The 56,538-nt window shown below is 73.2% G+C and carries 55 protein-coding genes (1 of these 55 running past the window's edge); 19 read left to right on the forward strand and 36 right to left on the reverse strand.

The window, feature by feature from the left end; genetic code table 11:
* Window positions 1-58: 58 nt before the first annotated feature.
* The 4 genes from ABZ793_RS17845 to ABZ793_RS17860 all read right to left on the reverse strand — a co-directional run bounded on the left by ABZ793_RS17845 (window position 59) and on the right by ABZ793_RS17860 (window position 2,382).
* Entirely contained in the window at window positions 59-538 is a 480-nt protein-coding gene (locus ABZ793_RS17845; RefSeq protein WP_357458221.1) for a hypothetical protein, read from the reverse strand.
* Between the two features lie 119 nt (window positions 539-657).
* Window positions 658-1,695, reverse strand: a complete 1,038-nt coding sequence (locus tag ABZ793_RS17850) for a hypothetical protein (RefSeq protein ID WP_357458224.1) — start codon at window positions 1,693-1,695, stop codon at window positions 658-660.
* Window positions 1,692-2,024 (reverse strand): PadR family transcriptional regulator, encoded by a 333-nt coding sequence (locus ABZ793_RS17855; RefSeq protein ID WP_350686966.1) that lies wholly within the window; start codon window positions 2,022-2,024, stop codon window positions 1,692-1,694. Before ABZ793_RS17855 ends, ABZ793_RS17850 begins: the two co-directional genes overlap by 4 nt.
* 58 nt (window positions 2,025-2,082) lie before the next feature.
* A complete protein-coding gene (locus ABZ793_RS17860) occupies window positions 2,083-2,382 on the reverse strand; it encodes a hypothetical protein (RefSeq protein ID WP_357458228.1) in 300 nt (99 codons plus the stop codon).
* Between the two features lie 152 nt (window positions 2,383-2,534).
* Here ABZ793_RS17860 and ABZ793_RS17865 point away from each other — a divergent pair, with 152 nt between their 5' ends.
* A complete protein-coding gene (locus ABZ793_RS17865) occupies window positions 2,535-3,344 on the forward strand; it encodes a helix-turn-helix transcriptional regulator (RefSeq protein ID WP_357458231.1) in 810 nt (269 codons plus the stop codon).
* On the forward strand, window positions 3,335-3,532 hold the full coding sequence (locus tag ABZ793_RS17870; RefSeq protein ID WP_350703357.1) for a DUF397 domain-containing protein: 198 nt from the start codon (window positions 3,335-3,337) through the stop codon (window positions 3,530-3,532). The genes ABZ793_RS17865 and ABZ793_RS17870 overlap by 10 nt, the downstream gene beginning before the upstream one ends.
* An 18-nt stretch (window positions 3,533-3,550) precedes the next feature.
* Here ABZ793_RS17870 and ABZ793_RS17875 read toward each other — a convergent pair whose 3' ends face one another.
* The 9 genes from ABZ793_RS17875 to eno form a co-directional block, all read right to left on the reverse strand.
* Window positions 3,551-4,354 (reverse strand): MerR family transcriptional regulator, encoded by an 804-nt coding sequence (locus tag ABZ793_RS17875; RefSeq protein WP_357458235.1) that lies wholly within the window; start codon window positions 4,352-4,354, stop codon window positions 3,551-3,553.
* Window positions 4,347-4,883 carry a VOC family protein gene (locus tag ABZ793_RS17880; protein WP_357458238.1) on the reverse strand — a complete coding sequence of 179 codons (537 nt, stop codon included), beginning with the start codon at window positions 4,881-4,883 and terminating at the stop codon, window positions 4,347-4,349. Before ABZ793_RS17880 ends, ABZ793_RS17875 begins: the two co-directional genes overlap by 8 nt.
* Before the next feature lie 71 nt (window positions 4,884-4,954).
* The gene (locus tag ABZ793_RS17885) at window positions 4,955-5,332 is read right to left on the reverse strand and encodes a Fic family protein (RefSeq protein ID WP_357458241.1); all 378 of its coding nucleotides are present in this window, start codon (window positions 5,330-5,332) and stop codon (window positions 4,955-4,957) included.
* Window positions 5,329-5,532, reverse strand: a complete 204-nt coding sequence (locus ABZ793_RS17890; protein WP_350703367.1) for an Arc family DNA-binding protein — start codon at window positions 5,530-5,532, stop codon at window positions 5,329-5,331. Before ABZ793_RS17890 ends, ABZ793_RS17885 begins: the two co-directional genes overlap by 4 nt.
* Window positions 5,533-5,579: 47 nt before the next feature.
* A complete protein-coding gene (locus ABZ793_RS17895) occupies window positions 5,580-6,509 on the reverse strand; it encodes a Ppx/GppA phosphatase family protein (RefSeq protein ID WP_357458497.1) in 930 nt (309 codons plus the stop codon).
* A gap of 84 nt (window positions 6,510-6,593) precedes the next feature.
* On the reverse strand, window positions 6,594-7,130 hold the full coding sequence (locus ABZ793_RS17900) for an amino-acid N-acetyltransferase (protein ID WP_350703562.1): 537 nt from the start codon (window positions 7,128-7,130) through the stop codon (window positions 6,594-6,596).
* A 2-nt stretch (window positions 7,131-7,132) separates the two neighbouring features.
* Complete coding sequence (locus ABZ793_RS17905) at window positions 7,133-7,690, reverse strand: DUF501 domain-containing protein (RefSeq protein ID WP_357458244.1); 558 nt, start codon at window positions 7,688-7,690, stop codon at window positions 7,133-7,135.
* A 34-nt stretch (window positions 7,691-7,724) separates the two neighbouring features.
* On the reverse strand, window positions 7,725-8,366 hold the full coding sequence (locus tag ABZ793_RS17910; protein WP_357458246.1) for a septum formation initiator family protein: 642 nt from the start codon (window positions 8,364-8,366) through the stop codon (window positions 7,725-7,727).
* Between the two features lie 31 nt (window positions 8,367-8,397).
* Window positions 8,398-9,681, reverse strand: coding sequence for a phosphopyruvate hydratase (eno, locus tag ABZ793_RS17915; protein ID WP_357458248.1), 1,284 nt, complete (start codon window positions 9,679-9,681; stop codon window positions 8,398-8,400).
* 234 nt (window positions 9,682-9,915) lie between these two features.
* On the opposite strand from eno, the gene ABZ793_RS17920 reads away from it, so the two are divergent.
* The gene (locus ABZ793_RS17920) at window positions 9,916-10,608 is read left to right on the forward strand and encodes a hypothetical protein (RefSeq protein ID WP_357458251.1); all 693 of its coding nucleotides are present in this window, start codon (window positions 9,916-9,918) and stop codon (window positions 10,606-10,608) included.
* Window positions 10,605-11,537: an NAD(+) diphosphatase gene (gene nudC / locus ABZ793_RS17925; protein ID WP_357458253.1), complete on the forward strand. Its 933-nt coding sequence runs from the start codon at window positions 10,605-10,607 to the stop codon at window positions 11,535-11,537. The genes ABZ793_RS17920 and nudC overlap by 4 nt, the downstream gene beginning before the upstream one ends.
* A 23-nt stretch (window positions 11,538-11,560) precedes the next feature.
* Here nudC and ABZ793_RS17930 read toward each other — a convergent pair whose 3' ends face one another.
* The 4 genes from ABZ793_RS17930 to mfd form a co-directional block, all read right to left on the reverse strand.
* On the reverse strand, window positions 11,561-13,180 hold the full coding sequence (locus ABZ793_RS17930; RefSeq protein WP_357458256.1) for a DUF885 domain-containing protein: 1,620 nt from the start codon (window positions 13,178-13,180) through the stop codon (window positions 11,561-11,563).
* A 9-nt stretch (window positions 13,181-13,189) separates the two neighbouring features.
* Window positions 13,190-14,161: a nucleoside triphosphate pyrophosphohydrolase gene (locus ABZ793_RS17935; RefSeq protein WP_357458258.1), complete on the reverse strand. Its 972-nt coding sequence runs from the start codon at window positions 14,159-14,161 to the stop codon at window positions 13,190-13,192.
* 2 nt (window positions 14,162-14,163) lie between these two features.
* The gene (locus ABZ793_RS17940; protein WP_357458261.1) at window positions 14,164-14,937 is read right to left on the reverse strand and encodes a hypothetical protein; all 774 of its coding nucleotides are present in this window, start codon (window positions 14,935-14,937) and stop codon (window positions 14,164-14,166) included.
* Between the two features lie 145 nt (window positions 14,938-15,082).
* Entirely contained in the window at window positions 15,083-18,757 is a 3,675-nt protein-coding gene (gene mfd / locus ABZ793_RS17945; RefSeq protein WP_357458264.1) for a transcription-repair coupling factor, read from the reverse strand.
* A 271-nt stretch (window positions 18,758-19,028) separates the two neighbouring features.
* Here mfd and ABZ793_RS17950 point away from each other — a divergent pair, with 271 nt between their 5' ends.
* Window positions 19,029-20,006 (forward strand): cyclase family protein, encoded by a 978-nt coding sequence (locus tag ABZ793_RS17950; RefSeq protein WP_357458267.1) that lies wholly within the window; start codon window positions 19,029-19,031, stop codon window positions 20,004-20,006.
* A gap of 114 nt (window positions 20,007-20,120) precedes the next feature.
* On the opposite strand, the gene ABZ793_RS17955 is transcribed toward ABZ793_RS17950, so the two are convergent.
* Window positions 20,121-21,161 (reverse strand): S66 peptidase family protein, encoded by a 1,041-nt coding sequence (locus ABZ793_RS17955; protein ID WP_357458270.1) that lies wholly within the window; start codon window positions 21,159-21,161, stop codon window positions 20,121-20,123.
* A gap of 83 nt (window positions 21,162-21,244) precedes the next feature.
* Here ABZ793_RS17955 and ABZ793_RS17960 point away from each other — a divergent pair, with 83 nt between their 5' ends.
* Window positions 21,245-22,264, forward strand: a complete 1,020-nt coding sequence (locus ABZ793_RS17960; protein ID WP_357458272.1) for a hypothetical protein — start codon at window positions 21,245-21,247, stop codon at window positions 22,262-22,264.
* A 104-nt stretch (window positions 22,265-22,368) separates the two neighbouring features.
* Window positions 22,369-25,155, forward strand: coding sequence for a phosphoenolpyruvate carboxylase (ppc, locus tag ABZ793_RS17965; RefSeq protein ID WP_357458274.1), 2,787 nt, complete (start codon window positions 22,369-22,371; stop codon window positions 25,153-25,155).
* A gap of 74 nt (window positions 25,156-25,229) precedes the next feature.
* Here ppc and ABZ793_RS17970 read toward each other — a convergent pair whose 3' ends face one another.
* Window positions 25,230-26,006 (reverse strand): hypothetical protein, encoded by a 777-nt coding sequence (locus ABZ793_RS17970; protein ID WP_357458277.1) that lies wholly within the window; start codon window positions 26,004-26,006, stop codon window positions 25,230-25,232.
* Window positions 26,007-26,059: 53 nt separating this feature from the next.
* Between ABZ793_RS17970 and ABZ793_RS17975 the strand changes: the two genes are divergently transcribed.
* Both ABZ793_RS17975 and ABZ793_RS17980 read left to right on the forward strand, forming a co-directional pair.
* Window positions 26,060-27,232 (forward strand): DNA recombination protein RmuC, encoded by a 1,173-nt coding sequence (locus ABZ793_RS17975; RefSeq protein ID WP_357458279.1) that lies wholly within the window; start codon window positions 26,060-26,062, stop codon window positions 27,230-27,232.
* Window positions 27,233-27,393: 161 nt separating this feature from the next.
* A complete protein-coding gene (locus ABZ793_RS17980; RefSeq protein ID WP_357458281.1) occupies window positions 27,394-30,663 on the forward strand; it encodes a S8 family serine peptidase in 3,270 nt (1,089 codons plus the stop codon).
* Window positions 30,664-30,887: 224 nt separating this feature from the next.
* Here the strand turns inward: ABZ793_RS17980 and ABZ793_RS17985 are convergent, their stop codons facing one another.
* Together ABZ793_RS17985 and ABZ793_RS17990 are read right to left on the reverse strand one after the other, a co-directional pair.
* Window positions 30,888-31,331 (reverse strand): hypothetical protein, encoded by a 444-nt coding sequence (locus ABZ793_RS17985; protein WP_357458284.1) that lies wholly within the window; start codon window positions 31,329-31,331, stop codon window positions 30,888-30,890.
* 44 nt (window positions 31,332-31,375) lie between these two features.
* The gene (locus tag ABZ793_RS17990; protein ID WP_357458286.1) at window positions 31,376-32,362 is read right to left on the reverse strand and encodes a 4-hydroxy-3-methylbut-2-enyl diphosphate reductase; all 987 of its coding nucleotides are present in this window, start codon (window positions 32,360-32,362) and stop codon (window positions 31,376-31,378) included.
* A gap of 180 nt (window positions 32,363-32,542) precedes the next feature.
* Here ABZ793_RS17990 and xseA point away from each other — a divergent pair, with 180 nt between their 5' ends.
* The gene (gene xseA / locus ABZ793_RS17995) at window positions 32,543-33,763 is read left to right on the forward strand and encodes an exodeoxyribonuclease VII large subunit (protein WP_357458289.1); all 1,221 of its coding nucleotides are present in this window, start codon (window positions 32,543-32,545) and stop codon (window positions 33,761-33,763) included.
* A gap of 37 nt (window positions 33,764-33,800) precedes the next feature.
* On the forward strand, window positions 33,801-34,013 hold the full coding sequence (locus ABZ793_RS18000; protein WP_357458499.1) for an exodeoxyribonuclease VII small subunit: 213 nt from the start codon (window positions 33,801-33,803) through the stop codon (window positions 34,011-34,013).
* 74 nt (window positions 34,014-34,087) lie between these two features.
* Here ABZ793_RS18000 and ABZ793_RS18005 read toward each other — a convergent pair whose 3' ends face one another.
* The 3 genes from ABZ793_RS18005 to ABZ793_RS18015 form a co-directional block, all read right to left on the reverse strand.
* A complete protein-coding gene (locus ABZ793_RS18005) occupies window positions 34,088-34,942 on the reverse strand; it encodes a hypothetical protein (RefSeq protein WP_357458292.1) in 855 nt (284 codons plus the stop codon).
* Window positions 34,943-35,182: 240 nt separating this feature from the next.
* On the reverse strand, window positions 35,183-35,998 hold the full coding sequence (locus tag ABZ793_RS18010; RefSeq protein ID WP_357458295.1) for a hypothetical protein: 816 nt from the start codon (window positions 35,996-35,998) through the stop codon (window positions 35,183-35,185).
* Window positions 35,999-36,109: 111 nt separating this feature from the next.
* A complete protein-coding gene (locus ABZ793_RS18015) occupies window positions 36,110-36,820 on the reverse strand; it encodes a DUF4245 domain-containing protein (RefSeq protein ID WP_357458298.1) in 711 nt (236 codons plus the stop codon).
* A 153-nt stretch (window positions 36,821-36,973) separates the two neighbouring features.
* On the opposite strand from ABZ793_RS18015, the gene glpX reads away from it, so the two are divergent.
* On the forward strand, window positions 36,974-38,008 hold the full coding sequence (gene glpX / locus ABZ793_RS18020) for a class II fructose-bisphosphatase (protein ID WP_357458300.1): 1,035 nt from the start codon (window positions 36,974-36,976) through the stop codon (window positions 38,006-38,008).
* Window positions 38,009-38,022: 14 nt separating this feature from the next.
* Entirely contained in the window at window positions 38,023-38,997 is a 975-nt protein-coding gene (locus ABZ793_RS18025) for a DMT family transporter (protein ID WP_357458501.1), read from the forward strand.
* A 66-nt stretch (window positions 38,998-39,063) separates the two neighbouring features.
* Here ABZ793_RS18025 and ABZ793_RS18030 read toward each other — a convergent pair whose 3' ends face one another.
* A complete protein-coding gene (locus ABZ793_RS18030; RefSeq protein ID WP_357458303.1) occupies window positions 39,064-40,008 on the reverse strand; it encodes an NAD-dependent epimerase/dehydratase family protein in 945 nt (314 codons plus the stop codon).
* A gap of 141 nt (window positions 40,009-40,149) precedes the next feature.
* Between ABZ793_RS18030 and ABZ793_RS18035 the strand changes: the two genes are divergently transcribed.
* A complete protein-coding gene (locus tag ABZ793_RS18035; protein ID WP_357458305.1) occupies window positions 40,150-40,848 on the forward strand; it encodes a TetR/AcrR family transcriptional regulator in 699 nt (232 codons plus the stop codon).
* 18 nt (window positions 40,849-40,866) lie between these two features.
* On the opposite strand, the gene ABZ793_RS18040 is transcribed toward ABZ793_RS18035, so the two are convergent.
* From ABZ793_RS18040 to ABZ793_RS18070, 7 genes are all read right to left on the reverse strand, one after another.
* Entirely contained in the window at window positions 40,867-42,438 is a 1,572-nt protein-coding gene (locus ABZ793_RS18040; RefSeq protein WP_357458308.1) for a hypothetical protein, read from the reverse strand.
* A 66-nt stretch (window positions 42,439-42,504) separates the two neighbouring features.
* The gene (locus ABZ793_RS18045) at window positions 42,505-43,476 is read right to left on the reverse strand and encodes an NAD(P)/FAD-dependent oxidoreductase (RefSeq protein ID WP_350703416.1); all 972 of its coding nucleotides are present in this window, start codon (window positions 43,474-43,476) and stop codon (window positions 42,505-42,507) included.
* A 113-nt stretch (window positions 43,477-43,589) separates the two neighbouring features.
* Window positions 43,590-44,243: a rhomboid family intramembrane serine protease gene (locus tag ABZ793_RS18050; RefSeq protein WP_357458311.1), complete on the reverse strand. Its 654-nt coding sequence runs from the start codon at window positions 44,241-44,243 to the stop codon at window positions 43,590-43,592.
* Between the two features lie 110 nt (window positions 44,244-44,353).
* Window positions 44,354-45,052 (reverse strand): lytic transglycosylase domain-containing protein, encoded by a 699-nt coding sequence (locus ABZ793_RS18055; RefSeq protein ID WP_350703420.1) that lies wholly within the window; start codon window positions 45,050-45,052, stop codon window positions 44,354-44,356.
* 267 nt (window positions 45,053-45,319) lie between these two features.
* Window positions 45,320-46,735: a PhoH family protein gene (locus ABZ793_RS18060; RefSeq protein WP_357458314.1), complete on the reverse strand. Its 1,416-nt coding sequence runs from the start codon at window positions 46,733-46,735 to the stop codon at window positions 45,320-45,322.
* A 381-nt stretch (window positions 46,736-47,116) separates the two neighbouring features.
* Window positions 47,117-47,449 (reverse strand): hypothetical protein, encoded by a 333-nt coding sequence (locus ABZ793_RS18065; RefSeq protein ID WP_357458317.1) that lies wholly within the window; start codon window positions 47,447-47,449, stop codon window positions 47,117-47,119.
* Window positions 47,450-47,480: 31 nt separating this feature from the next.
* On the reverse strand, window positions 47,481-47,825 hold the full coding sequence (locus tag ABZ793_RS18070) for a hypothetical protein (RefSeq protein WP_350703425.1): 345 nt from the start codon (window positions 47,823-47,825) through the stop codon (window positions 47,481-47,483).
* 263 nt (window positions 47,826-48,088) lie between these two features.
* Here ABZ793_RS18070 and ABZ793_RS18075 point away from each other — a divergent pair, with 263 nt between their 5' ends.
* The 3 genes from ABZ793_RS18075 (at window position 48,089) to otsB (ending at window position 49,973) form a co-directional block, all read left to right on the forward strand.
* Window positions 48,089-48,529 carry a helix-turn-helix transcriptional regulator gene (locus ABZ793_RS18075; RefSeq protein ID WP_357458321.1) on the forward strand — a complete coding sequence of 147 codons (441 nt, stop codon included), beginning with the start codon at window positions 48,089-48,091 and terminating at the stop codon, window positions 48,527-48,529.
* Window positions 48,530-48,691: 162 nt separating this feature from the next.
* Window positions 48,692-49,045 carry a hypothetical protein gene (locus tag ABZ793_RS18080; RefSeq protein ID WP_357458324.1) on the forward strand — a complete coding sequence of 118 codons (354 nt, stop codon included), beginning with the start codon at window positions 48,692-48,694 and terminating at the stop codon, window positions 49,043-49,045.
* 103 nt (window positions 49,046-49,148) lie between these two features.
* A complete protein-coding gene (gene otsB, locus ABZ793_RS18085; RefSeq protein ID WP_357458327.1) occupies window positions 49,149-49,973 on the forward strand; it encodes a trehalose-phosphatase in 825 nt (274 codons plus the stop codon).
* Between the two features lie 27 nt (window positions 49,974-50,000).
* Here the strand turns inward: otsB and ABZ793_RS18090 are convergent, their stop codons facing one another.
* The 4 genes from ABZ793_RS18090 to ABZ793_RS18105 form a co-directional block, all read right to left on the reverse strand.
* A complete protein-coding gene (locus tag ABZ793_RS18090; protein ID WP_350678538.1) occupies window positions 50,001-50,771 on the reverse strand; it encodes an isoprenyl transferase in 771 nt (256 codons plus the stop codon).
* 31 nt (window positions 50,772-50,802) lie between these two features.
* Window positions 50,803-51,945, reverse strand: a complete 1,143-nt coding sequence (locus ABZ793_RS18095; protein WP_357458330.1) for a geranylgeranyl reductase family protein — start codon at window positions 51,943-51,945, stop codon at window positions 50,803-50,805.
* A 530-nt stretch (window positions 51,946-52,475) separates the two neighbouring features.
* Entirely contained in the window at window positions 52,476-53,354 is an 879-nt protein-coding gene (locus ABZ793_RS18100) for a hypothetical protein (protein ID WP_357458333.1), read from the reverse strand.
* Between the two features lie 43 nt (window positions 53,355-53,397).
* The gene (locus tag ABZ793_RS18105; RefSeq protein WP_357458336.1) at window positions 53,398-55,239 is read right to left on the reverse strand and encodes a phosphoenolpyruvate carboxykinase (GTP); all 1,842 of its coding nucleotides are present in this window, start codon (window positions 55,237-55,239) and stop codon (window positions 53,398-53,400) included.
* Between the two features lie 374 nt (window positions 55,240-55,613).
* On the opposite strand from ABZ793_RS18105, the gene ABZ793_RS18110 reads away from it, so the two are divergent.
* Together ABZ793_RS18110 and ABZ793_RS18115 are read left to right on the forward strand one after the other, a co-directional pair.
* The gene (locus tag ABZ793_RS18110) at window positions 55,614-56,186 is read left to right on the forward strand and encodes a GtrA family protein (RefSeq protein ID WP_357458339.1); all 573 of its coding nucleotides are present in this window, start codon (window positions 55,614-55,616) and stop codon (window positions 56,184-56,186) included.
* Between the two features lie 64 nt (window positions 56,187-56,250).
* A protein-coding gene (locus tag ABZ793_RS18115) for a GtrA family protein (RefSeq protein ID WP_357458342.1) crosses the window boundary here: on the forward strand, window positions 56,251-56,538 show its 5' end (the start). 441 nt of this gene lie beyond the right edge of the window; 288 of the gene's 729 nt are visible here — the first part of the coding sequence; it begins with the start codon at window positions 56,251-56,253; its stop codon lies beyond the right edge, outside the window.

The raw sequence follows: 56,538 nt of genomic DNA on the forward strand, positions 1-56,538 counted from the left end.
GGCGGCGCGGACCGTCGTCCGCGCCGCCGTCGGCGGTGCCGTGCTGCCGTGGGGCCGGTCAGGCCTTCTTGGTCAGGCAGAGCAGGTAGCCCTTCTTGCCCGGCTCGATGCTGTAGAAGACGTAACCGTCCTGGTCTTCCTTGATGTACTGCTCGCACGCCTCGCCGGAGCGGGCCTGCGTCTCGGTCTGCCCGTCGACCCGACCGACCACGTTGTACACGGCGTCGGTGGAGGTGCACTCGACGACCTTCGCGCCGTCGACCTTCTCCTCCTTGGTGCCGGTCACCTCGGGCAGCTCGGCGATGCAGTCGCCGACCTTGGCGTCGGCGGTCTCGTCCTTGTTGAGGAAGTTGCCGATGGCCGAGCCGACGCCGAACTTGAGCCCCGCGATGACCAGGAACGCGACGATCGCGCCCACGATGCCGAGCACCTTCTTGGAGCCGGACTTCTTCGTCTCCGGCTCCGCCGGGGGCGCCTGGAAGGCCGACGGGGGCTGCGCGGCGTCCGGCGCGGTGGGCGGTGCGACCTGCTCTGACACGGGTTGTCCTTCCGAGGGGTGGATGAGCAGACGACACCGTAGCGATCAGGTACGACGGTCGCCGCCCCGTCGACCTCATCCGTTCAGCTATTTCCCAGCTTTCCCGGGCGCGATCCGGCTCACGTCCGGCTCGGCGCCGGGGTGGCGGCCGGGGCCTCGGTCGCGGGCGGGGCCTCCGCGGTCGGGACCGCAGTCGCGCCGGCCGTCGGGCTGCCCGTCGGGACCGGGCCGGACGGGTCGGCCGACGCGGCGGGCGCCAACGGGGGCAGGCCGGGCGCGGGCGCGGTGGCCGCCGGCGGGCGCGGCGCGAACGGCGCCCGCTCGGGGCAGTACGGGTACGGGCGCAGCAGCGGGTTGCCGACCCCTCTCGGGTCCCACCCGTCCGGGCAGTCCGGGTAACCGAGGCGGATCGGGTCGCCGTTCTGGTCGAAGAGCCGGGCGTTCTCCACCAGCCGGCCCTCGCTGTCGTAGACGTAGACGTCCCGGACGTGGGAGTACCGGTCGTCGACCGAGATGTGCTCGTAGCCGAAGTCCCCCGAGCCGACGCGGCCGTTCACGTCGGTCAGGCCGATCAGCCCGAAGACCACCAGCACCGCCGTGCCGGCGTGCAGCAGCCGCCGCTTGGGCCGGGTCAGGCTCGGCGTGTGGTGGCCGAGCCAGATCGAGGCGAGCACGCTGCCGGCGAGCAGCACCAGGCCGGCCAGCACGCTGCCGTTCAGCTCGGGCAGCACGCCGAACGAGTCACCGGTGGTGGCCACCGTGACGAGCATGGCGGCCAGGTAGCCGCGCAGCACCCACCAGGCCGGCCGGAGCAGCCGGAGGAACTCGCTCGCCGAGGCGTACCCCAGGGGCGGCCCGAGTTGGACGTCCCAGCGTTGTGCCCGCGCGCGGAGCCGGTCCACGGCGGCGCCCAGGCGGCGTTCGCGGCGGCGGCCACCGACGACGGCGCCGACCCCGGCGGCGGCGCGCAGCTCGGCCGCGTACGCCTCGGGCTCGCCGAGCCGCTCGACCAGGCTGCCGCCGGCCTCGACGGCGACCTCGGCGAGGTGTTCCGGCAGGTCCTCGGTCAACTCGTCGCGGTGCGCCGGCGGCAGGTCGGCCAGCGCGGCCCGCACCCGTGCGACGTAGTCCGCGATCTCCTGCTCCGTGACGGTCATGCCGCCATCCCCCGATCGTCGAGCAGTGCGTCCATGGTGGTGGCGAACGAGCGCCAGAGCTTGCCGTAGCGGGTGAGCTGGTCCCGACCGGCGGCGTTGAGGGAGTAGTACTTGCGGTGCGGGCCGGACTCGCTCGGCACGACGTAGGTGGTCAGCAGGCCGGCGGCGTAGAGCCGGCGCAGCGTGCCGTAAACCGAGGCGTCGCCGACCTCCTCCAGCCCGGCCTCGCGGAGCCGGCGCAGGATGTCGTAACCGTAGCCGTCCTCCTCGCGCAGGACGGCGAGAACCGCGAGATCCAGCACGCCCTTCAGGAGCTGTGTGGTATCCACGCTTCGCACACTACTGCGCATTGCGAAGTAGTGTCAAAGGAACGCGCCGCGCGGCGGGTCAGGCCGCGCGGCGCGCCGCCTCCTCCGCGATCCGCAGCAGATCCCGGAGTACGTGCACGAGCGCGCGAGCCTGCGCCAGGTCGATCGGCCAGCGCTCCGGATCGTCGCCGGCCGACAACTCCAGCAGGACGCCGGCCGGAGCCAGCCGCCCGACGTCCATCTGCCAGAGCGCGGCACGCACCTGGATCACCTCGTCGCCGCGCGGCGCGACCGGCCGCAGGCGGGACAGGTGCAACGCGCTGGTCCCGCAGCCGCTCTCGGGCGCGCACCACGTCGGGTGGAGGCGTCGGATCGTCACGTCATCGCCCCTCGTCGGGTTGTGAGGGCACTGTGGGCCCCGGGTCGCCCCCATCATCGTGACCGCCCGACTACGGTCGGAAGTCACGCGGCGGGCACCGGCCGGCGGTGGCCCGCCCGGCCCGACATGTGAAGCCCGGTGAGCGAGGTGTGATGACCAGACCCCAACTGTCGACGCTGGATCTCCTGGCCGGCGAACTGCGGCGGCTGCGCACCGAGCGCGGGCTGAGCCAGGAGGAACTGGCCCGGCGGATCAACTACTCCGGCTCGCTCGTCGGGATGGTGGAGATCGGCCGGCGTACGCCCTCGCTCGACTTCGTCCGGCGCGCGGACGAGGCGCTGGACAGCGGCGGCCTGCTCGGACGGATCCTGCCGCTGGTCAGCGTGGAGACCGCGCCGGCCTGGTTCCGGCCCTGGGTGGCCGTCGAGCAGGAGGCGGCCACGCTGTGGTGGTTCGAGATCTCCGTCCTGCCCGGCCTCCTCCAGACCGAGGGCTACGCCCGCGCGGTCCTTTCCGACGGCGGCCTTGTGCCCGACTCCGAGGTCGAAGAGCGGGTGACGGCACGGCTTCAGCGACAGCAGATCCTGCACCGCGCCCAGCCACCGCAACTGGTGGCCGTGCTCGACGAGACGATTCTTCGTCGTCCGGTGGCGGACCGGTTCGGGGTGATGCGCGAGCAACTCGACCACCTGATCGAGCTGGGTGCCCACCCGCACATCCACCTGCACGTGATCCCGGCCGAGGTAGGCGTGCACGCTGGTGTGGCCGGGCCGTTCATCCTGGCGGGGTACGCCGACGGAGGCTGGGTGGCGCATCTCGACAGCCCGCTGCGCGCCCAGGTGCTGGACCGCGCCGAGGAGATTGCCAGCCTGCACCGCAGGTGGGAAAGTGTCCGCTCAGAGGCGCTGTCCCGGCGGCAGTCGCTGACCCTGATGCAGGAAGTGGCGAAGACATGGAGTTGACCGGCGCCCGGTGGCGCAAGTCCACCCGCAGCGGAAACGGCGGCGCCTCGTGCGTGGAGGTCGCCGACAACCTGCCCGGCGTGGTGCTGGTCCGCGACAGCAAGGACCGCTCGGGCCCCGTGCTCACCTTCGGCCCGACCGCCTGGTCCCACTTCGTCGCCGGCGTCGCAGGGCGTCACCCGCGCTAGTCGTACCGGATCCGCGCTCTACTGCCAGGTGGCGGTGTCGGGGTCGATGCCGTGGGCGCGTGCACTGGCGTCGACGCTCTGCCGGAACCACGTGGCAAGGCCGGCGCGGATGCCGTCGTAGTGGGCAGCAAATGCCGGATCGGCCTCGAACATGCGGCCGAGACAGACCTGCATCTGCCTGGTGAGGGGAAAGTACGACGTGAAAACCTCACGGTGCCGCTCGACGAGTTGATTCGCTTCGGGGCTGCCAGGGGCGACACCGGCGTCCACCGCGTCGCCGAGGGCACGGTCGAGGTCAGCGACGGCGTCGGCGATGGCCTGCCATTCCTCCGGACTGCGAGAGGCTGAGCGTTCGGCGTACTGCTGCCATTGCGTCGTGTCTCCGTAGCGCTGACGGGCTTGGGCGGGCCAGTCCGTGTTCCACTTGGGGCCGAAGATCGCGGCCTGCTGCTCGACGGTCAGCAGCAGGCCGCGCTCGTGGGCGTCGATCATCCGATCCAGGCCGGCGCTGAGCTGCTGGAGGCGGTCGATCCGTTGGGCCACCTGGGTGCGCTGCGCGCGCAGTGCGCCGGGCACGTCCACGGTCGAGTCGTCCAGGATGGCCCGAATCCCGTCCAGATCGAGGCCGATCTCGCGGTAGACGACGATGCGGTACAGGCGTTGCAAATCACCAGCGGTGTAGAGCCGGTATCCGGCAGTCGTGCGCAGCGACGGTCGCGCCAGACCGATGTCATCCCAGTGGTGCAGCGCGCGGACTGTCACGCCCAGGCGCGTCGAGACCTGACCGACGGTCAGCCCATCGACGTCAGTGGCATCAGGCATGCTCCTCATTGTCGCCGCGACCGACGCCCGGTGGGGTGATCCCCATGACTTCAAGGTTCCGCGCCTCCTGACTGGCCGGATCAAAGGGCTTCGCCGCAGTGAAAACGATCCGCGCGTTCTCGGGGGTGACCACTTCCACATCGCGGGTGTTCCATGGAGTGTCCCGTGGGCCGTCGACCGAGTTCGGGCTCAACGCACGACATGCCTCGACAAGGGAATCGATCTGGTTGAGCACGCACGCGAAACTGACGCTCATCGCTGGTGCCTGCGCCGGAACGCTCGCCGCCGAGACGAGGAGCACGTCCTGGAACGCCCACCGGCGCAGGTGCACAAGCGTGCCGGGGATGCTGAACAGCTCGAAGAACCCGAGCCCACGAGTCCAGAAGTCCACCGACGCCGCCAGATCGCTCGTGGGGATCGACGCGAACGCGGGCATTCCGTAGATGCCCCGGAACGGCTCCGGCGCAACCGCATCCGGGCCGGGATCGGGCACGGGACTAATTTCAAAAGCGTCGTAGTGATCACTCATGCACCCCACCCTCCGGCCTTACGCGGCGTGAGGGTCAAGCCGGATCTGTGAACCGAGTCTCCACGCACGGATCAGACATAGAGCTTCCGGAGTTCTCGGGCGATGTCGGAGACCTCGGTCATCGCGCCGCTGGCGACCGACATCACGAGAGCCTCGGCCTGGTCGACGTCGACATCCCGGATCGGGACCTCGTTGAGGGCCAGGAAGACGCGCGCCGCCGCCCAGGCGAGACGCTTGTTCCCGTCGATCAGCGCGTGGTTCATGCAGATCGAGTGCAGCAGCGCGGCGGCCTTGCCCCACAGCTCGGGATACGCCTCCTGGCCGAACGCAACCGTGGCGGGCCGCACGACCGCGGAGGAGAGCAGGCCGGGATCACGCACCTGCGGTGCCTCGCCGAGGACGATCGAAGCGATCTCCATCAGGTCGTCGACGTCCAGGTAGTTGATCACTCGGCAAGTCGCCGCAGCAGCTCGGCGTCACGGTCCGCGACCTCGCGGGCAAGACCCTGTACGCGGGCGCGACGGCTGCGAGCAGCCACGTACTCCTCCACCGCCACGACGATGGTGGCGTTCATCGACCTGTGCTCCTGCTCGGCGAGAGCCTTCAGCCGCTCGTGCAGACCGTCGGGGAGATTGACCGTGGTGACCATATGGAAATCATACCGCTGGTGACCAGCGGATTCCGGGTCGCGCGACCTCAGGCCAGCGACCAGGCGATGCCGTCTAGGATGTCGTGCTCGGAGGCGACCACCGAGGCCATCCCGGCCCGCTCCATGATCACCCGGAGCACCAGGGCGCCGGCGCCGATCACGTCCGCCCGGCCCGGGTGCATCACCGGGATCGCGAGCCGCTGCTCCCGGGTCTTGCCGAGCAGGTCGGCCGTCACGTCGGCCACCGCCTCGTACGACACCCGGGCGTGGTGAATGCGGCCCGGGTCGTACTCCCGGAGGCCCTGGGCGATGGCGACCACGGTGGTGACCGACCCGGCGAGCCCGACCAGGGTGGCGGCCTGCCGGCCCGGCACGGCCGCCAGCGCCCGGTCGACCGCGACGGCGATGTCGGCCTGCGCGGCGGCGACCTCGGCCATGCCCGGCGGGTCGCCGTGCAGGTGCCGCTCGGTCATCCGGACGCAGCCGATGTCCATCGAGATGGCCGCCTCGACGCCGCCGGCGCGGGTGCCCACGACGAACTCGGTCGAGCCGCCGCCGATGTCGATGACCAGGAACGGTTCCTCGGTGCCGGCGGGCAGCCCGCGCACCGCACCGGTGAAGGAGAGCCGCGCCTCCTCGTCGCCCGTCACCACCTCGGGCGCGACCCCGAGGGTCCGCTCGACCATCTCGCGGAAGTCGGCGGCGTTGGAGGCGTCCCGGGACGCCGACGTGGCGCACATCCGGACCCGCTCCGCGCCGAGCTTCTCGATCTCGGCCGCGTAGGAGGCCAGCGCGACGCGGGTGCGTTCGATGGCCTCCGGGGCCAGCCGGCCCGTCTTGTCGACACCCTGGCCGAGGCGGACGATCTCCATCCGCCGGCTCAGGTCGACCAGCGGCGCTTCCGGGCCCGCCGAGGGATCGGGCAGGTCGGCGACCAGCAGTCGGATCGAGTTGGTCCCGCAGTCGATGGCGGCCACGCGCGTCGTCACGGCAGCAACCCTACGGCAGGATCCGGGGCTTGTTCGCCGCCCACCCGCACCGGGGCCGAGGCCAAGGGGCGCTCAGAGGCGCAGCAGCATCCGGGTGTTGCCGAGGGTGTTCGGCTTGACCCGTTCCAGGTCCAGGAACTCGGCGACGCCCTCGTCGTAGGAGCGCAGCAACTGCTCGTAGACGGGCTGCGGCACCGGCGCGCCGTCGATCTCGGTGAAGCCGAACGAGCCGAAGAACCGGGTCTCGAAGGTGAGCACGAAGATCCGGGCCACGCCCAGCTCGCGGGCGGCGTCGATCAGCTCCGCGACGATCCGGTGGCCGAGTTTCCGGCCCCGGCAGGACGGGTCGACCGCCACCGTCCGGATCTCGGCCAGGTCCTCCCACATCACGTGCAGCGCGCCGCAGCCGACCACCGCGCCGTCGTCCGCCCGGACCGCCACCCGGAACTCCTGCACGTCCTCGTAGAGGGTGACGGTGGCCTTGCTGAGCAGCCGCCGGTCGTCGGTGTAGGTGTCGACCAGCCGCCGGATGCCGCGCACGTCGGAGGTGCGGGCCCGCCGCACCACGATCTCGTCGGCCCCCGCCACGCCCCCGCCCGCGTCCGCCATGATCAGTCGGCCGCCGGCACGTCCACGCAGGGGCCGGCCGCCCACCACTTCTCCACCAGCGCCAGCGTCTCGTCGCCGAACGGGTTGACCCCCGGCCCGGCACCCAGCGCGTGCCCGAGGTGCACGTGCAGGCACTTCACCCGGCCGGGCATGCCGCCGGCGGAGATGCCGGCGATCTCCGGGACCTCGCCGATCGCCTCCCGGCGGGCCAGGTAGTCCTCGTGCGCGGCGCGGTAGCGCGCGGCCAGCTCCGGGTCGGTGGCCAGCCGGTCGGCCATCTCCTTCATCAGCCCGGCCGACTCCAGCCGGCTGCACGCCGCCGTGGCGCGGGGGCAGGTCAGGTAGAACAGCGTCGGGAAGGGCGTGCCGTCGGCCAGGCGCGGCGTCGTCTCCACCACGTCGGGCAGGCCGCAGGGGCAGCGGTGGGCGACCGCCCGGGTGCCCCGGGGCGGGCGGCCGAGCTGCGTGGCCACCGCGGCCAGGTCGGCCTCCGTGGCCGGTTCGCGCTTCGGCGGGGGTACGGAGTCCGCCGCCGGCTCCTGCGGTGGTACGACTGTCACGGTGCCCATCTCTCGTTCGGTGCTCGGGTGCTGCTCACTTGTCGGGCTGGTCGCCGTTGGCGGCCCGCACGCTGGACCAGAGAGTGTCATACCAGGGGTCGGGCGTGGCGGGCTTCGCCGGCTGGGCGGGCCCGCCGGCGTCCCGCGCGGCGCCCTCGGGGTCGGAGAGCACGACCAGCAGCGTCTCGTCGGGGCGGACCATGAAGAACCGCTCCCGGGCCTTCGTCTCGATGTACGCCTTGTCCTGCCACTTGGCCGCCTTCTCGGACAGCTCCTCGATCGTCTTCCGCTGGGCCGCCTGGGCGGCCTCCATCCGCTCGATGTCGGTCTGCTGGTCGAGGTAGATCCGGACCGGGTAGGTGTAGGCCAGGGCGAGCGCGATCAGCACCGCGAACAGCACGGTGGCCCGCCCGGTGAGGCCCCGGGAGCGGGGTGCGGTGAGCCGCTTGACCGTGCCGCCGGCCGCCGTACGACGGGCCCCGGCGGGCCGGTTCACGGAGCGTACGCCCTCGGCGCCCCGGGCCGTCCCCGGTGCGCGACCGGCGGTGGCACGCGGCTCGGCGCGGACGCCGCCGTCGCGGACCGAGGCCCGGGCGCCCCGGGCCCCGCCCGGCCGGCCGGAGTGACCCGGCCGGCGGGCGGGACGCTGACCACCCGGTGTGCGGCGCTGCTGCATCGTCACACCCCTCCCCCGAGGCTTCGCGGTCTCAGGCCGAACGGTAGCGCGGGAACGCGCCCGCCCCGGCGTACCGCGCCGCGTCGGCCAGCTCCTCCTCGATCCGCAGGAGCTGGTTGTACTTCGCGACCCGGTCGGAGCGGGCCGGGGCACCGGTCTTGATCTGGCCGCAGCCGGTGGCCACCGCCAGGTCGGCGATCGTGGTGTCCTCGGTCTCGCCGGAGCGGTGGCTCATCATGCACTTGAAGCCGGCCCGGTGGGCGAGGTCCACCGCGTCCAGGGTCTCGGTCAGCGAGCCGATCTGGTTGACCTTGACCAGGACCGCGTTGGCGGCGTTCTCGGCGATGCCGCGGGCGATCCGCTGCGGGTTGGTGACGAACAGGTCGTCGCCCACGATCTGGATGCGGTCGCCGACGGAGGCGGTGAGGGTCTGCCACCCGGTCCAGTCGTCCTCGGACAGCGGGTCCTCGATCGATACGATCGGGTAGTCGCCGATGAGCTTGGTGTAGTAGTTGCTCATCTCCTCGGCGGTCTTCGCGGCGCCCTCGAAGGTGTAGGTGCCGTTGTCGAAGAACTCGGTGGCGGCCACGTCGAGCGCGAAGACGATGTCGGTGCCGAGCCGGTAGCCGGCCTTCTCGACCGCCTCGGCGATCAGGTCCAGCGCGGCGGAGTTGGTGGGCAGGTTCGGCGCGAAGCCGCCCTCGTCGCCGAGGCCGGTGGACAGGTCCTTCTTCTTCAGCACCGACTTCAGCGCGTGGTAGACCTCCGCGCCGGAGCGCAGCGCCTCGCGGAAGCTGGGCGCGCCGATCGGCGCGATCATGAACTCCTGGATGTCGACGTTGGAGTCCGCGTGCGCGCCGCCGTTGAGGATGTTCATCATCGGCACCGGCAGCAGGTGCGCGTTCGGGCCGCCCAGGTAGCGGAAGAGGCTCAGCTCCGCGCTGCCGGCCGCCGCCTTGGCCACGGCCAGGGAGACGCCGAGGATGGCGTTCGCGCCCAGCTCGGACTTGCTGTCGGTGCCGTCGATGTCGAGCATCCTCTGGTCGATCAGCCGCTGCTCGCTGGCCTCGTAGCCGATGAGTTCGTCGACGATCTTGTCCTCGATGTTCGAAACCGCCTTCTCGACACCCTTGCCCTGGTAGCGGTCGGCGTCACCGTCGCGCAGCTCGATCGCTTCGAAGGCGCCGGTGGAGGCGCCGGAGGGCACCGCCGCACGGGCGATCGTGCCGTCGTCGAGCCCGACCTCGACCTCGACGGTCGGGTTGCCCCGCGAGTCCAGAATCTCCCGCGCGACGATTCCCTCGATGGTTGCCACTGAGTCGCTCCTCGTTTGTGTGGTTCCGGTCCGGTTCGGGCCGCGACGGTGCGGCTGAGGCAGGTGTTGAACGCAGCGTATCGGGCGGCCGTCGGACGCGGGCGGTCCGGGCGCACGGGGACCGGATCCGGAACCTGCCCTCCGGCGGCGCTTTACGCAGACATTCCCGAATTCTCGGTCCTCAACCGGCAACGGGTTTGCGCGCGGTTGACCCGATCGGCCACGCTGTTCGCCATGCCCGCCGCCTCGACCACTCTCCGCATGCTCGCCGTGTCGGTCATCGCGTCGCTCACGGTGACCGGCTGTCAGACCCTGGACGACGCCGGCCGGGCGATCGGGCGGGCCGACCTGGTCAACGACATGGCCGCCCGGCTGGACGGGGCGCTGGAGCTGACGTACTCGGCCGACTACCAACTTCCCGGCGGGCAGACCGCCACCATCGTCCAGGCCCAGGAGCCGGCCCGCTCCGCCTACACCTGGCCGGGCGGCAAGCTCACCGTCACCCCGGAGGCGACCGCCCGCTGCGAGACCGCCGCCGGCCGGGCCACCTGCACCCTGGAGGCCCCGCCCGCGCCCAACGCGAAGCCCTCGGTGGCCCTGTTCACCGAGGCCAAGCAGCAGGGCCTGGTCACGCCGCCGATCGTGGTGGGGCTGCTGACCGCCGCCGCGCTCGATCCGGACGCGGTGATCGCGCAGAGCGACACCACCCTCGCCGGTCGCCACGCCACCTGCGTCGACGTGGAGCGGTCGAGCGGCGACTTCATCGCCTGCGTGACCACCGAGGGGGCGCTGGGCAGCTTCACCGGCCAGGTCGACGGCAAGCCGGTCGAGCTGGCCCTGCGCCACTACCGCGAGACGGTCGACGCCACCGCGTTCGCCCTGCCGTCCGGCGCCGGCGTGGTGGACCGCCGGTCGACCACCTCGTGACCGGCCCGGCCGGCCCGGGCGCCGCCGCCCCGACCCCGGCCGGCACGGCCGCCGCCCCGACCGGTGCGGCCGGTGGGCACGCGACGTCGGGTCGCGGACGACCGGGCGGGTTCGTCCCCGGGGCCGACCGCTCCGTCGCGCCCGCGCCGACCGACCTGGCCCTGCCGGTGGCCGGGCGCAAGCTGCTGACCGGCGCCGACGGCACCGTCCTGCGGGTCGCCGACCTGCCGGCCGGCACCGCGTGGGTGCCGCTGGGCACCCTGGACGGCGTCCCCGCCTGGGCGGCCGAGCCGACCGGGCCGGAGGAGCTGACCGGCCGCTGGCGCGGCTGGGCGTCACTCGCCGCCGAGGCGCCCGAGCCGCTCGCCACGCTGGCCGGCCGGGCGCTGACGGTGGTCGACTGGCGGCGTACGCACCGGTGGTGCGGGGCCTGCCGGGCCGAACTGGCGGACGTGCCCGGGGAGTCGGCCCGGCGCTGCCCCGACTGCGACCTGTACGTGCCGATGCGGTTCTCCGCCGCCGTGCTGGTGGCGGTCACCCGCCCCGGCCCGGTGGATCGCCCCGACGAGCTGCTCCTGGTGCGGCACTCGTCCGGGCCGACCGGGCTCTGGGCGCTCGTGGCCGGATTCGTCGAGGCCGGCGAGACGCTGGAGGCGGCCGTTCATCGCGAGGTCGGCGAGGAGGTCGGGCTGGAGCTGACCGAGCCGGCCTACTTCGGCAGCCAGCCGTGGGCGCTGTCCGGCCCGAGCGTGCTGCTCGCCGGCTTCACCGCCACCGCCGCCGACCCCACCGCCGAGCCGGTGGTGGACGGGCGGGAGCTGACCCAGGCGCGCTGGTTCCCGCTCGACCGGCTGCCGGCGGAGCTGCCGCCCGCGTACTCCATCTCGCGGTGGCTGATCGACGCGACGGCGACCGCCGCGCGGCGCTGAACCCGCGCGGCGGCCGGCCGCACTTACACGCCGAGCAGGGTGCGCAGGTGGCGCGGGGGCGGGCAGTCGTGGGCGAGCATCGCGTCGTGCCAGTCGCGCACCGACACGCCGGCCGGGCGGGCCGCGGCGATCTCGGCCACCTCGCTGTAGCCGACGAAGTACGTCGAGAGCTGCGTCGAGGTGAGCAGGGCGCGCCGCCACTTGCCGGCCGCCTCGCCCTCCTCCTGGAAGCCCCGCCCCGTCATCAGCGCCATCGCCTCCGCCTCCGGCAGCTCCTCGCAGTGCACGAGCTGGTCCAGCAGCGCGTTGATGGTCATCCGGAGCTGCATCTTGAGCTGCTGCAACCGCACCGGCAGGCCGCCGAAGCCGAGGCCGGCCATCAGCTCCTCCGTGTAGACCGCCCAGCCCTCGATGAAGGGCCCCGACTCGGTCAGTGCCCGGACCCGGGTGGGCCCGACGTGGCGGCGGGCGTGGGCGAGCTGGAGGAAGTGCCCCGGCATCGCCTCGTGCACGGTCAGGTTGCGGATCATGTGGTCGTTGTACTCCCGGTAGAACGACTCGACCCGGTGCGCGGGCCAGTCCGCCGGGGTGGGCGCGATGCAGTAGAAGGTCGGCACGTCCGCCGTCTCCAGCGGGCCCGGCGAGTCGCAGTAGGCGACCGCGACGCCCCGGGCGAACTCGGGCATCTCCTGGATCACGCAGGGGTCGTCGACCAGGGTGACCAGGTCGTGGGCGCGGACGAAGTCGGTCGCCTCGTCCAGCGTCACCGAGGCGAGCGCCACGATGCTGTGGTCGTCGGGGTGCTCGGCGGCCAGCATGTCCAGCGCGCGGCGCACGGTCTCGTCGTCGGCCGGGCCGCCGACCAGCTCGACGGCCGCCGCGCGGATCTCCTCGGTGACCCGGTCCAGGTTGGCCCAGGCCCGGCGCTGGATCTCGGCGGCGCCCAGCTCCGTGTCGAGGGTGTGCCAGAGCCGCGCCTCCCAGCGGCGGCGGCCCAGGCGCGGGTCGCGCCCGGGGCCGGCGTCGGCCGCCAGGCCCACGCGCAGCCACGCGACGAACTCCTCGAGCGCGGCGATCGCCGCGATGGCGGCCGGCTCGACCCTGTCGTGCAGCGCGGGCGCCTGCGCGAGCAGGGCCGGCACCTCGTCGCGGATCAGCGCCGCCGTGCCGGTGAACTGCCCGACCGCCGTCTCGGCGTGGATGCGCGGCATGTCGCGCAGCGTGGCGCGGGCGGTCGCCAGCGCGTCCGGCACCGCCGCGAGCCGGCCGGCCAGGCTGGTCAGCCGCTCCTCGACCGGGGCGTACGGGCGGGCGGCCAGCGCGTGCAGCAGCGGCCCCGGATTGTGGACCAGCGGGTCCCACTCGTGCGCGCGGATTTCGGTCCACTCGAACAGCGCCTGGTCCACGAACGAGGTGAGCAGGGCGTGTTCGACCCGCTCCTCGACGCCCAGCGCGTCCGGGTCGAGTTCGGAGAGCGCGTCGGCGGCCTCCCTCAGCATCGCCTGGTCGGCCGCGGCGGCGGTCGCGGACAGGTCCGGCAGCCGGTCGTCGTACCGGTGGTCCCCGGTGGAGGTCGCGAGCCCCGGCCGGCTCTCCAGCAACGCGTCGACGATCCGCTCGGCGAGCGGCACAAAGGATTCCACCCACCGACCCTACCGGCGTTCGGCCGTCCTGACCGCGTCCGCGTAGGCGAGGGCGGCCCGGCGCAGGGCCGCCTCCGCGTCCAGGCCGGCCTCGCGGGCCGCTGCCACCGTGGCGAGCAGGCCCGCGCCGAGCCGCGCCTCCGGGTCCACCTGGGACTCCGCCAGCGGGGGCGGCACGGCGAGCCCGACCCGGCCGGCGCGGTCGAGGATCTTGGCGGCCAGGGCGAGCGCGGGCTGGCTCAGCGCGATGCCGTCCAGCACCGAGTCACGCGCCTTCTCGGCCCGCTTGATCCGCTCCCAGTTCGCCTCGATCTCCTCCAGCGTGCCCGCCTCGCCCTCCGCGAAGACGTGCGGGTTGCGCCGAACCATCTTGTCGACCAGGCCCCCGGCCACGTCGTCGACGGTCCACCGCCGCCCCTCGGGCAGCTCCTCGGCGAGCCGGGCGTGCAGCACCACCTGGAGCAGCACGTCGCCCAGCTCCTCGCGCAGCGCGTCGGTGTCCTCGGCGCTGATCGCGTCGTACGCCTCGTAGCACTCCTCCAGCAGGAAGCCCGCGAGGCTGCGGTGGGTCTGCGCCCGCTTCCACGGGTCGCCGCCCGGCGAGGCCAGCCGGTCCATCACCGCCACCGCGTCGAGCAGCCGGGCACCCGGCGGGTCCCACGAGCCGTACATCAGCTCCAGCTCGGCCAGCCCCGGCTCGCGGGCCAGCCGCAGGCCCAGCTCACGGGCCAGCGACTCGTCGCCGGCCGGGCCGGCCAGCCACACCACGGTGCCGTGCGCCGCCGCCGCGTCCAGCAGCGCCTGCGTCGCCGGACCGTCGACGACGGTCACCTCGGCGCCCGCCGCGCGGACCGCCGTGGTCAGCTCGCTCTCCGCCCCCACCAGCACCGGATGCCGGCGTACGACGTCCCAGGCGGCGGCGGTCAGCAGCCCGGCCGGCAGCCGGGGCGAGGTGACGAGCAGGACGATCCGCGCCGGCATGCTCAGCTGACGGCCGGGCCGCTCGACGGGACCGGTCCCGGAGTCGAGACATCGGTGACCGGGCCGTCCTCGTCGATGTACGGGAGCGAGTAGGCGATCAGGGCCTGGCCGTTGCCGACCAGCGACGGCACGCCCAGCGGCCGGAACCGCGGGTTGACCGAGAGGTCGGCGCGCTCGGCCTCCTCCTGCAGGGCAGCGCTGACCGCGGCGCCACTGCGGACGAAACCACCGTCACCGAAGAGCTGCCGGACCTGGGCGACCCCCAGGCCGGAGTCGATCTGGCCGGTCTTCTCCAAGGCCCGGTAGACGGCCATCACCGAGTCGTCGCTCAGCTCGCCCGGCGGGAGCTGCTCCCCGAGCGCCTGGGAGATGTCGATCCACTCGCCCCACAGCTTCGCGTACTCGGCGCCGGCCGGCATCCGCAGCGGCTGCTGGAGCTGCTCGGGGCTGACCTGGTCGCGCACGCTGATGTTCTTCGCGGCCACGACCCGCTTGCCCAGGTCGATGCTGACCAGCAGGTTGACGACGTCCTGCCGGGTCACCGGCGAACGCAGCTGGTCCGGCGACGGGGTGGCGCCGGCCCGGCTGGCCTCCGCGCGGACCGCGTCGCCGAACATCCGCTGGGCGTCGTCGTAGATCTCGTCCACCCGGCTCATCGAGTAGGTGGTGTCACCGACGTACGCGGCGGCGTCCGGCGCGGACCTACCGCAGGCGGCGAGGGAGACGAGACCGAGGGCCGCGACGCTGGCGGCGGCGATCAGACGGCGAGCACGCATGTGCGCCACTCTCTCATGCCGAACCGGCGCCTGTGACGCCCCCCACCCTGCTCACGGCCCGACCCGGACCACCGTCCGTGATCACGATGTTGTCGCCCTCGACGTCAGCGGTGTCGGGGCGACGACATCGTGATCGACGAGCGGGTCAGCTGGCCGGCGTGGCCACGAGCGCCGGCTCGCCCAGCACGTCGGAGAGGAGCTGGGCGCACCACTCCAGGAGGGCCTGGTCGCGCAGCGGCTCGCCGCCGACCCGGCGGGTGCTGGGCCGGGGCACGCTGACCTGGTCGAGCGCCGACTTGTAGACCGAGTCCGGGTGGTAGCGCTTGAGCCGCAGCTGCTTCGAGTCGGGCAGCGGCAGCGGGCCGAACCGGATGTGCTTGCCCTGCATCGACACGTCGGTGAGGCCGTAGCGGCGGGCCAGCAGCCGGAACCGCGCCACCGCGACCAGGTTCTGCACCGGGGCGGGCGGCTCGCCGTACCGGTCGGTCATCTCGGCGACCACCTCGCGCAGCCGCTCCTCGTCGCGCGCCTCGGCGAGCTTGCGGTACATCTCCAGGCGCAGCCGCTCCACGCCGACGTAGTCGTGCGGCAGGTGCGCGTCGACCGGCAGGTCGACCTTGACCTCGGTCTCCTCCTCCGGGCGCTCCCCCTTGAACGCCTGCACCGCCTCGCCGACCATCCGCACGTACAGGTCGAAGCCGACGCCCTCGATGTGCCCGGACTGCTCGCCGCCGAGCAGGTTGCCGGCGCCCCGAATCTCCAGGTCCTTCATCGCCACGTACATGCCGGCGCCCAGCTCGGTGTGCTGGGCGATGGTGGCCAGCCGCTCGTGGGCGTGCTCGGTCAGTGGCTTCTCCGGCGGGTAGAGGAAGTACGCGTACGCCCGCTCCCGGCCCCGGCCGACCCGGCCGCGGATCTGGTGCAGCTGGGCCAGGCCGAGCAGGTCGGCGCGCTCCACGATCAGGGTGTTGGCGTTCGGGATGTCGATGCCGGACTCCACGATCGTGGTGCAGACCAGGACGTCGAACTCCTTCTCCCAGAAGCCGACCATCACCTTCTCGAGCGCCTCCTCGCCCATCTGGCCGTGCGCCACCGCCACCCGGGCCTCGGGCACCAGCTCGCGCAGCTTCCGGGCCGCCTTCTCGATCGACTCGACCCGGTTGTGCAGGTAGAAGACCTGCCCGTCGCGGAGCAGCTCGCGGTGGATGGAGGCGGCCACCTGCCGCTCGTCGTACGCCCCGACGAAGGTCAGCACCGGGTGCCGCTCCTCGGGCGGGGTGGCGATGGTGGACATCTCCCGGATGCCGGTGATCGCCATCTCCAGGGTGCGCGGGATCGGGGTGGCCGACATGCTCAGCACGTCGACCGAGGCACGCATCGTCTTCAGGTGCTCCTTGTGCTCGACGCCGAAGCGCTGCTCCTCGTCGACGATGACCAGGCCGAGCGACTTGAACCGGGTGGCCGCCTGGAGCAGCCGGTGGGTGCCGATGACGATGTCGGCGGTGCCCTCGGCGGCCATCGCCAGGGCCTGCTCGGCCTCCTTCGGCGTCTGGAAGCGGGAGAGCTGCCTGATCGTCACCGGGAACTGGCTCATCCGCTCGGCGAACGTGTTGTAGTGCTGCTGCACGAGCAGGGTGGTGGGCACCAGCACCGCCACCTGCTTGCCGTCCTGCACCGCCTTGAACGCCGCCCGGACGGCGATCTCCGTCTTGCCGTAGCCGACGTCGCCGCAGATCAGGCGGTCCATCGGGACGGTCTGCTCCATGTCCCGCTTGACCTCTTCGATCGCCGCGAGCTGGTCCGGCGTCTCCTGCCACGGGAAGGCGTCCTCCAGCTCCCGCTGCCACGGCGTGTCGGGGCCGAAGTTGTGCCCCTTGGACGCCTTGCGGGCGGCGTAGAGCTGGATGAGCTGCGCGGCGATCTCCTTGACCGCCTTGCGGGCCCGGGCCTTGGACTTCTGCCAGTCCGAGCCGCCCATCTTGTGCAGGGTGGGCTGCTCGCCGCCCACGTAGCGGGAGAGCTGGTCGAGCTGGTCGGTGGGGACGAAGAGCCGGTCGCCGGGCTGGCCGCGCTTGCTCGGGGCGTACTCGATGACCAGGTATTCCCGGGACGCACCGTTGACGGTGCGCTGCACCAGCTCGACGTAGCGGCCGATGCCGTGCTGCTCGTGCACGACGTGGTCGCCGGCCTTCAGCTCCAGCGGGTCGATGGTGTTGCGCCGCCGGCTCGGCATCCTGCGCATGTCCCGCGTGGAGGTGCCCCGCCCGCCGGTGACGTCGTTGCCGGTGAGCAGCACGAACCGGGACGCCTCGTCGACAAAGCCGCTGGCCAGGTTGCCGCAGCTGACCAGCAGCTCGCCGGGGGCGGGGGCGGCCGGGATCTCCTCGGTCAGCCGCGCGCCGAGGCCGGCGTCGCGGAGCACCTCGACCGCCCGCTGGGCGGGGCCGTGCCCCTCGAAGACCAGCGCGATCGACCAGCCCTCGCCGGCCCAGCGCTTCAGGTCGTCGACGACCCGGGCGGTCTCGCCGTGGTAGAGCGGGGCCGGCTGCGCCGCCAGGGTCACCGCGATCGCGTCGTCGGGGGTGACGTCCACCTCGCCCGGCGCGTCCTCCCAGGGCTCCCGCGCCGGGGCGCCCTCCGCCTCGGCCAGGCCGAACGGCGACAGCGTCCACCAGGGCCGGCGCAGCCGCGCGGCGGCGGCGCGGACGTCCGCCAGGGTCCGGAAGGCGGCGGCGCCGAGGTCGACCGGGGCCTGCCCGCCGACGGCAGCCGCCGCCCAGCTCGCCTGGAGAAACTCCTCGGAGGTACGCACCAGGTCGTGCGCCCGGGTGCGGATCCGCTCCGGGTCGCACAGCAGCACGTGGGTGCCGGCCGGCATGCAGTCCAGCAGCAACTCCATCGAGTCGGCGCCGATCAGCGCCGGGGCGAGGGACTCCATCCCCTCGACGGGGATGCCCTCGGCCAGCTTGTCGAGGATCTCGGCCAGCTCCGGGTGCTCCTCGGCCAGCGCCGCGGCCCGCTTCCGCACCGACGGCGTGAGCAGCAGCTCCCGGCAGGGCGGCGCCCACAGCTGCGGCACCTGCTCGATGGTCCGCTGGTCGGCGACGGCGAAGGTGCGGATCTCCTCCACCTCGTCGCCCCAGAACTCGACCCGGGACGGGTGCTCGTCGGTGGGCGGGAAGATGTCGAGGATGCCACCGCGTACGGCGAACTCGCCCCGCTTGGTGACCAGGTCGACCCGCGCGTACGCCATGTCGGTCAGCCGGCGGGCGACCTCTTCCAGGTCGGCCTCCTGGCCGGCGGCGAGCTGCACGGGTTCCAGGTCGCCGAGCCCCTTGAGCTGCGGCTGGAGCAGCGACCGGACGGGTGCCACGACCACCCGCAGCGGGCCGGTGCGGCCGTGCGCGTCGGCCGACCCCGGGTGCGCGAGCCGGCGCAGCACGGCCAGCCGTCGGCCGACCGTGTCGGAGCGGGGCGACAGGCGCTCGTGCGGCAGCGTCTCCCAGGACGGGAAGACCGCCACCTGATCGGGCGGGAGCAGGGCGCCCAACGCCGAGGCCAGGTCGTCGGCCTCCCGCGTGGTCGCGGTCACGGCGAGCACGGGGCGGCCCGCGCCGCCACCCGCCCCGCCGCCTCGGGCACCGCCGCCGGCCCCGTCGCCGACCGGGTCCGCCGCGACCGCGGCGACCGCGAACGGGCGCAGCGCGGGCGGCGCGGTGATGTCGAGGCCGTCGACCTGCGCGGCACCGGAGCGCGCCAGGTCACGTGCCCGGGCCAGCCCGGGGTCGGCCAGGGCGGCGGAGAACAGACCGGTGAGCATGTCAATCACTTCCCATGGGATCGCCGGCTCGGCACGCGGCAGCGCGCAGCACGACAGAAGCCCCGCGTCCGTCGGGACGGGGGGTGCACGCCCGCCAGCCTATCTCGCGGCGGGGACAATCTCGCCCAGAGCCGACGGGGCGCGTGGCGCGGAACCCGGATCCCGCCCGGGCGGGATCCGGACCGGACCGGGCGGGGCCGGATCTTGACCGGGCGGCGCCGATCGGGAGCGGATCTTGACCGGGGCGGCGCCGGCGTGGTCGGCTTCGATCATGAGCAGTCAGTGGCGGGCACAGTTCGACGCGGAGGTCACCTTCGCCAACGGCGGCGGGCTGCGGACCGACGGGTTCCGGCTCGACATCCCCGGCCGGGAGATCGGCGACGACGAGTTGGCGGCGCTGTTCGTCCGGCACCTCGGGCTGCTGATGGTGGCCGAGGTGCGGATCAGCGACAAGACGATCATCGAGGAGCCGCACAAGGGCGGCCGGGGCCTGACCGGCCCGGACGGCCCGGACGGCGCGGACGGCGCGGACGGCGCGGACGGCGCGGACGGCGCGGACGGCGCGGACGGCGCGGACGGGCGGCGGCTGGTCGAGCTGAGCCACGTGGTCACCGACGGGATGACCACCCTGCCGGGCTGGCCGGCCCCGCGGATCACTGAGTGGCTGACCCGCGAGGCGTCCCGGGCGAACTACGCCCCGGGCACCGAGTTCCAGGTGGGGCGGATCGACATGATCGCCAACACCGGCACGTACCTGGACACTCCCGCGCACCGCTACGCGGAGGGCGCCGACCTCGCCGGCACGCCGCTGGACCGCCTCGCCGACCTGCCCGGCACCGTGGTCCGGGTGCCGGCCGGCACCCGCGCGATCGACCGGCTGATGCTGGCCCCGTACGACGTCGCCGGGCGGGCGGTGCTGCTGCACACCGGCTGGGACGCGCACTTCGGCACCGACCGGTACAGCGCGCCGGAGGCGCCCCACCTCACCGGGGACGGCGCCCGGGCCCTGGTCGAGGCGGGTGCCGCCCTGGTCGGCATCGACTCGATCAACATCGACGACATGAGCCCGGCCGCCGCCGGCGAGCGCCCGGCGCACAGCACGCTGCTGGCCGCCGGCGTCCCGATCGTGGAGCACCTGACCGGCCTCGACGCCCTGCCCCCGGAGGGCTTCCGGTTCACCGCCGCTCCGCCGATGGTCGCCGGGATGGGCACCTTCCCCGTCCGCGCCTTCGCCGTCGTCCCGGCCTGACCTCGTCCCGGCCCGCGAACGGGCGGCCTCGCTTCGGTGGAACGTCATGGGTGCCAAGACCGTTCGTTGACACCCGTGACGTTCCACCGAGCGAACGCCGACAGCGGCCGGTGGTCAGTAGCGCACCGAGATCCGGCGCTCGACCGCGTCCACCCGGATCTCGCCGCCGTACGGGACGATCAGCTGCGGGTCGGTGTGGCCGAGGTCGACGTCGAAGACCACCACGGCATCCGGGTTGTAGGCGGCGAGCGCCCGGGCGACCGCCTCCCGCTGGGCGTCGGCCCACTCCCGTCGCTGGGGCACGGAGTGCGGCCGCTCGAAGTCCCACGCCTTCGCCCGGCCGACGAGCACCGCCGGGAACGCGGCGAGCAGCCCCCGCTCCCCCATGTTGCGCAGCATCCGGAACACCTCGGTGGCCGGGGGCATCTCCTCCGACGTCTCGACGATCAGCACCGACCCGGCCAGTGCCCCGGCCGACGGGACCCGGTCGGCGGCGAGCAGCCAGTGCAGGATCTCCAGGTTGCCGCCCCAGGTGCGCCCCTCGACGACCGTCGACGGCCCCTGCCAGCGCCAGCCCTCCCCCGGCAGCATCTCCGGCTCGTGGGCCAGCGACGCCGGGTCCCGCCAGTCGTTCGGCCGGTCGCCCCACTCCGGCGCGGGCGTCAGGTCGTACCAGCCGGAGGTGAAGAGGGCGGCGCGCAGCGAGTCGAACGTCAGCGGGTGCGGCCTGCCGGGGCGGCCGAGGTGCACCAGCACCGACCCGCCGTGGTACGCCACGATCCCCAGTCGGTGCAGGTGGTTGAGCATGTTCGTGTTGTCGGAGTACCCGAAGTACGGCTTCGGGTTGGCCCGCAGCACCGCGTCGTCCAGATGCGGGGTGACCGTGATCAGGTCGTCCCCGCCGACCGTGGCGAGCACGGCGGTGACCGTCGGGTCGGCGAAGGCGGCGGTCAGGTCCCGCGCCCGGTCGCGCGGGTCGGCGCCCATCACCCGGGTCGTCGGGTACTCCACCGGCTCCAGGCCGAACTCCTCGCGCAGCCGGCGCAGCCCCAGCTCGTACACGTGGGGGAAGATCGCGGGCAGGCCGGCGGAGGGCGAGACGATCGCGACCCGGTCGCCGGGGCGGGGTTTCGGGGGATAGTTCGGCGACGTCATGATCGGACGCTATCGGGTCAGTCGAACGGTTTCCGCCGGGATAACCACGACGAAAGCCCCGAAAGCCGCCCTAGGCTGGCGGCGTGGACGAGGAGGCGCGCAACCGGCTGCGGACCCTGGGGCTGCTGCTCGGCACCCTCGCGCTCGCCACCGCGTTCATCGCCGCCTACGTCGGGGCGCTGCACCAGCCGACCCCGCGCGACGTGCCCGTCGGGGTGGTGCGCGGCGACCAGAAGGCGCAGGCCCTCCTGGACGCCGTACGCAACCAGACCGACAAGATCAAACCCGTCGAGTACGACGACCCGGGCGCCGCCGACGACGGCCTGACCACCCGCGAGGTGTACGGCGTGCTCGCCGCCACGGCCGAGGGCGGGCTGGCCCTGACCACCGCCAGCGCCGCCTCGCCCGCCGCGGCCGACGTCGTCGCGCAGGTGCTCTCCACCGCCGCGCGGCAGGCCGAACTCCCGCTGCGGGTGACCGACGAGGTGCCGGTGGCCGGGACCGACCCCCGCGGGCTGGTCCCGTTCTACCTGGCCGTCGGGTACGTCCTCGGCGGCTACCTCGCCTCCACCGTCCTCGGCCTCGGCAACGGCACCGCGCCGCGCGGACCACGCCGCGCCGGGCTGCGGATCGCCGCGCTGGCGGCGTACAGCCTGGTGCTCGGGGCCCTCGGCGCGGTCGTGGTCGGCCCGGTCCTCGGCGTCTGGGACCACGACCTGGTGGGCGTCGCCGCCACCGGGACGCTGGCGGTGTTCGCGGCGGCGATGGTCGCCTCCGCCGTGCAGGGCTGGCTGGGGCTGCTCGGCACCGGGCTGGTGATCCTGCTGCTGGTGGTGCTCGGCAACCCGGGCTCCGGCGGCATCTACGCCCCCGAGTTCCTCCCCACCTGGCTGCGCGGAATGCACCGGTGGAACGTGCCGGGGCTGGCCACCGACCTGCTGAAGTCCGTCGTCTACTTCGACCGCCGGTCGACCGGCTGGGCCGTGACCGGGCTGGCCCTGTGGTGCGTCCTCGGCGCGGCCGGGCTGCTCACCGCCAGCCTGGTCCGGGGCCGGCGGGCGGCGCCCCGCCACGCCGGGCGCCCCGCGTCTCCAACGGACTGAGGAATGGGACGAAACCGGGACCCCCTCCTGACGGCGGGGTCGTCGTGGATACGATCCAGGGGATCGGACAGCGCTGTCCTTCGTACTCACGTAAGGAGCGCCCCGTGAGCGACCAGCACGACCACGACGGCCCCGACGCCGCGTTGCGAGCCGACATCCGCCGCCTCGGCACCCTGCTCGGGCAGACCCTCGCCCGCCAGGAGGGTCGGCCGCTGCTCGACCTGGTCGAGGAGATCCGCGCGCTGGTCCGCTCCGACGCCCCGAGCGCCGCCCGGCGTCTCGCCGGCCTCGACGTCACCACCGGCACCAAGCTGGCCCGCGCCTTCTCCACCTACTTCCACCTGGCCAACATCACCGAGCAGGTGCACCGGGCCCGCGACCTGCGTCGCCGCCGGGCCATCCAGGGCGGCTGGCTGGACCAGGCGGCCAAGATGATCGCCGAGCGCGGGGTGCCGGCCGAGGAGATCGCCGCGGCGGCCCGGCGGCTGGCGGTACGCCCGGTCTTCACCGCCCACCCGACCGAGGCGGCCCGCCGGTCGATCCTGTCCAAGCTGCGCGCGATCGCCGACGAGCTGGACACCGAGACCGCCAACGCGATCCTCTACGGCGCCAGCGACGAGGGCCCGGCCAACCGCCGCCTCGCCGAGCTGCTCGACCTGATGTGGCAGACCGACGAGCTGCGGCTGGACCGGCCCGACCCGACCGACGAGGCCCGCAACGCCATCTACTACCTGCGCGACCTCTACGCCGAGGCGGCGCCGCAGGTGCTCGACGACCTCGCCGACACGCTGCGCACCCTCGGCGTGGAGACCTCCCCGACCGCCCGGCCGCTGACCTTCGGCACCTGGATCGGCGGCGACCGCGACGGCAACCCGTTCGTCACCCCGACCGTGACCCGCGAGGTGCTGACCATCCAGCACGAGCACGGCATCGAGGCCACCGAGAAGGCGATGGACCACCTGATCAACGAGGTGTCGGTGTCCCGGCGGTTGCGCGGGGTGTCGCTGGACCTCTCCGCCAGCCTCGCCGCCGACCTGGACGCGCTGCCCGAGGTGGCGCCCCGGTTCCGCCGGGTCAACGCCGAGGAGCCCTACCGGCTCAAGGCCCGCTGCGTGAAGGCGAAGCTGGCCAACACCCGGCAGCGGCTGCGGCAGGGCACCGCGCACGTGCCCGGCCGGGACTACCGCGGCTCGGCCGAGCTGATCGCCGACCTGGAGCTGCTGCGCGCCTCGCTGGCCCGCAACTCCGGCCAGCTCACCGCCGTGGGCCGGCTCGCCTCCACCATCCGTACGGTCTCCGCGTTCGGGCTGCACCTGGCGACCATGGACGTGCGGGAGCACGCCGAGGCCCACCACGCGGTGCTGGCCCAGCTCTACGCGGCCGTCGGCGAGGTCTCCGACTACCCGTCGCTGAGCCGCCTCGAGCGGACGAAGCTGCTCGCCGACGAGCTGGCCGGCCGCCGCCCCCTGTCCACGCTGGACACGCCCCTGACCGAGGCGACGCGCAAGACGTTCGACGTCTTCGGCACCATCCGCGAGGCGCAGGACCGGTTCGGCGCGGAGGTCATCGAGTCGTACATCATCTCGATGACCCTCGGGGTGGACGACGTGCTCGCCGCGGTGGTGCTGGCCCGCGAGGCCGGCCTGGTCGACGTGCACAGCGGCCGGTCCCGGATCGGGTTCGTGCCGCTGCTGGAGACGCCGAGCGAGCTGAACTCGGGCGGCGAGCTGCTCGACGAGCTGCTGTCCCTGCCGGCCTACCGGGCGCTGGTCGCCGCGCGGGGCGACGTGCAGGAGGTGATGCTGGGCTACTCCGACTCCAACAAGGAGGCCGGCATCACCACCAGCCAATGGTCCATCCACCGGGCCCAGCGCGCGCTGCGCGACGTGGCCGCCCGGCACGGCGTGCACCTGCGCCTCTTCCACGGCCGCGGCGGCACGGTCGGGCGCGGCGGCGGCCCGACGCACGAGGCGATCCTGGCCCAGCCGTACGGCACGCTGGACGGCGCGATCAAGGTGACCGAGCAGGGCGAGGTCATCTCCGACAAGTACTCGCTCCCGTCGCTGGCCCGGGAGAACCTGGAGCTGACCCTGGCCGCGGTGCTCCAGGCCACGCTGCTGCACACCGCGCCCCGGCAGCCCGCCGAGATGCTGGAACGCTGGGACGCGACGATGGAGCTGGTCTCCGACTCGGCCTTCCGGTCGTACCGGTCGCTGGTCGAGGACCCGGACCTGCCCGCGTACTTCTGGGCGTCCACGCCGACCGAGCTGCTCGGGGCGCTGAACATCGGTTCCCGTCCGGCGAAGCGACCCAACACCGGGGCCGGGCTCGGCGGCCTGCGCGCCATCCCGTGGGTGTTCGGCTGGACCCAGACCCGGCAGATCGTGCCCGGCTGGTTCGGGGTCGGCTCCGGGCTGGCCGCGGCGCGGGCGGCGGGGCTGGAGGACGTGCTGGCCGAGATGCACCGCAACTGGCACTTCTTCCGCACGTTCCTGTCCAACGTGGAGATGATGCTCACCAAGACCGACCTGAGCATCGCCCGTCGGTACGTCGAGACGCTGGTGCCGAAGAAGCTGCACCCGATCTTCCACAAGATCGAGCAGGAGTACGAGCTGACCAAGCAGGAGGTGCTGGCGGTGACCTCCTCGCCCGCCCTGCTGGAGAGCTCCCCGGTGCTCCAGCGCACCCTGGCCGTCCGCGACACCTACCTGGAGCCGCTGCACCACCTCCAGGTCGCCCTGCTGCGCCAGTACCGGGAGTCCGGGGCGGCGGGCCGGGCGGTGGCGACCGCGCCGGGCGGCCGACGGGCCCCGAGCGACGGCACGGCGCTGGAGCGTGCCCTGCTCACCACGGTCAACGGCATCGCCGCCGGCATGCGCAACACCGGCTGAGGTGTCAGGAAGGGCCCCTTGTCACCGGATTCCGGATGACAGGGGCCCTTCCTGACACGACGACCGGCGGGCGCTCAGAAGTCGCCGCCGCCGAAATCGCCACCACCGAAATCGCCGCCACCGAAATCGCCGCCACCGAAATCGCCGCCACCGAAATCGCCGGCCTGGTCGCCGCCGAAGTCGCCGCCCTGGTCGGGGCCGCCACCGAAGCCCTCCTCGTAGCCGGCCGCGTAGCCGTAGCCGGGGTCGGCGAAGGCCGGCGAGAAGAGCGCGTCGGCGATCAACAGGCCGCCGACCACGCCCGCCCCCGCGCCCAGCGCGGTCTTCCACCACGGCGTGGAGTACCAGCCCGCCGGCACCGGCCGGCCCTGGTAGCGCCCGCCCGGGTAGTAGTAGGGCGTGTCCCGGCCCGGCCGCGGGCCCGCCTTGAACGTCTGCCCCCGCACGTCGACCTGCCGCTCCCGGGTCAGCTCGCCGGCGCCCTGCGCGGCGGCCAGCGGGGGCAGCTCGGGGCCGGGATCGATGCCGAGCGCCACCCGGGCGGCCCGGGCGTACGTCAGCCCCTCCAGCGCGGTCTCCCGGGCCAGGCGGTACTGCTGGACGGTCCGGGCCTGTTCGAGCTGGCCACCGGCCGCGTTGTAGCGCTCGCCCGCGTCGACCAGCGCCTGGCGGACCGCCGGGTGGTCGCCGTGCAGGTTCATCACCTGTCCGCCCAGGCGCTCGTACCAACGCTGGGCGTCGGCCCGCACGTCGGCCAGGCTCCGCGCCTCCCGGGCGGCGCGCTCCCGCCGCCACCAGACGAACGCGCCCACCAGCAGCGCCGCCAGGATCACCACCAGCAGAATTTCCATGGCACGAACGTACCCGGGACGGTCATGCCGTACGCGTCTGGCAAGCTCCGGTGGTGGACTTCTCGACGCTGGCCGTGGTGGTCGTCTGCCTCGCCGCCGGAGGCGCGGTGGGCTGGTACGCCGCCCGGGCCCGCTCGGCCACCGACATCGCCCGGCTGGACGCCACGCTGCGGGCCACCCGGGAGGGCGAGGGCCGGCTGGAGCAGTCCATGCGGGCGCTGAGCTACGAGGCCACCGCGCAGTCCCAGGAGGCCGTCGCCCGGGCGGTGGCCCCGCTGCACGAGACGCTGCGCCGATACGAGCAACGGGTGGCCGAGCTGGAGCGGGACCGGGTCGACGCCTACGCCGAGCTGCGCGAACAGGTCCGCACGATGAGCACCGTCTCCGGCGAGTTGCGCACCGAGACCAAGCAGTTGGTGGCGGCGCTGCGGGCGCCGCAGGTGCGGGGCCGCTGGGGCGAGCACCAGCTGCGCCGGATCGTGGAGGCGGCCGGCATGCTGGAACACTGCGACTTCTCCGAGCAGGTCACCGCCGCCACCGACCACCAGGGGGTCCGCCCCGACCTGGTGGTCCGGCTACACGGGGGCCGGTCGGTGGTGGTGGACGCCAAGGCGCCCTTCGACGCCTACCTGACCGCGATGGAGGCCCGCGACGAGCGGGGCCGCGACACCAACCTCGACGCGCACGCGCGGCACCTGCGGGCACACGTCGACGCGCTGGCCGCCAAGTCCTACTGGGCCGCGTTCGACAGCACGCCGGAGTTCGTGGTGCTCTTCGTGCCGGCCGACCCGTTCCTCGACGTCGCGTTGCAGCGCGACCCGACGCTGCTGGAGCACGCGTTCGCCCGCAACGTGGTGCTGGCGACGCCGGCCACCCTGGTGGCGCTGCTGCGCACCGTCGCCTACTCGTGGCGGCAGGAGGCGCTGGCCCGCAACGCGGTGGCGGTGCACTCGCTGGCCCGCGAGCTGTACGGCCGACTGTCCACGCTGGGCGACCACGTCGGCAAGCTGGGCGCGTCGCTGGGCGGGGCGGTGACCGCGTACAACCGGGCGGTGGGGTCGCTGGAGGCCCGGGTGCTGGTCAGCGCCCGCAAGCTCGCCGAGCTGGGGGTCTCCGACGAGGAGCTGGCCGCCCCGGCGCAGGTCGAGCTGGCCCCCCGTCAGCCGCAGGCGCCGGAGCTGCTGGGCACGGCCGATGCGCCGACCGGTGGGTCGACACTGGACTGACGGCCGATTCCTACCACCTCCGCTATGACAATACGCATTCGCGCACGTCACGAAGTGGTCACAACGAACTCGCCGGTAGTGACACCGACCTGCGACACCACGAAGGATTCGGGCACGTGTGCCCTGCATCTGAGGGCCCTGTTCTCTGGAGGAAAGAGAACGTGAGCAAACCCCGAAACCTGAGCCGGCGTACCTCCGCCGCGCTCTTCGCGTCGGTCGTGGCGGCCAGCGCCGTGACCGGCACGGGCGGAGCCGCGAGCGCGAGCGCCGCGCCCGCCGCCGCCCCCGACACCTCGCAGGTCACCCCGGTCGAGGCCCTGGGTTCGCACGACGCCAAGCTGCTCGCCGAGGCGGAAGCGAAGAAGGCCCCGACCGTCACGCTGATCGTCGCCACCAAGAAGGGCGAGGCGAAGGACGTCGCCGCCGACCTGAAGGCGCTCGGCGCCGCGGTCACCGAGCGGTACGACAGCATCGGCTACGTCCTGGCCAAGGTTCCCACCTCGAAGGTGGTGAAGGCGGCCACGCTGCCCGGCGTCTCCGCCGTGGACTTGGACGAGACCATCCAGCTCCCCGACCCGACGCCCGAGGTGGCCCCCGGCGGCAAGAAGGCGGCGAAGCAGGCGGCGACCCTGCCCGGCCCCGGCGCCGACACCCCGGCCGCCAACCCGTACATGCCGACGCACGAGACCGGCGCGGTCTCGTTCGTGAAGCAGCACCCGGAGTGGGACGGCCGCGGCGTCACGATCGGCATCATGGACTCCGGTGTGGACCTCGGCCACCCGGCGCTGCAGCAGACCACGACCGGCGAGCGGAAGATCGTCGACTGGGTCACCGCGACGGACCCGTTCGAGGACGCCACCTGGCGCGCCATGATCACCGAGGTGACCGGCCCGTCGTTCACCGCGGCCGGCGCGACCTGGAAGGCCCCGGCGGGCACCTACCGGTTCAACCGGTTCGCCGAGTCGGTGACCACGAACAGCGACCCGGCCGGTGACGTCAACCGCGACGGGGACCGCACCGACGCCTTCGGCATCCTCTACGACCCGGCCACCCACAACATCTGGGTCGACACCAACCAGAACAACGACTTCACCGACGACGCCCTGATGCGGCCGTACAAGGAGAAGTTCGACGTCGGCCACTTCGGCACCGACAACCCGGCGACCCCCGTCGCCGAGCGGATGCCGTTCGTCGTGGAGTACCGCGAGGACGTGGACACCGCTCCCGTCGGCGGCCCCGGCCTGGTCGACTACGTCAACATCGGCATCGTCGAGAGCACCCACGGCACCCACGTCGCCGGCATCACCGCCGCCAACGACATGCTCGGCAACGGCGCCTTCGACGGTGCCGCGCCCGGTGCCAAGCTCGTCTCCGCCCGCGCCTGCTCGTGGGGTGGCGGCTGCACGTACGCCGCCCTCACCACCGGCATGGCCGACCTGGTGATCAACCGCAAGGTCGACGTGATCAACATGTCGATCGGCGGCCTGCCGGCGCTGAACGACGGCAACAACGCCCGCGCCGAGCTCTACAACACCCTGATCACGACCTACGGCGTGCAGATGTTCATCTCGGCCGGCAACTCCGGCCCGGGCCTGAACACCATCGGCGACCCGTCGGTGGCCGCCAACGTGGTCAGCGTCGCGGCGAGCATCAGCAAGGACACCTGGCTGGCCAACTACGGCTCGGTCGTGGAGCAGAAGAACGCGCTGTTCAACTTCTCCTCCCGTGGCCCGCGCGAGGACGGCGGCGTCAAGCCGAGCATCACCGCGCCCGGCTCCGCCATCTCCACCGCGCCGACCTGGCAGCTCGGCAACCCGGTCCCCGAGGCCGGCTACCCGCTGCCCCCGGGCTACGCGATGCTGAACGGCACCTCGATGGCCTCCCCGCAGGCCGCCGGCGCCGCCGCCCTGCTGCTGTCGGCCGCCAAGGCGACCGACAAGGGCGTCACCCCGGCCGCGCTGCGCCGGGCCGTCTACTCGTCGGCGAAGCCGATCAAGAACGTCCCGACGTACGCCCAGGGCTACGGCATGTTCGACGTGGCGGGCGCGTGGAAGCTGCTGCGCAAGGGTGTGGAGACCCGCTCCTACACCTCCGACGCCCCGGTCTGCACCGTGCTCTCCGGGCAGCTCGGCACCCCGAACCGGGGCACCGGCGTCTACAACCGTTGCGGCTCGGCCGACGGCGGGCACCGGGTCGGCCAGGCGAAGACCTACCAGGTCGGAATCACCCGTACCAGCGGGCCGGCCGGCACCGTGAAGCACGTGGTGGGCCTGCGCGGCAACGACGGCACCTTCAAGGCGCCGAAGACCGTCTCGCTCCCGCTGAACAAGACCGTCACCGTCACGGTCACCGCCAAGCCCGCCACCTCCGGCGCGCACGGCGCGATCATGACGATCGACGACCCGCGCACCTCGGTCATCGACTTCGAGTTCTCCACCGTCGTCGTGGCCTCGAACGACGTGCAGAAGCCCGACTACTCCTTCTCGGCCGAGGGCTCGGTCGAGCGGAACGGCTTCACCTCGTACTTCGTGACGGTGCCGCCGGGCACCGGCGCCCTCCAGGTGAACCTGTCCGGCATCGCCACCGGCTCGCAGACGCGGTTCATCGCGTTCAACCCGTACGGCGTCCCGGTGGAGAGCACCTCCAGCCTCGCCTGCTACACCAACTTCTCCGACGCCAACGCCTGCAAGCCGCAGGAGCGCGACTACCAGAACCCGATCGCCGGGGTCTGGGAGATCGAGGTGGAGTCCCGCCGGACCTCGCCGTCGCTGGACAACCCGTTCCAGCTCACGGCGCGGGTGCAGGGTGTCGCGGTCGAGCCGGCCGTGATCGAGCTGCCGTCGGTCGCCGCCGGTGCGGCGACCCCGGTGACCTGGTCGCTGACCAACACCTTCGGCCCGGTCGCGGTGGCCGGCCAGGGCGGGCCGCTCTCCAGCGTCCACGCCGAGCGGCCGACCATCGCCGAGGGCACGACGCAGGAGTTCATCGTGGAGGTGCCGGCGGGGGCGACCCGCTTCACCGCCCGGATCGGCAACACGGCCAGCGCCGCAGCCGACCTCGACCTCTTCGTCTTCCGTGGTGCCACGGAGGTCGGCCGGGCCGCCGACGGCGACTCGGAGGAGGCCGTGACCATCAACAACCCGGCGGCGGGCACCTACCGGGTGGTCGTCGACGGCTACGCGGTCGACGGGGCCGGTGGCAGCACCGCCTACGACTACCGTGACTCGTTCTCCGCCGCGGCGCTGGGCAACCTCTCGGCGTCGTCCACCCCGCTCACCCTCGCCAACGGCGCCACCGCCACCCTGACCGGTACGGTGACCGCCCAGGCGACCCCGGCCGCCGGCCGGGCGCTCTTCGGTGAGCTGTCCGTGGTGACCACCGAGGGCGCGGTCGTCGGCCGCGGCGCCGTCTCCATCGGCACCGTGAACTGACCGCCCCGCACCGGAACACCGGAGCCCGCCCCCACCCGGGGGCGGGCTCCGCCCGTTCGTGGGCCCGACCACGGCCAACCGGCCGTCGGGCGTCGGGCGTCGGGCGTCGGGCGTCGGGCGTCGGGCGTCGGGCGTCGGGCGTCGGGCGTCGGGGCATTGTCCACGCCACGCTGTCGAGCTGCCCCGTCCCGATGATGACCCGCCCGCCGCGTGCGGGTGGCGGATCAGCCGCGGCGGGCGGTGTCGACCTGGAAGGGCGTGCCCTGCTGGCAGGTGGTGAGCAGGTCGGGCTGGACCCGACCGGTGACGGTCACCTTCGCGCCGGGCTTCAGCACGTCGCGCGGGCCGCCGATCAGCAGGTAGTTGCCGAGCAGCAGGCAGTTGGGCTCGACCCCGGGGGTGATCGTCCCGGTCAGCGTGGTGCCGCCCGCCGGCGGCGACGAGGTCGGCCGGCCCGGGCGCTTCGTGGGCGGGGGCAGGACGGGACCGCTCGCGTCGTCGCTGGTCGGCATCGCGCCGGGGGTGGTCGGATCCGGGTTGGGCGGGGTGGTCACTGGGGCTCCCGTCGGGCTGGGGGTGGGGATGCCGCCGCCACCGTCCTGGCCGCCGCAGGCGCTCAGCGCCACGCAGACGGCCAGCGCGGAGGCGGCGAGCCGAAAGGTCCTCATACCCGTATCGGACGCAGCGAAGCCCGGCGCCGTTCCCTGCCGGGTCAGCCGCGGGCCGCGGCGGCCTTCATGTCCCGCTTGAGCTCCTGCGGCAGCGAGAAGGTCAGCCGCTCGTTGGCCGTCACCACCTCGTCCACGTCGGTGAACCCGTGCGCGGCGAGGTGGGCGAGCACCTCCTGCACCAGCTCGTCCGGGACGCTGGCGCCCGAGGTCAGCCCGACCGTGCGCGCCCCCTCCAGCCAGGCGTCGTCGATCTCGTGCGCGAAGTCGACGAGGTGACCGGCCCGCGCGCCGGCGTCCAGGGCGACCTCGACGAGGCGTACGGAGTTGGAGGAGTTGCGCGAGCCGACGACGATCACCACGTCGCACTCGGGCGCGATCTCCTTGACCACGTGCTGACGGTTGGAGGTGGCGTAGCAGATGTCGTCGCTGGGGGGCGACTGGAGCATCGGCAGCCGCTTCTTGAGCCGGGCCACCGTCTCCAGCGTCTCGTCGACCGAGAGGGTGGTCTGGGAGAGCCAGACGACCTTGTTCGGGTCGCGGACGGTGATCTTGTCGGCGTCCTCCGGGCCGTCCACGAGCTGGATGTGCTCCGGGGCCTCGCCGGAGGTGCCGATGACCTCCTCGTGCCCCTCGTGGCCGATCAGCAGGATGTCGTAGTCCTCGGCGGCGAACCGCTTCGCCTCCTGGTGCACCTTGGTGACCAGCGGGCAGGTCGCGTCGATCGCCTTGAGCGAGCGCGTGCGGGCCTGCTCGTAGACCTCCGGCGCCACGCCGTGCGCGGAGAAGATGACGGTGGCGCCCTCCGGCACCTCCTCGTTCTCCTCCACGAAGATCGCGCCCTTGGCCTCCAGGGTCTGCACGACGTGCTTGTTGTGCACGATCTGCTTGCGTACGTAGATCGGGGCGCCGTAGAGCGTGAGCGCCTCCTCCACGGTCTGCACCGCGCGGTCCACGCCGGCGCAGTAGCCGCGGGGCTTGGCCAGGAGCACGCGCTTGCCGGTCCGGGACGTCGCTTCAGCCTGAGTCACCCGCCCATCGTACGTGCCGCCCGGACGGCAACCCCGACTGCGACCGCCACCACAGCGACGGCCCCCACCCGACACCTGCCCCACCCCGTTGATCATGAGGTTGTTGCCCGCGACACGCCGTCAGCAGGGCAACAACCTCATGATCAACCGAGCCCGGGCGGCGGGCCGTAGGGTGGGCGGGTGAGCACAGGCGAGGTGGGGCGGAGCACACCCGAGGAGCCGTGGCCGGTCCGGGTGGTCAGCCAGAAGGTCGGCGCCTGGATCGCCCGGCTGGGCTGGGTGTGGGTCGACGGGCAGGTGGCGCAGATCAGCCGCCGGCCGGGCGCCACCACCGTCTTCCTCACCCTGCGGGACCCGTCGGCCGACCTGAGCCTGACCGTCACCACCAACCGGGACGTCCTCGACGCCGGCGCGCCGGAGCTGCGCGAGGGTGCCCGGGTGGTGCTGCACGCCAAGCCGGAGTTCTACGCGGCCCGGGGCACGCTCAGCCTGCGCGCCGACGAGATCCGGCAGGTCGGCCTCGGCGAGCTGCTGGCCCGGCTGGAGAAGCTCAAGAAGCTGCTCGCCGCCGAGGGGCTCTTCGACCGGGCCCGCAAGCGCCGTCCGCCGTTCCTGCCCAACCGGATCGGGCTGATCACCGGCCGCGCGTCGGCCGCCGAGCGGGACGTCCTGACCAACGCCCGCCGGCGCTGGCCGGCCGTGGAGTTCCGCACGGTCAACGTGGCCGTCCAGGGGCCGAGCGCGGTCCCGCAGATCGTCGACGCGCTCAAGGTGCTGGACGCCGACCCGACCATCGACGTGATCATCATCGCCCGGGGCGGGGGCGGCATCGAGGATCTGCTCCCCTTCTCGGACGAGGCGCTCTGCCGGGCGGTGTTCGCCTGTCGCACGCCCGTGGTCAGCGCGATCGGCCACGAGACGGACGCGCCGCTGGTCGACTACGTCGCAGACCTGCGTGCCTCCACGCCGACCGACGCGGCCAAGCGGGTGGTCCCCGACCTCACCGAGGAGGTACGCCTCATCCGGCAGGCCCGGCACCGCCTGGAACGCGCGGTGCGCAACCTCGTCGACCGCGAGTCGCACCGGCTCGACGGGCTGCGCTCCCGGCCCGTGCTGGCCCGCCCGCAGGTGATGGTCGACCAGCGGGCCACCGACCTGACCGGGCTCCGCCAACGGGCCGGGCGCTGCCTGGACCACCGGCTCTCAGCCGCCGACGACGACCTGCGGCACACCCTGGCCCGGCTGCGTGCCCTCTCGCCGGCGGCCACCCTCGACCGGGGCTACGCAATCGTCCAGCGGGCCGACGGGCACGTCGTCCGGGCCGCGTCCGAGGTGGGCAAGGGCGACGCGCTGCGGGTCCGGCTCGCCGACGGCGAACTGGCCGCCACGGTCGACGGCTGAACGGGGATGGCAGGCACGATGTGGTGGGATGGCAGCGATGACTGACGAGAAGAAGGACGAGCGCCTCAGCTACGAGCAGGCCCGCGCCGAGCTGGCGTCGGTGGTCGAGCGGCTGGAGGCCGGCGGCACGACGCTGGAGGAGTCGCTGGCGCTCTGGGAGCGCGGCGAGAAGCTGGCCGAGGTCTGCCAGCACTGGCTCGACGGCGCCCGCGCCCGGATCGACGCCGCGCGGCAGGAGCCCGCCTCCTGACGTCCCCGCGTCGATCATGGGGTTGTGGGGACGAACGTCACCCACCACAAACCCCATGATCGACGCGGCGGGCGTCAGTTGAACAGGTTGTAGAGCTCGGCCGGCGCCTCGACCACCTGGTCCGCCGGCGGCTTCTGCGCGGCGGCGGCGTTGCCGTAGTCCGAGTAGGTGATCCGGATGTCCTGCGCCTTCGTCTGGCCGGCGGCCGGGATCTGGATGACCATCTCGCTGAGTCGCCCCTGCGGGTCGAGCTTCGCGGTGAACGGCACCGACTTCGCCTGCGCCCCGAGGGCCGTGACCACCGCCGGGTCCACCGAACCCGCCTGCGCCGCCTTCGACACGTCGATGGTGCCGGCGTACGCGCCCTCGCCCGTCTGCCGCACCTCGGTGATGCCCTGGGTCAGCACCTCGCTGCCCGCCGGGTCGACCTTGTCGAAGTCGAAGCCGAGGTTCCGGTTGCCCTTGATCCGGGTCTGGTCGAGGTGCTGGTACTTGCCGAGGTTCAGCTTCTGCACGCCCGGCAGGCTGCCCGCGGTCGTGCCGCCGAGTTCCAGCTTCACCCAGCTGTCCGGCTTGGCGTGGATCAGGTCGAGCTTCATGAACAGGTCGTCGGTCGGCTGGCCGATCGTCACCCGCATCTCGGCGCTCTGGCTGGGCTCGTGCACCTGCCCCTCCGCGGTGGAGCCGGCGCCGGACATGGTGAACCGGAAGTTGCCGTTGCTGATCTCGCGGGTGGAGGCCAGCAGCGCCTGCTTGGCGTCGCCGGGGACCGGGGTCGCGGCGCCGGAGGCCGCCACCGTGCCGGACGCCGACACGGACGGGGAGGCGGACGAGCCCGCCTCCGGTGTCCCGCTGGCATTGCAGGCGGCCAGACCGGGAGTGAACAGCGCGGCGGCCATCAGGCCGGCGCTCAGGCGTCGAAGAGTCATGCGTGTCTCCCACGTGGGTCACCCGACGCACCTGACGGCGCCGGAAACCGGGCGACGCACCGCGTCGGCTACGTCGCGCGAGCCCGGGGGCCGGCTGCCGGAGCGGCCGGGCGGGCCCGCTCCCCTGTTGTTCCCTGCCACCGCGTCGCACAATCACCGGTCTGTCCGGTTGCCCCGGTCGGGTGACCGCCGAAACGCGGAAACGGGCGGCCGGAGCCGCCCGTTTCCGTCGTGCCGGTGTTAACTGAACATCTCGTACGTCGAGGCCGGGGCCTCGACGACCTTGTCCGCCGCCGGCTTCTGCGGGGCGGTGGCGTTGCCGTAGTCGGCGTAGGTGACCGTCATGTCGTGGGCCTTGGTTTCACCGGCCGCCGGGACCGAGATGACCAGCTCGGTGAGCCGACCCTGGTCGTCCAGCTTGGCGGTGAAGGACAGCGACTTGGCCTGCGCGCCGAGCGCCTTGACCATGTCGGAGTCCAGGGCGGCCGAGCCGTCGCCCACGGCGGACGCGTCGAGCTTGCCGGCGTAGCTGCCCTCGCCGGTCTTCTGCACCTCCGTGATGCCCTTGGCGAGCACGGCAGCGCCGGCCGGGTCCACGTCCTTCATGTTGAGGCCGAGCTCGCCGGCGTCCTTGACCTTGGACTGGTCGAGGTGCTGGTACTTGTCCTTCACCTTGTCGGCGCCGGGGATCATCGCCCCCAGCTCGCCGAGGTCGATCTTCACCCAGCTCTCCGGCTCGATGTAGATCATCTCCATGCCGAAGGTGGTGCCGGAGCCGTCGTCGGCCTTCATCGTGAACTGGGCGCTGTTGCTGGGCTTGTGCACCGAGCCCTTGCCGCTGATGCCGTCACCGGCGATCGTGAAGTTGAAGTTCCCCTTCTCGATCTCCTTGGTGGAGGCGAGCAGCGCCTCCTTCGCGTCGGCGGGGACGGCCGGGGCCGACGACGCGGACGAGCCGGCGGCGCCGGGCTCGGCGGTGTCCGACTTGCAGGCGGCCAGACCGGGAACGAGCAGGGTGGCGGCGAGCACGCCGACGCTCCACCGTCGAATGTTCACTGTTGTCTCTCTTCGCAGAACGGTAAGCACCCGGCCGACCGCGGTCGCCGGGGGTGAGCCGGGGCAGCGTAGCCGATGGGACCGACGTCCGGGGCCCTCGACGGCCGGCCGCTACCGGATCGTCCCGGCCAGGTGTCGCAGCTCGTTGTCCCGGGCGTCGCCGACCACGATCACCGTCCGGTTCGGTTCGAGCAGCACCAGCGCCTGCTCGTTGGCCCGGGCGGTGTACCGCTGCCAGGTGCGCCCGCCCAGGTCGGTCTGTCCCTGGGGTTGCCCCTCGGCGGTCAGCTCGGCCGGCAGCAGCTGCTCCGGCGGCACGTTGCTCTGCACCAGTTGGGCGCCCCGCCCCTCCGGGGTGAGGTAGCCGAGGCGCAGACTCGCCCCGCCCTCGACGTTCTGGAAGGTCGCGTTGACCGTCCGCCACCCGTCGCCCAGCTCTACCGGCTCGCTGACCGGGAACGCGTTGGCGGCCCGGGCCGACTCGACGGCGGGCGCGGGGTCGACCGTGACCGCCTGGTCGCCGCCGAGGAACCCCCGGTAGAAGGCGAGCAGCAGGGCGATCGGGATCAGCAGCACGAGCAGCGAGAGCGCCATGTCCTTCGGCGACCGCTCCGACTTGCGGGCGTCGACCGCGGGCGGCGGCGCGGGCAGCTCGCCCGTCTCCGCCGCGCCGGCCGGCGTGGCGCCCGGCGCGGCGGGGGGTTCCACCAGCGCCGGCTCGCCCTCCGGCACGGCGGCGGCCGGGGTCGGGGCGACCGGCGGCTGACCGTCCGGCGGCGTCTGGTCGGCGGGTACGCGATCGGCAGGCTGTGCGGGTTCCACCCCGCCATCTTCCCGCACCGCCCGACCGGCCGTATCCGGGCCATCACCGCCCCGGCACGGCGCCCGGTCAGCCATCGTGTGAGGATCAGCGACACAGCCGGCAGCGGCGACGCCGCACCCTGCCGCCCCGCAACGTCGCGAGGAGGAGCCGTCATGACCAACACCACCAGGACGCGGATCCCACAGGATCTCGACCGCAACCTCGCCCTCGACCTGGTCCGGGTCACCGAGGCCGCGGCGATGGCCGCCGGCCGCTGGGTCGGCCGGGGCGACAAGGAGGGCGGCGACGGGGCCGCCGTCGACGCGATGCGCAAGCTGATCAACTCGATCCCCATGCGGGGCGTCGTGGTGATCGGCGAGGGCGAGAAGGACAACGCGCCGATGCTCTTCAACGGCGAGGAGGTCGGCGACGGTACGGGGCCGGAGGTGGACGTCGCGGTCGACCCCATCGACGGCACCACGCTGATGAGCAAGGGCATGCCGAACGCCCTGGCCGTGCTCGCGGTCGCCGAGCGCGGGGCGATGTTCGACCCGAGCGCCGTGTTCTACATGGAGAAGCTCGCGGTCGGCCCGGTCTACGCCGACGTGGTGGACATCAACGCCGGGGTGGCCGACAACCTGCGCCGGATCGCCAAGGTCAAGGGCGCCGACATCTCCGAGGTGACGGTCTGCGTCCTGGACCGTCCCCGGCACGACGACCTGGTGGCGCAGATCCGGCGCGCCGGGGCGGGCATCCGCTTCATCTCCGACGGCGACATCGCGGGCGCCATCGCCGCCGCCCGCGGCGAGTCGGACGTCGACGTGCTGATGGGCATCGGCGGCACCCCGGAGGGGATCACCGCGGCCTGCGCCCTCAAGTGCATGGGCGGGGCGATGCAGGCCAAGCTCTGGCCGCGCGACGCCGAGGAGCGGGAGAAGGCGCTCGCCGCCGGGCACGACCTGGACCGGGTGCTCACCACCGACGACCTCGTCACCGGCGACAACTGCTTCTTCGTGGCGACCGGGGTCACCTCCGGTGACCTGCTGCGCGGGGTCCGCTACCGGGCCGGCGGGGCGTACACCCAGTCGATCGTGATGCGCTCGAAGAGCGGCACGATCCGGGTGATCGACTCGTACCACCGGCTGGAGAAGCTGGCCCTCTACTCGGCGGTGGACTTCGACGGCCGCCCCCTGGCCGAGCAGGAGTGACCGCCACCGGGACGATGGCCCCGCCGGCCCCGTCGGCGACCCGCCGGATCGCCGGCGTGGGCCTAGCGACCGCCTCCGGGGTCGCCGTGGCCGTACAGTCCCGGATCAACGGCGAGTTGGGCGTACGACTGTCCGACGGGATCGCCGCCGCGGTGGTCTCGTTCGGCGTGGGCCTGCTGGTGCTGTTGGTGCTGGTTCCCGCCACCGCAGGTGGGCGGCGGGGACTGGTGGCCCTGCGTGGCGCGCTCGCCGACGGCACGCTGCGGCCGTGGCATTGCCTCGGCGGGGTGTGCGGCGCCCTGCTGGTGGCCGCGCAGGGGCTGACCATCGGCGCCCTGGGCGTGGCCGTGTTCACCGTGGCGGTGGTCGCCGGCCAGTCCGGCAGCAGCCTGGCCGTCGACCGGGCGGGGGTCGGCCCGAACGGGCGCCAGCCTGTCACCGCCCAGCGGCTGGCCGGCGCGGCGCTGACCGTGGTCGCCGTCCTGCTGGCCGTCGGCGACCGGCTCGGCGACCCGGGCACCCTCGGGCTGGCGCTGCTGCCGCTGCTCGCGGGGGTGGCCATCGCCTGGCAGCAGGCGGTCAACGGCCGGGTGCGGATGGCCTCCGGCAGCGCCCTGACGGCCACGCTGGTCAACTTCACCGCCGGGACGACGGCCCTGCTGGCGACCTTCGCCGTCGACGTCGCGGTCCGGGGCTGGCCGGCGGGCGACCTGCCCACCGAGCCCTGGTTCTACCTGGGTGGGCCGATCGGGATCGTGTTCATCGCCATCGCCGCCGCCATCGTCCGGTTCACCGGCGTGCTGCTGCTCGGCCTGGCCACCATCGCCGGTCAGATCGTCGGCGCCGTGCTGCTGGACGTGCTGCGGCCCACGACGGCCTCCCACCCGAGCCTCACCACCCTGCTCGGCGCGGCGCTGACCATGGTCGCGGTCCTCGTCACCGCGCTCGCCCCGGCCGCGCCCGGCCGTGCGGACGGCCCGGCCCGCTGACGTCGTCAGGGCAGCGGAACGGACCCGGCGGGTGTGCCGGCCCGCGCGGAACGGCCCCGCCGGTGCTCAGGAGGCGCGCGCCGGGGCCGGCCGGGCGCTGAGGGCGGCGACGGTGTCGGCGAGGGCGTCGTCGAGCGGGGTCGGGTCGATGCCGAAGGTGGCGACGGCCGCGGTGGAGTCCAGCACGAACGGCCGGTCGAACTGGTAGGCGATCTCCCGCATCTCCTTCGCGGCCGGGTCAAACAGCCCGCCCAGCCACAGCACCGGGCCGGGCATCCGGGTGAGCTTCGGCGCGGGCGCCCCGGCGAGCGTGGCCGCGCGGGCGGCCAGGCCACGGATCGAGACCGCCGGCGCGGTCGGCACGTGCCAGGCCCGGCCCCAGCCCCGCTCGTCGGTGGCCGCGGCCACCAGGGTGCGGGCCACGTCCGGCACGTACGTCCAGCTGTGCGGCGCGTCGAGGTCCGCCGGCACCAGCGCGCGCCGGCCGGCCAGGACCTGCGGCAGCACCAGCATGCTCGGCAGTGAATGGGCGCCGGCGCCCAGGTAGTCCGAGCCCCGCACCTCGGTGACCCGGACCCGGCCCGCCTCGTGGGCGGCGAGCGCGTCGGCCCACATCTGCGCCCGGACCCGCCCCTTCACGCTGCTCGGCCGCAGCGGCGTCGCCTCGGTCATCGGGGCGTCGACGGGGCCGTAGCCGTAGAGGTTGCCGACGGTGGCGAGCACCGCCCCGCTCCGCTCGGCGGCGGTGAGCAGTGCGGCGGCCAGTGGCGGCCAGTCGGTGGTCCACCGGTGGTAGGCCGGGTTGGCGCAGTTGTAGAGCGCCGCCGCGCCGGTGGCCGCCGCGGTGAGGCGGTCGGCGTCGGTGGCGTCCGCGGCGATCCGCTCGACCGCCGGGTGCTCCGGCCCGCCGCCCCGGCGGGTCACGAGCCGCACCCGCTCGCCCCGGTCGGCGAGGAGACGGGCGGTGGCGGTGCCGACGGGGCCGGCGCCGACGATCACGTGCAGTGCCATCAGGGGTCACCTTTCAGAACGGCGATTCTCTCCGAGAGCGGTGCTCTCGCTCGACGCCAAGCATGCCCCACGACCGCGCCCTGCGTCAAGAGCAGTGCTCTCGGTTTTGATCTGCGCTCTCATCCGTGGCAGGGTGGAGGCATGGCTGCACCCTCCATCCGCGCCCGGGTCCGCGCCGAGATGATCGACGAGATCAAGGCCGTGGCCCGGCGACACCTCGCCAGCGACGGCGCCAACCTGTCACTCCGTGCGGTCGCCCGGGACATGGGCATGGTCTCGTCGGCGATCTACCGCTACTTCCCCAGCCGCGACGAGCTGTTGACCGCGCTGATCATCGAGGCGTACGACGCGCTCGGCGAGGCCGTGGAGACGGCCGACGCCGGATGCGACCGCCTCGACCTGCGCGGACGCTGGCACGCCGCCTGCCGGGCGGCCCGCGGCTGGGCGCTCGCCCACCCCGCCGAGTACGCCCTGCTCTACGGCAGCCCCGTGCCCGGCTACGCCGCCCCGGACGACACCATCGGCCCCGCCCAGCGACCGCCGCTGACCCTGATCGGCATCCTCCGCGACGGATTCGACGCCGGTCGGCTCGACCCGCCACCGGCCGCCGAGATGGCCGGGCCGCTCCGCGCCGACCTGGCGGACCTGGCCGGAATGCTGGGCGGTGAGCTGCCCGAGACACTGCTCGCCCGGGGCATGGCCGGCTGGACCCAGCTCTTCGGGCTGATCAGCTTCGAGCTGTTCGGCCGGATCAACCGCACGCTGCCGCATCGGGACGCGTACTTCGACCACCAGACGGCACTGATGGCCGACCTGATCGGGCTCCCCCGAACGGGCTGAACCCGTCCCGCGCGACGGTCAGCGGGGCGGCCCGGCGGGACGCGGCGTCGGCCACGGCGGATCGACCAGCCGGGCCGCCCGCCAGCCCAGCAGCAGCCCCGGCACCGTGGCCACCGCCGCGAGCAGCAGAGCCGTGCGGGTGTACGCGGGCCGGCCGTAGAGCCAGCCGACCAGCGGCAGTGCGGCCAGCGCCAGGGTCAGGGCGGTGGCCAGCAGCACCTCCAGGGTCCACCGACCGGAGGCGCCCCGCGACCAGGCCGGCACCAGGGCGAACAGCAGCACGCCCAGTAGGACCGGGAGCCACGCGAGGAGGGCCAGCCAGAGATGCGGCTCGCCCGGCCAGACGACGGCCAGCAGCGCCCAGGCGGTGGCCCCGAGCGCGGCCAGGCAGGTCGGCAACCAGGGCCCGTTCCCGGCCCGGAACCCCGCCCGGGCACCCGACACGGCGAGCACCGACACGCCCAGCATGAGCCCCGCCAGCAGGGCGAGGAGCGGATCGGCGCCCCGGTCGGCCGGAGTGCTCCGGCCGACCGCCGGCGGGCGTCCGTCGAACGGGTACCCGCCCGCCTGAGCGTCGACGAAGCCGAGCCGCTCCCAGGTCCCGTCCGGCCGGCGGAGGGCGAAGCCGTCCCGACCGTTGGCCACCAGCACGACGTGCCGGCCGTCGCCGGTGTCCCGCACGGTCAGCTCCTGGGCGGCGATCCGTTCCCCCCGCGGCCCCGGGTCCGGGTACTGCCGGAGCAGGACGGCCCGCTGCGCCCCGGTCACCGCCCAGGCGGGGTGCCAGCTCCGGCCCCCGTCGTCGCTCTGCTCCACCGCGAGCCGGCCGGGGACCACCCGGTAGCAGCGCGCCGGAACGGCGGTCGAGCAGCCCCGGCTGACCGGGCCGGCGACCGGCCCGTTCGTGCCGGTCAGCGCCTCGATCTCGCTCCGCGTCGGATCGCGCCACGTCACCCCGGCGTCATCGCTCATCCGCCAGTCGGGCGTGCTCCCGAAGACCTGGTCGGCGTAGCCGTGGCCGATGCCGGCCGCCAACCGTTCGTCGAGGACCGCTGCCCGGACGGCGTCGGGATAGTGGACGGGGCTGGTCGCCGCCACCGCGAGCGCCGCCGCCGGCAGCAGCACCAGCAGGCGGACCAGCCGGGCGGACCGCCGCCGCACCGGCTCCCGCCGCGCCCGGGCCCAGCACCAGCCCGCGAGGGCCAGGGCCGGCAGGGCGAGCAGGTCGGTGCGGTCCGCCCGGATCAGCGAGGGCCCGCTGACGGCGCTCCAGGCCGCCGAGGCGACGGTGGCGGCGTACCCGCTGGACTTGACCACGGTGAAGCCGGCGGCGACGAGACCGAGCCCGAGCCCGGCGGCGGTGCGCGCCGGCAGCCGCGGCGCCAGCAGGGTGAGCAGCACCGCGACCAGCGGCGGCGCGAGGACCAGGCCGGCGACGTCGCTGAGCTTGCCGGTCAGCGCGCCGGGGAAGGCCGCCTTGAGCAGGTGGTCGTTGACCACGAGGAGGACGAGGGCGGCGACCGTCGCGGGATGCCCCAGCCAGGCCAGGGTCGCCGGCGCGCCGTCACGGTGTGGGGCCGGGACGCTCATCCGCCCACCGTCGCAGCCATTGATCTCGATCCGGCCACGACCCGGGCGGCATCCGGTACCGGTGCGTCAGGTGCCGTCGGAGGAGTGCCCGGGGAAGAGGTGCGCGCTCGGGTCGATGGCCACGGCGGCGTTGTTCACCGCCGTGGCGGCCTCGCCGAAGCCGGTGGCGATCAGCCGCACCTTGCCCGGGTACTCGGTGATGTCGCCGGCCGCGAAGACCCGGGGCAGGTTCGTCGCCATCGCGCTGTCGACGACGATGTGCCGGCGGTCGAGCCGCAGCCCCCACTCGGCCAGCGGGCCGAGGTCGGCGGTGAAGCCGAGGGCGGCGACCACCGTGTCCACCGGCAGCAGCTCGGCGGCGGCGCCGCCGCGTACGGTGATCTCGGCGCCGGTCACCGCCCCGTCGCCGTGCAGCCCGGTCACCTCCGCGTTGACGATCACGCGCACCGGCAGTTCCAGCACCCGGGCGACGGTGGCGGCGTGGGCGCGGAACTTCTCCCGCCGGTGCGCCAGCGTCACCGAGCGGGCCAGCGGCTGGAGCGTCAGCGCCCAGTCGAAGGCGGAGTCGCCGCCACCGACGATCAGCACGTCCCGGCCGGCCAGCTCGGTCGGCTGCGGTACGAAGTAGACGATCCCCGTACCGGCGAAGTGCTCCGCCACCGGCAGCGGGCGGGGCGTGAAGCTGCCCAGCCCGCCGGTCACGATCACCGCCCCGCAGCCGAGCTGCTCGCCCCCGGCGAGGCCGAGCACCGGCCGCCCGTCGGCGTACGAGAGCTTCTCGGCGCGGGTGCCGAGCAGGTAGCGCGGGTCGAAGGGCGCCGCCTGGGCGACGAGGTTGGCGATCAGGTCCCGCCCCTTGACCGCCGGGAAGCCGGCCACGTCGTGGATCAGCTTCTCCGGGTACATGGCGGTGATCTGGCCGCCGGGCTCGGGCAGCGCGTCGACGACCGCGACGGAGAGCCCGCGGAAGCCGGCGTAGTACGCCGCGAACAACCCGGCCGGACCGGCCCCGATCACCGCGACATCGACCTCGCGCATGGGCGTACCGTCGCTTTCCGCTCACGGATCAACGCGTGCTGATCCCGACGGTAGGGCCGGCGGTGTGCCCGGGCAAGCACGTCCCACCGGCCGCACGGCCGGCGCGTCGGCGCTCAGGGCAGGGTGAGCGTGGACTCCGAGCGGTACGGGCCACCGAGGTCGTCCCGGCGGCGGCGGAAGATGATCGCGGCGACCGCCCCGCCGAGCAGCCCGAACAGGTGCCCCTGCCAGGAGATCCGCTCGTCGGTGGGGAGGATGCCGACCAACTGCCAGCCGTAGAGCAGGCCGACCAGCAGGAAGACCGCGAAGTTCCACCAGCTCCGCTCGACGATCCCCCGCATGAGCAGGATGCCCAGGTAGCCGAAGATGACGCCGCTCGCGCCGACCACGACGGAGTTGGACGAGCCGGTGAACCACACCCCCAGCCCGCTGACCAGGACGATGACGAGCGTCGACCAGAGGAACCGGCGGGCGCCGGCGGCGAGCACGAAGGTGCCGAGCAGGATCAGCGGGATGCTGTTGCTGTAGAGGTGGTCGAAGCCGTGGTGCAGGAACGGCGAGAAGAACACCCCGTCGAGCCCGTCGATGCGCTTGGGGATGATCCCGGCGGCGGCGTCGAAGCCGGCCGCCAGCCCCTGGTCGAGGGCCTCGATGAGGAAGAGGAACGGCACCACCGCGCACATGGCGACGAAGGCCCGGCCGAGCGCGGCGTAGAACGCCTCGGTGCCGAACCGGTGCGGATCACCGCTTCGCGGGTGCAGGGTCACCCGTCAAGAGCTATCAGGTGACGGCCCGTGCCGCCACTCCTGCGGCGATCCGTACGCCCCGACGACGGAGGCGGGGTGTGTGGACGCCCACACACCCCGCCTCCGGTCGGTCAGTACCAGCCCACGTCCTGGGAGTGCGCCCAGGCCTTGCAGGGCGAGCCGTAGCGGCCCTCGATGTAGCCGAGGCCCCACTTGATCTGGGTCGCCGGGTTGGTCTGCCAGTCGTCGGCGACCGAGCCCATCTTGCTGCCCGGCAGCGCCTGCGGGATGCCGTACGCCCCGGACGAGGAGTTGCGGGCCTTGTGGTTCCAGCCGCTCTCCTTGGTCCAGAGCTTGTCCAGACAGGGGAACTGGTCCATCCCGAAGCCGGCCTTCACCATGAGCGCGCAGCCGACCTCGCGGTTGCCGCTGAACTCCGCGCAGGACGCCGGGATCGGCCCGTCGTACGGCTTGCTCTCGGCGGCCTTCTCGGCCGCGGCCTTGGCGGCGGCCTCCCGCGCCTTCTTCCGCGACGCGGCGGCGGCCTCGGCCTCGCGGGCCCGCTGGGCGGCCTCCTTGGCCGCTGCGGCGGCGCGCAGCTTCGCCTGGTATTCGGCGGCCCGCTGCTTCGCCGACTGCACCTGGTGGGCGGCCTGGCGTTCGCGCTGGTAGTCGAACTCGGCCTCCTCCACGGCGGCGCCGACCTGCGCGGTGAGGCCCTGTTGCTGGGTCTGTCGGTCTTCGCCCAGGTAGACACCGCCGGCAACGCCCACGGAGAGCAGCGCGACAGCGGCCGTGCGGGCGCCGAACCGGCTCCACAGCCGACTCACGAAGTGGTCCCTTCGTCGGGGGCAAGGACACGGCGCGGGCACCCGTCAGGGGGTGGGTCCGCGCCGCGAGCGCCCCGACCCTGTGCCGGTCGCAGCCGACGCACCGGGGGTGGAGATGTCGGTGTGACGAACGATCACCAACGATCTTGTCGGTACGTGGGCGCTCGTTGGACACCATCGCGCACGGTGAGGCCGATGGGAAACCAACAGGCGCAATTGTGACTTGGGTCACTCAAATTATAGGCACAAACGGCCAGATAACGGTCATCAGTGCGGGATGTCCTCCAGCAGGTCCGTCACCATCGCGGCGATCGGCGAACGCTCCGAACGGCTGAGGGTGACGTGAGCGAAGAGCGGATGGCCCTTGAGCGCCTCGATCACCGCGGTCACCCCGTCGTGCCGGCCGACGCGGAGATTGTCCCGCTGGGCCACGTCGTGGGTGAGCACCACCCGCGAGCCCTGGCCGATCCGGGAGAGCACGGTCAACAGCACCCCGCGCTCCAGCGACTGCGCCTCGTCCACGATCACGAAGGCGTCGTGCAGGCTCCGGCCCCGGATGTGGGTCAGCGGCAGCACCTCCAGCAGGCCGCGCGACGTGACCTCCTCCAGCACGTTCTCGTGCACCACCGCGCCGAGGGTGTCGAAGACCGCCTGCGCCCAGGGCGACATCTTCTCCGACTCCGAGCCGGGGAGGTAGCCCAGCTCCTGCCCGCCGACGGCGTAGAGCGGGCGGAAGACCACGACCTTCTTGTGCCGCCGGCGCTCCATCACCGCCTCCAGCCCGGCACAGAGGGCCAGGGCGGACTTGCCCGTCCCGGCCCGCCCGCCCAGCGAGACGATGCCGACCGACTCGTCGAGCAGCAGGTCGAGGGCGATCCGCTGCTCGGCCGAGCGGCCGTGCAGCCCGAACGCCTCCCGGTCGCCGCGGACCAGCCGTACCGTCTTGTCGGGCAGCACCCGGCCGAGCGCCGAGCCGCGGGCGGAGTGCAGCACCAGGCCGGTGTGGCAGGGCAGCCCGGCGGCCGCGTCCAGGTCGAGCGTCTCGCCGGCGTAGAGCCGGCCGATCTGCTCCTCGGCCAGCTCCAGCTCGGACATCCCCGTCCAGGTGGGGTCGCTGGCCTGGCCGTGCCGGTACTCGTCGGCCCGCAGGCCCACCGAGGCCGCCTTGACGCGCAGCGGCATGTCCTTGCTGACCAGGGTCACCTCCCGCCCCTCGGCGGCGAGGTTCAACGCGACGGAGAGGATCCGCGCGTCGTTGGAGTCGGTGCGGAAGCCCGGCGGCAGCACACCGTCGTCGGCGTGGTTGAGCTCCACCCGCAGCGTGCCGCCGGAGTCGTTGGCCGGCACCGGGCGGTCGAGCCGCCCGTGCCTGACCCGCAGCTCGTCCAGCATGCGCAGGGACTGCCGGGCGAACCAGCCCAGTTCCGGGTGGTGCCGCTTGCCCTCCAGCTCGGAGATCACCACGAGGGGCAGGACCACCTCGTGCTCGGCGAAGCGGTGGAAGGCCGCCGGGTCGGAGAGGAGCACCGAGGTGTCCAGGACGAACGCCTGGCCGGCTGGTCGGGGCTCCTCGGCGTCGGCCGGAGCGGCGGACGGCCCGCGGCGGCTCCGGGTGGTGCGGCGGGTCGTGGCAGTTGCGGCCGTGGTCCGGTCGGCCCCGGCGGTCGTACGGCGAGTCGTCACAGGCCTGCTCCGACGGATGGGCATCCGCCACCCGCGTTCCGCCTCCTCCGGTGCCCGGGGACACGGGGTCGGATGCGGAACCCCGTGCGCGAGGTCGCAGATCCGGGCGGACCGGCTGGCTCGGGGGAACCCCGTGCCATGCCTAGACGCTAGCGGCGTCGGACCCTCCGGGCTAGAGGGCGATCGTGGATCTCCGGGGACCGGCACGTTAACAGGCGTCGGCGGCGGAACCGGCCGGGATGCATGCCCCCTGCGCGCATCCCGGCCGGTGGGACCACCGTCACCGGTCTGACGTGGTCCCGACGGTGCGTGTCCGCCGCGGACGACGCACCGTGCCCTGGGTACCGGCCGACGGGGCCTCGGGATCCCCGTCGACCGGGCTCAACCGGTCCGCCGCACGAGGGTGCCGGTCGGGTGCCGCCCGGTGACCGGGGCGGCCGGCGCCGCGAACGACGAGCCGGTGTAGGTGGTGCCCGGCCGGACCACCGTGCCGGTGACGCGGGTGGTGGGCGACGGGCCGGCCAGCGCCGACGCGATGGCCGCCTGGGCGTCGCGGCGGCGTCGGTTCCAGGCGCCCCGGTCGCCGTCGAAGTAGCCCTGGCGGTAGCCGAACCGGTAGCCGATCCGGTAGCTGAGCTGCCCGTGCAGCCGGCCGGCGGCGTAGCTGGTGGCGCCGAGGACGAGGACGAGGAAGACCGCGAGGAAGGGGCTCATCCGGCGGCTCCGGCGCGCCGCGGGTGCCCGGTCATCGCTCCTCCGGCTCGATCGAGGTGGGATCGGCGACCAGGAGCCGCTCCAGGTCGTCCGTGCTGACCTCCTCGACCAGCTCGACGCTGATCCGGCAGCCGTCCAGGACGACCTCGGCCACCGAGGCCCGGCGGATCTCGCCGCCGGCGTCGTACACCCGGACGCTGAGCTCCGGACAGCCGAGGTGGGTACGCCAGGTGTCCCACTCGGTGCGGTCGCCGACGCTGAGCGAGAGGTAGCGGCAGCCCCGGGCGACGTAGAGGCGCCAGGGCGCGCTCAGGCCGGCGGCCACTCCCTCCGCGATCAGGCCGAAGGCCTGGGCTCGGGTGGCGAGTTCGGTCACCACACCCCCCTCGCGCCGGGGGCGTGACGCATGTGAGCACTGATCGTCTCATGCACGTGACACACCGTAGGTTGTCTCATGGGCGTGACAGTATCAGCTTTTCGTCTGTTTACTCCGCCTCTACGGGCACCTACTCTGCCCAGGTGACACCCCTCAGAAGCAGTGCCGGATCGTTTACCGGCAGGCCGACATTCGCGTCTCGTCCGCGTGACACCAGCGTGCCGGGACGGGCACGACTGGCCGGCGGGTCGTACCGTCACGACGTGACCGAGACGGCCAACGCACGGAAGATCGCCTTCGCCACCTTCGTCCGTCGGGCGCTCGACGAGGCCCGGGCCACCCGGGCCTGGACCGGCACCGAGGTCTCCCGTCGCACCGGGGTTTCCCGGCAGACCATCAACCGCTGGGTCCGGGGCGACTGGGCCAGCGACCCGGAGGCCGAGCGCGTGGTGGCGTTCTGCGAGGGCCTCGGGCTCAACCCGGCGACCGCCTTCGTCGCGCTGGGCTGGGACCGCACGGCGACGCCCCGCAGCACCCCCACCCCGCCGCCGATGGACCCCGACGTCGAGGCGCTGCTGCGCCGCCTCGTCGATCCCGACGTCTCGGACGCGGAGAAGTTCCACATCCGGGAGACCATCCGTTACCTCGCATATCGCCCGACCATGCCGGCCGATGCCCGAAAACGAGGTAAACAGGCCGGGTAGTTCCTCAGATGGCGAAAGAACAGCAGGTCAGACCCATTCGTTTCGCTCCGGGGCCGGAACGGGCACGCTAGCGTCCCTACTCGTACTGCTTGGGCTCGTCGTCGGCGGGGGGACGGGACAAGGCCGAACCCAGCCCTGCGGGACAGAAGGAGGGGTCTGTCCATGACCCTGAAGTGGATGGCAGTCGTCATCGCCACCGTGTCGGTGACACTGGGCGTGACCGGAAACGTGGTGACGCTGGCGGTGAACGGCGGGCAGCTTCCCCTGCTCGTCAACCTCCTCGCGCTCACCACCGCCGGCACCGCGGTCGTCCTGGCCGTGGTCGCCGAGCTGCACGACCGGCTGAACGACCGGATCAGCGCGCTCGCCGACTTCCTGGTGAGCCGACTCAAGGAGATCGAGGAACGCAGCGGCGACCGGAACACCGGGTTCGTGGAGGGCTACCTGCTCAGCCACGGCCAGGAGGCGGCCGTCGTGCCGTTCGGGCGACGGGGACGGGGAGCCGCCGAACGCTGACCCCGCCAGGCCCGCCTCCCGCGCCGACCGCTCCTCCGGACGCCGGCCGGACCTCACCGTTCGACCGGGATTGAGCCGACCCGGCCGGGGTACGCTGACGCGCGTGCCGCCGTTGAACCATGGCAACCAGCAGCCGAAGACCCCGTTGGACGCCGACCATGCCTGGCGGACGACCGCCGGGCGGGCCGCCGCGACGGTGCTCTTCTTCGACTTCGACGGCACCCTGGCGCCGGTCGACGACGACCCCACCGCGGTGCGGCCCGCGCCGAACGTGCTCGCCGCGATCGAGGCGCTCGCCCCCGTCGTACGGCGGATCGCGATCGTCTCCGCGCGACCGGTCGAGTTCCTCCGCGACCGCCTCGGCGGGCTGGCCGGGATCGACCTGTACGGCCTCTACGGCCTGGAGCACAGTCACTCGGGCGGCGAGACCGTGACCGAGCCGGCGGCCCTGCCGTGGGTGCCCACCATGGCCGAACTGGCCGAGCTGGCCCGGGCCGAGCTGCCCCAGGGCGCGCTGGTGGAGTACAAGCGGCTCTCCGTGGCGCTGCACTGGCGTACGGTGCCGCAGCTCGGCGACACCGTGGAGCGGTGGGGCCGGGCCCAGGCCGAGCGGCTCGGGCTCAAGGTCCAGGCCGGGCGGATGGTGCTGGAAGTCAAGCCGCCGGTCGACCGGGACAAGGGCATGGTGATCGACGAGGTGGTCCGGGACGCCCAGGGCGCCTGGTACTTCGGCGACGACGTCTCCGACATCAAGGCGTTCGCCGCGCTGCGGGCCCGGGCCGCCGCCGATCCGCACTTCTTCGGCGTCTGCGTCGCCGTCGCCAACCCGGAGACCGGCCACGAGGTCGCGGAGGCCGCCGACCTGACCCTGGACTCCCCCGCCGCGCTCGGCGACTTCCTCACCGCCGCCGCCCACCACCTCACCTGACGCGTCGGGGCGGCCGGAGCCGGGAGGTCAGGCCCCGTAGCGGCGCTGCCGGTTGGCGTAGGAGCGCAGGGCGCGGAGGAAGTCGATGTGGCGGAAGTCCGGCCAGTTGAGTTCGCAGAAGTAGAACTCCGAGTGCGCGGACTGCCAGAGCATGAAGCCGGACAGCCGCTGCTCGCCGCTGGTGCGGATGACCAGGTCCGGGTCGGGCTGGCCCCGGGTGTAGAGGTGCTCGGCGATGTGCTCGACGTCCAGCACCTCGGCCAGCTCCTCGATGGTGCCGCCGGAGGCGGCGTGCTCCAGCAGCAGGGAGCGCACCGCGTCGGTTATCTCCCGCCGGCCGCCGTAGCCGACCGCGATGTTGACCTCGGCCCCGCCACTGCGCTCGCGGGTGCGCTCCTCGGCGGCCTTCAGCGCCGCGGCGGTCGACGCCGGGAGCAGGTCAAGCGCGCCGACCATGCGCAGCCGCCAGGGGTTCCCCTCCTCGGCCAGCTCGACCACGAGGTCCTCGATGATCTGCAGCAGCGGGTCCAGCTCGCTGGCCGGCCGGCGCAGGTTGTCGGTAGCCAGGAGGTAGAGCGTGACGTGCGCGATGCCGGCCTGGTCGCACCAGCCCAACACGTGCTTGATCTTCGCGGCGCCGACCCGGTGCCCGTCGTTCGGGTCGACGTAGCCCATCTCCCGGGCCCACCTGCGGTTGCCGTCGCACATCACGCCGACGTGTCGGGGCACCGGCTTGCCCGCGAGCTTGGCCGTGAGGCGACGCTCGTACACCGAATAGATCAGGTCCCGCAGAGTCATCACCTTGCAGCGTAGCGACCTGTCCCGCCGATCACCCCCTCGGATGGCGTTCCCACGCCGCCAGACCGATGCCGATCATGCCCAGCGTGCGGGCGTCGAGCCGCCCGTCGCCCAGCCCCAACTCGACCACCGTCCGGTAGACCCGGTCGTCCCGGCGGGCCGCCCGGACCGCCGCGTCGACCACCCGCCGGCGCCGGGCCAGCCAGGCCGCGAACGAGCTGTGCCGCAGGTGGGCGCCGAGCCGGCGGCGCAGCGCCGCCGCGTACCGCCGGGCGGCCTGCTCGGGCGGGCCGGCGGCCGCCGCGCCGGCGAGCGCGCCGGAGAGCAGGGCGTAGAAGATCCCCTCGCCCGTGAACGGATTGATCAGCGAGAGCGCGTCGCCGGCGAGCAACATGCGGCCGCGCCCGGGCGGCGGGCGGTGCGTCGACAGCGGCAGGTGGTGCGCCCGCAGGTCGGTCACCGTGGCCAGGTCCGTGCCGGGCAGCAGCGCGCCGAGCCGGTCGACCAGGTGCGCCCGGCTCAGCGGCTCCCCCCGCAGCACCTCCCCGTACCCGACGTTCGCCCGGCCGTCGCCGATCGGGAACGACCAGGCGTACGCCGGCCAGCGCGGCGCCGAGGTGACGATGAGCTGTTCGGGCGGGCCGGGCAGCGCCGGGGCGTATCCCCGGATGGCGAGCGCCAGGTGGCGGTCGGGGTTCACCCGGTGCCCGAGCGCCCGCCGGACCACCGACCCGGCGCCGTCCGCGCCGACCACCACCCGGGCGGCCAACTCCCCGTCGAGCACCACCCGGTCGGCGCGGACCTCCACCCGCCGCACCGCGTGCCGGCACAACCGCGCGCCGGCCGCGACCGCCGCCGCCACCAGCCGGGCGTCGAAGACCGTCCGGGGCACCGTGTACGCCGGCCGGGGCAGCGCCCGGGCCACCGTGCCGCCACCGGGCCCGACCAGACGCAACGCCGGCAGCGGCGCGTGTCCGGCCACCGCGTCGGGCACACCCAGCTCGGCGAGCACGTCCAACGCGTGCGCCGCGATGCCGTCCCCGCACGCCTTGTCCCGGGGAAAGTCGGACCGGTCCAGCAGCAGGACGCTCGCCCCCGCCCGCCGGGCCGCCAGCGCGGCGGCCGACCCGGCCGGACCGGCCCCGACCACCACCACGTCGAACTCGTCGCTCACCGCGTCGCCTCCCTCCGGCCGGCGTCACCGGCCCGCCCCGGCCGGCGCGGCAACCCGTCCTGCCCGCCATTCACCGGTCCGGCGATTCGTCGTGCCCGGCGATCCGTCCTTGCCCGGCGAACCGTCATGCCCGGCGAACCGCCAGTGCCCGGCGAACCGTCGGGTCCGGTCACCGCCCCGCCGGTCCGACTGCCTCCCGGCTTCCCACGCTCCCGGCCTCCTGACCTTCGGCCTTTCGGCCTTCCGGCCATCCTGCCGTCGCGCACGCGCAGCGCGCCGATGCCGCACCGGCACGTCCGTCAGCACGTCGTCGACCCGGCACCGACCAACGGCTCGGGTCCTGTCGAGCTGCCCGCACAGACAGGGCACCAGCCGGGCGGCCAGCCTCGTCATTCCGGCGGTCCCATGGACGGGGCAGCTCGACAGCGCTCGACAGCGGCCCGTGATCTGTCCCGACTCGTCGCTCCGTCAGGCCGGTGCGGCGCGCCCGGTTGCCCCGGCCCGGCTCGGTTCGCCCGGTGCGCTCGGGTTCACCCGGCACGCTCGGAAAGCCCGGCGCGCTCGGTTCGCTCGGCGCGGGTCGCGCGCCACAGGCCGTAGACCGTCAGGGCGGCGGCGGCCAGCAGCGGGCCGCCGTCGCGGACCAGCCCGTCCAGCCCGAGCAGCCACCAGCACAGCGGCAGGTCGACGGCGAGCACGACGACGGTCACCGCCACCAGCAGGATGCGCGCCCAGCCCTTGCCGCGCATCAGGAAGGCGGTGCAGAACAGTACCGCGTAGCTGGTCACGATGCCGGCGGCGAACCAGAACAGCACTGCCGGCACGGCGGTCAGCCGGTCGTCCAGCACGGCGCCGCCGGCGACCAGGGCCGGGACCAGCATCAGCGGGCTGTAGGTGAACGCGGCAACCCGGCTGGTGAGCAGCCAGCCGTTGACCTCGGGCCGGCGGGGTGGGGTCTCCCGCCAGGAGATGCCACTACGGTCGATGACCAGCCGGGGCCGGTGGCGGACCAGGTGCCCGGACACCGCGGGCGAGCGGTAGAGCAGCCAGATCACGGCCGCGCAGAGGGCGGTGATCAGGGCGAACCCGAGCAGCCCGGGCAGCGGCGGCACGCCCTGCCGGGGCACGATCAGCCGCCCGACGGCGAACACCGTGGTCACCGCGAGGATCAGCCCGAACGGCCGGGCCACCGTCCGGCCGCGACGGACGTGCCCGATCAGCAGCAGGAAGCCGAGCGAGCGGAGCATGGCCCAGCCGGTGCGTACGGCCAGCCCGAAGCCCTGCTCCGGGGCGTACCACCAGTTGAGCAGTTCGACCACGACGGTGGCCGCCGCGGTCAGTGCGAGCAGCGTGGTCAGCGCCCGGACGGCGGACGGCCGCCGGACCTCGGTCTCGGCGGCCGTCCTCATGGGAACCGATGATGCCCGGTACGGGCGTCGATCACACCTGTCGTCAGCGCTGCGGCTCCGCGTCGAGCCGGGCGCGCAGCGCGTCCAGCTCGGCCCAGAGCACGCCCGGCAGCTTGTCGCCGAACTTCTCGAACCACTCGGTGACCAGCGGGAGTTCGTTGCGCCACTCCTCCGGGTCGACCTTCAGCGCGATCCGGACGTCCTCCGGGGTCATGTCCAGGCCCTCGACGTCGAGCGCGTCCTGGGCCGGGACCATGCCGATCGGCGTCTCCACCGCCTCGGCGCGCCCCTCGATCCGCTCGACGATCCACTTGAGGACGCGGGAGTTCTCGCCGAAACCGGGCCAGAGGAAGTTGCCGTCCGGGTCCTTGCGGAACCAATTGACGTAGTAGATCTTCGGCAGCTTGGACTCGTCGCCGTCGGCGCCCTTGCCCATCTCGATCCAGTGCCGGAAGTAGTCGCCGGCGTGGTAGCCGATGAACGGCAGCATCGCCATCGGGTCGCGCCGGACGACGCCGACCGCGCCGGAGGCGGCGGCGGTGGTCTCCGAGGAGAGCGTCGCGCCCATGTAGACGCCGTGCACCCAGTCGCGGGCCTCGGTCACCAGCGGGATGGTGTCCCGGCGACGGCCACCGAAGAGAATCGCGTCGATCGGCACGCCGTTCGGGTCGTAGTAGTCCTCGGCCAGGATCGGGCACTGGGTGATCGGGGTGCAGAACCGGCTGTTCGCGTGCGAGGAGAGGTTTTCGCTCTCCGGCGTCCAGTCGTTGCCCTTCCAGTCGATAAGGTGCGCCGGCGGCTCACCCATGCCCTCCCACCAGATGTCCCCGTCGTCGGTCAGGGCCACGTTGGTGAAGATGGAGTTGCCGCGGTCCAGCGTCCGCATCGCGTTGGCGTTGGTCTTCCAGTCCGTGCCGGGCGCGACGCCGAAGAGGCCGTACTCGGGGTTGACGGCGTAGAGGCGGCCGTCGGGGCCGAAGCGCATCCAGGCGATGTCGTCGCCGATGGTCTCGACCTTCCACCCCGGAACGGTCGGCTCGAGCATGGCGAGGTTGGTCTTGCCGCAGGCCGACGGGAACGCCCCGGCGACGTGGTAGACCTTGCCCTCCGGCGAGGTGATCTTGAGGATGAGCATGTGCTCGGCGAGCCAGCCCTCGTCGCGGCCCATCACGCTGGCGATCCGCAGCGAGTAGCACTTCTTGCCGAGCAGGGAGTTGCCGCCGTAGCCGGAGCCGAAGGACCAGATCTCCCGGGTCTCCGGGAAGTGCGAGATGTACTTCGTCTCGTTGCACGGCCACGCCACGTCCTGCTGCCCGGGGGCCAGCGGGGCGCCGATGGAGTGCAGCGCGTGGACGAAGTCCGCGTCGTCGCCCATGGCCTCCAGGACCTTGGCGCCCATCCGGGTCATGATGCGCATGGAGGCGACCACGTAGGGGCTGTCGGTGATCTCGACGCCGAACATGGGGCTCTCGGCCTCGACCGGGCCCATGCAGAACGGGATGACGTACATGGTGCGCCCGCGCATGCAACCGCGGTACAGCTCCGTCATCGTCCGCTTCATCTCGGCCGGCGCCATCCAGTTGTTGGTGGGGCCGGCGTCCGCCTCGTCGACGGAGCAGATGAAGGTGCGCTCCTCGACCCGGGCGACGTCCGTCGGGTCCGTCCGCGCGTAGAACGAGTTGGGCTTCTTCTCCGGGTTGAGGCGGATCAGGGTGCCCGCCTCGACGAGCTCATCGGTGAGGCGCCGCCACTCCTCGTCGGACCCGTCCACCCAGACGACACGATCGGGGGTGGTCAGTTCAGCGACCTCACGGACCCAGGCGAGCAGTTTGGGGTGGGACGTCGGGGCCTGATCGATACCCCGAACGGTAGCCGGAGCAACCATGACACATCTCCTTGGTGGTCGACGCTGACCGGTCTATGGGATGCACGAGTCTTGACGGCGCTGCGCGCCCTTACGGCGCGGTGCGTCGCCCTTCGTGGAAACCTGGGATTGGCCTCAGCGTAAACCGGGTGGCGTCGCCAGTCAGTGGGACTGGTTGTGAAGAACTGCACAAGGTGCGGTCACGCTGCGGCATCACGAGCTAATACCCGCTTTCGCGCGCAGTTTCACGCAAATCCTGTGGGAAACACCGATGGCCGACCCGCCGCGTCCCGTCGACGGACTCGCGAACCGTCCCGCTCGACCGCCCCGACTCGTTACGCTCTGTCCACAGGCGCACACCCGTGCGGGTCGCCCGTCGTTGCTACCCGTGTGGGATGCAACCAGCCGGTAGGCTCGGCGTCGTGGCCGCGACGATGACCGGGGAGCCAGGCTCCCGGCAGACCCGCCCGGGTCTGGCCCACGCACTGGTCGAGCGTTTCGGCCAGCTCGTCCGCGAGATGAGCAAGTTCGCCACCGTGGGCGGGATCGCCTTTCTGATCGACTTCGCGCTCTTCAACTACATGACGAGCGTGCGGGGCGTCGAGCAGGTGACCGCGAAGACCGTCTCGACGGTGATCGCGGCGACCGTGGCGTTCGTCGGCAACCGGTTCTGGACGTGGCGGCACCGCAAGCGCTCCAACCCGGCCCGCGAGTACGCGCTGTTCTTCTTCTTCAACGGCGTCGGCCTGGGGATCGCGGTCGCCTGCCTGGCCATCAGCCGCTACGGCCTGGGCAGCATCTGGCCGGAGGTCTTCCAGACCCCGTTGGCCGACAACATCGCCAGCTTCATCGTCGGCACCGGGCTCGGGACGCTGTTCCGATTCTGGTCCTACCGACGGTTCGTCTTCGTGGAAGCGGGAACCCCAGCCGTTCCGGAAGTGAAGCACGACCGAGACCACCGGGCGTGACCTGCCGCCCACCTCGTCCCGGCCGGAGCCTCCCGGCCCCGCCCACTGCCCTAAGGTGTTCCGCATGCGTCTTGTCCGTCTGCTGCCCGAGCGCTGGCAGAAGTTCATCCACGAGGCGCTCAAATTCGGCATCGTCGGCGGCGTCAACACCGTCATCAATTACGCGGTGTTCAATGCCCTGGCACTCACCGTTTTTGTCGACGGCCAGTTGAAGGCGACGGTCATCGCCACCATCGTGGCGACCATCACGTCGTATCTGATGAATCGCCACTGGACGTACCGCGACCGCCCGAAGTCGGCGATGCGACGCGAATACGCCCTGTTCTTCCTCTTCAACGGAGCCGGCCTGCTC

The organism is Micromonospora sp. NPDC047465 (genome assembly GCF_040643125.1).
Lineage (GTDB): Bacteria > Actinomycetota > Actinomycetes > Mycobacteriales > Micromonosporaceae > Micromonospora.

Coding starts and splice junctions, on each gene's coding strand:
- ABZ793_RS18105 (WP_357458336.1), bottom strand. CDS start 55,239: ATGGTTGCTCCGGCTACCGTTCGGGGTATCGATCAGGCCCCGACGTCC.
- ABZ793_RS18110 (WP_357458339.1), top strand. CDS start 55,614: ATGCAACCAGCCGGTAGGCTCGGCGTCGTGGCCGCGACGATGACCGGG.
- ABZ793_RS18035 (WP_357458305.1), top strand. CDS start 40,150: ATGGCTGCACCCTCCATCCGCGCCCGGGTCCGCGCCGAGATGATCGAC.
- ABZ793_RS17920 (WP_357458251.1), top strand. CDS start 9,916: ATGCCCGCCGCCTCGACCACTCTCCGCATGCTCGCCGTGTCGGTCATC.
- ABZ793_RS18040 (WP_357458308.1), bottom strand. CDS start 42,438: ATGAGCGTCCCGGCCCCACACCGTGACGGCGCGCCGGCGACCCTGGCC.
- ABZ793_RS17880 (WP_357458238.1), bottom strand. CDS start 4,883: ATGAGTGATCACTACGACGCTTTTGAAATTAGTCCCGTGCCCGATCCC.
- ABZ793_RS18000 (WP_357458499.1), top strand. CDS start 33,801: ATGACTGACGAGAAGAAGGACGAGCGCCTCAGCTACGAGCAGGCCCGC.
- ABZ793_RS17935 (WP_357458258.1), bottom strand. CDS start 14,161: ATGCCGGCGCGGATCGTCCTGCTCGTCACCTCGCCCCGGCTGCCGGCC.
- ABZ793_RS18030 (WP_357458303.1), bottom strand. CDS start 40,008: ATGGCACTGCACGTGATCGTCGGCGCCGGCCCCGTCGGCACCGCCACC.
- ABZ793_RS17910 (WP_357458246.1), bottom strand. CDS start 8,366: ATGCAGCAGCGCCGCACACCGGGTGGTCAGCGTCCCGCCCGCCGGCCG.
- ABZ793_RS17970 (WP_357458277.1), bottom strand. CDS start 26,006: ATGGAAATTCTGCTGGTGGTGATCCTGGCGGCGCTGCTGGTGGGCGCG.
- ABZ793_RS17900 (WP_350703562.1), bottom strand. CDS start 7,130: ATGGCGGACGCGGGCGGGGGCGTGGCGGGGGCCGACGAGATCGTGGTG.
- ABZ793_RS18065 (WP_357458317.1), bottom strand. CDS start 47,449: ATGAGCCCCTTCCTCGCGGTCTTCCTCGTCCTCGTCCTCGGCGCCACC.
- ABZ793_RS17890 (WP_350703367.1), bottom strand. CDS start 5,532: ATGGTCACCACGGTCAATCTCCCCGACGGTCTGCACGAGCGGCTGAAG.
- ABZ793_RS18100 (WP_357458333.1), bottom strand. CDS start 53,354: ATGAGGACGGCCGCCGAGACCGAGGTCCGGCGGCCGTCCGCCGTCCGG.
- ABZ793_RS17940 (WP_357458261.1), bottom strand. CDS start 14,937: ATGCGTGCTCGCCGTCTGATCGCCGCCGCCAGCGTCGCGGCCCTCGGT.
- ABZ793_RS18025 (WP_357458501.1), top strand. CDS start 38,023: ATGGCCCCGCCGGCCCCGTCGGCGACCCGCCGGATCGCCGGCGTGGGC.
- ABZ793_RS18045 (WP_350703416.1), bottom strand. CDS start 43,476: ATGCGCGAGGTCGATGTCGCGGTGATCGGGGCCGGTCCGGCCGGGTTG.
- ABZ793_RS18090 (WP_350678538.1), bottom strand. CDS start 50,771: ATGACTCTGCGGGACCTGATCTATTCGGTGTACGAGCGTCGCCTCACG.
- ABZ793_RS17850 (WP_357458224.1), bottom strand. CDS start 1,695: ATGACCGTCACGGAGCAGGAGATCGCGGACTACGTCGCACGGGTGCGG.
- ABZ793_RS17875 (WP_357458235.1), bottom strand. CDS start 4,354: ATGCCTGATGCCACTGACGTCGATGGGCTGACCGTCGGTCAGGTCTCG.
- ABZ793_RS18005 (WP_357458292.1), bottom strand. CDS start 34,942: ATGACTCTTCGACGCCTGAGCGCCGGCCTGATGGCCGCCGCGCTGTTC.
- ABZ793_RS17865 (WP_357458231.1), top strand. CDS start 2,535: ATGACCAGACCCCAACTGTCGACGCTGGATCTCCTGGCCGGCGAACTG.
- ABZ793_RS17955 (WP_357458270.1), bottom strand. CDS start 21,161: ATGACGTCGCCGAACTATCCCCCGAAACCCCGCCCCGGCGACCGGGTC.
- ABZ793_RS18080 (WP_357458324.1), top strand. CDS start 48,692: ATGACCCTGAAGTGGATGGCAGTCGTCATCGCCACCGTGTCGGTGACA.
- mfd (WP_357458264.1), bottom strand. CDS start 18,757: ATGCTCACCGGTCTGTTCTCCGCCGCCCTGGCCGACCCCGGGCTGGCC.
- ABZ793_RS17870 (WP_350703357.1), top strand. CDS start 3,335: ATGGAGTTGACCGGCGCCCGGTGGCGCAAGTCCACCCGCAGCGGAAAC.
- glpX (WP_357458300.1), top strand. CDS start 36,974: ATGACCAACACCACCAGGACGCGGATCCCACAGGATCTCGACCGCAAC.
- ABZ793_RS17985 (WP_357458284.1), bottom strand. CDS start 31,331: ATGAGGACCTTTCGGCTCGCCGCCTCCGCGCTGGCCGTCTGCGTGGCG.
- ABZ793_RS17950 (WP_357458267.1), top strand. CDS start 19,029: ATGAGCAGTCAGTGGCGGGCACAGTTCGACGCGGAGGTCACCTTCGCC.